The organism is Rhizobium sp. Leaf453 (assembly GCF_001425605.1).
Classification (GTDB): Bacteria; Pseudomonadota; Alphaproteobacteria; order Rhizobiales; family Rhizobiaceae; genus Pararhizobium.
This window is the reverse complement of sequence record NZ_LMRG01000001.1, coordinates 445,159-501,529: the sequence shown is the minus strand read 5'-3', so window position 1 is coordinate 501,529 and position 56,371 is coordinate 445,159. Positions and strand designations below refer to the sequence as shown.

The 56,371-nt window shown below is 60.6% G+C and carries 42 protein-coding genes, 1 tRNA gene and 1 pseudogene (1 of these 44 cut by a window edge); 26 read left to right on the top strand and 18 right to left on the bottom strand.

Annotated elements, in window-relative coordinates:
• Positions 1 to 934 precede the first annotated feature (934 nt).
• The 5 genes from edd to ASG68_RS02380 all read right to left on the bottom strand — a co-directional run bounded on the left by edd (position 935) and on the right by ASG68_RS02380 (position 7,873).
• A complete protein-coding gene (gene edd / locus ASG68_RS02400) occupies positions 935 to 2,755 on the bottom strand; it encodes a phosphogluconate dehydratase (RefSeq protein WP_062602604.1) in 1,821 nt (606 codons plus the stop codon).
• A gap of 84 nt (positions 2,756 to 2,839) precedes the next feature.
• Entirely contained in the window at positions 2,840 to 3,538 is a 699-nt protein-coding gene (gene pgl / locus ASG68_RS02395) for a 6-phosphogluconolactonase (protein WP_062583427.1), read from the bottom strand.
• Positions 3,539 to 3,550: 12 nt separating this feature from the next.
• On the bottom strand, positions 3,551 to 5,026 hold the full coding sequence (gene zwf / locus ASG68_RS02390) for a glucose-6-phosphate dehydrogenase (protein WP_062583428.1): 1,476 nt from the start codon (positions 5,024 to 5,026) through the stop codon (positions 3,551 to 3,553).
• A gap of 107 nt (positions 5,027 to 5,133) precedes the next feature.
• Positions 5,134 to 6,420, bottom strand: coding sequence for an NAD(P)/FAD-dependent oxidoreductase (locus ASG68_RS02385; RefSeq protein WP_156373773.1), 1,287 nt, complete (start codon positions 6,418 to 6,420; stop codon positions 5,134 to 5,136).
• A 16-nt stretch (positions 6,421 to 6,436) separates the two neighbouring features.
• Positions 6,437 to 7,873 carry a glutamine synthetase family protein gene (locus tag ASG68_RS02380; RefSeq protein WP_062583430.1) on the bottom strand — a complete coding sequence of 479 codons (1,437 nt, stop codon included), beginning with the start codon at positions 7,871 to 7,873 and terminating at the stop codon, positions 6,437 to 6,439.
• A 172-nt stretch (positions 7,874 to 8,045) separates the two neighbouring features.
• On the opposite strand from ASG68_RS02380, the gene ASG68_RS02375 reads away from it, so the two are divergent.
• From ASG68_RS02375 to ASG68_RS02365, 4 genes are all read left to right on the top strand, one after another.
• Entirely contained in the window at positions 8,046 to 9,230 is a 1,185-nt protein-coding gene (locus ASG68_RS02375) for an NAD(P)/FAD-dependent oxidoreductase (RefSeq protein WP_062583431.1), read from the top strand.
• Positions 9,231 to 9,454: 224 nt separating this feature from the next.
• Positions 9,455 to 9,610 (top strand): hypothetical protein, encoded by a 156-nt coding sequence (locus tag ASG68_RS31805; RefSeq protein WP_164491898.1) that lies wholly within the window; start codon positions 9,455 to 9,457, stop codon positions 9,608 to 9,610.
• 372 nt (positions 9,611 to 9,982) lie between these two features.
• Positions 9,983 to 12,514 carry a methyl-accepting chemotaxis protein gene (locus ASG68_RS02370; protein ID WP_062583432.1) on the top strand — a complete coding sequence of 844 codons (2,532 nt, stop codon included), beginning with the start codon at positions 9,983 to 9,985 and terminating at the stop codon, positions 12,512 to 12,514.
• Between the two features lie 168 nt (positions 12,515 to 12,682).
• The gene (locus tag ASG68_RS02365; protein WP_062583433.1) at positions 12,683 to 14,524 is read left to right on the top strand and encodes a methyl-accepting chemotaxis protein; all 1,842 of its coding nucleotides are present in this window, start codon (positions 12,683 to 12,685) and stop codon (positions 14,522 to 14,524) included.
• 61 nt (positions 14,525 to 14,585) lie between these two features.
• Here ASG68_RS02365 and ASG68_RS31070 read toward each other — a convergent pair whose 3' ends face one another.
• Entirely contained in the window at positions 14,586 to 14,738 is a 153-nt protein-coding gene (locus tag ASG68_RS31070) for a hypothetical protein (protein ID WP_156373774.1), read from the bottom strand.
• A 170-nt stretch (positions 14,739 to 14,908) separates the two neighbouring features.
• Between ASG68_RS31070 and ASG68_RS02360 the strand changes: the two genes are divergently transcribed.
• Complete coding sequence (locus ASG68_RS02360; protein WP_062583701.1) at positions 14,909 to 15,784, top strand: LysR family transcriptional regulator; 876 nt, start codon at positions 14,909 to 14,911, stop codon at positions 15,782 to 15,784.
• A gap of 70 nt (positions 15,785 to 15,854) precedes the next feature.
• Here the strand turns inward: ASG68_RS02360 and ASG68_RS02355 are convergent, their stop codons facing one another.
• From ASG68_RS02355 to aceA, 3 genes are all read right to left on the bottom strand, one after another.
• On the bottom strand, positions 15,855 to 16,526 hold the full coding sequence (locus ASG68_RS02355) for a cupin domain-containing protein (protein WP_082478237.1): 672 nt from the start codon (positions 16,524 to 16,526) through the stop codon (positions 15,855 to 15,857).
• 23 nt (positions 16,527 to 16,549) lie between these two features.
• A complete protein-coding gene (locus tag ASG68_RS02350; RefSeq protein ID WP_062583435.1) occupies positions 16,550 to 16,801 on the bottom strand; it encodes a hypothetical protein in 252 nt (83 codons plus the stop codon).
• 280 nt (positions 16,802 to 17,081) lie between these two features.
• On the bottom strand, positions 17,082 to 18,371 hold the full coding sequence (gene aceA, locus ASG68_RS02345) for an isocitrate lyase (RefSeq protein WP_062583436.1): 1,290 nt from the start codon (positions 18,369 to 18,371) through the stop codon (positions 17,082 to 17,084).
• Between the two features lie 231 nt (positions 18,372 to 18,602).
• Between aceA and ASG68_RS02340 the strand changes: the two genes are divergently transcribed.
• Positions 18,603 to 20,012, top strand: a complete 1,410-nt coding sequence (locus ASG68_RS02340) for a helix-turn-helix domain-containing protein (RefSeq protein WP_062583437.1) — start codon at positions 18,603 to 18,605, stop codon at positions 20,010 to 20,012.
• Here ASG68_RS02340 and ASG68_RS02335 read toward each other — a convergent pair.
• Positions 20,006 to 20,959: a fatty acid desaturase family protein gene (locus ASG68_RS02335; protein ID WP_062583438.1), complete on the bottom strand. Its 954-nt coding sequence runs from the start codon at positions 20,957 to 20,959 to the stop codon at positions 20,006 to 20,008. The two genes, ASG68_RS02340 and ASG68_RS02335, sit on opposite strands and share 7 nt — an antisense overlap.
• Before the next feature lie 326 nt (positions 20,960 to 21,285).
• Here ASG68_RS02335 and ASG68_RS02330 point away from each other — a divergent pair, with 326 nt between their 5' ends.
• From ASG68_RS02330 to ASG68_RS02315, 4 genes are all read left to right on the top strand, one after another.
• On the top strand, positions 21,286 to 22,380 hold the full coding sequence (locus ASG68_RS02330; RefSeq protein WP_062583439.1) for a polyamine ABC transporter substrate-binding protein: 1,095 nt from the start codon (positions 21,286 to 21,288) through the stop codon (positions 22,378 to 22,380).
• 99 nt (positions 22,381 to 22,479) lie between these two features.
• Entirely contained in the window at positions 22,480 to 23,622 is a 1,143-nt protein-coding gene (locus ASG68_RS02325; protein ID WP_062583440.1) for an ABC transporter ATP-binding protein, read from the top strand.
• A gap of 4 nt (positions 23,623 to 23,626) precedes the next feature.
• Positions 23,627 to 24,532, top strand: a complete 906-nt coding sequence (locus tag ASG68_RS02320) for an ABC transporter permease subunit (RefSeq protein WP_062583441.1) — start codon at positions 23,627 to 23,629, stop codon at positions 24,530 to 24,532.
• Positions 24,532 to 25,350: an ABC transporter permease gene (locus ASG68_RS02315; RefSeq protein WP_200943263.1), complete on the top strand. Its 819-nt coding sequence runs from the start codon at positions 24,532 to 24,534 to the stop codon at positions 25,348 to 25,350. Before ASG68_RS02320 ends, ASG68_RS02315 begins: the two co-directional genes overlap by 1 nt.
• 20 nt (positions 25,351 to 25,370) lie before the next feature.
• Here the strand turns inward: ASG68_RS02315 and ASG68_RS02310 are convergent, their stop codons facing one another.
• Complete coding sequence (locus ASG68_RS02310) at positions 25,371 to 25,631, bottom strand: DUF6460 domain-containing protein (RefSeq protein ID WP_062583443.1); 261 nt, start codon at positions 25,629 to 25,631, stop codon at positions 25,371 to 25,373.
• A gap of 70 nt (positions 25,632 to 25,701) precedes the next feature.
• Complete coding sequence (locus ASG68_RS02305; protein ID WP_062583444.1) at positions 25,702 to 27,498, bottom strand: AsmA family protein; 1,797 nt, start codon at positions 27,496 to 27,498, stop codon at positions 25,702 to 25,704.
• 219 nt (positions 27,499 to 27,717) lie between these two features.
• Here ASG68_RS02305 and ASG68_RS02300 point away from each other — a divergent pair, with 219 nt between their 5' ends.
• Entirely contained in the window at positions 27,718 to 29,670 is a 1,953-nt protein-coding gene (locus ASG68_RS02300; RefSeq protein ID WP_062583445.1) for an acetoacetate--CoA ligase, read from the top strand.
• 285 nt (positions 29,671 to 29,955) lie between these two features.
• Here the strand turns inward: ASG68_RS02300 and ASG68_RS32930 are convergent.
• Positions 29,956 to 31,068, bottom strand: a pseudogene (locus ASG68_RS32930) (ATP-binding protein); the annotation flags it as partial.
• 3,257 nt (positions 31,069 to 34,325) lie between these two features.
• Between ASG68_RS32930 and ASG68_RS02290 the strand changes: the two are divergent.
• The 7 genes from ASG68_RS02290 to bcsN all read left to right on the top strand — a co-directional run bounded on the left by ASG68_RS02290 (position 34,326) and on the right by bcsN (position 44,230).
• Positions 34,326 to 34,775, top strand: a complete 450-nt coding sequence (locus tag ASG68_RS02290) for a phasin (RefSeq protein ID WP_062583447.1) — start codon at positions 34,326 to 34,328, stop codon at positions 34,773 to 34,775.
• 164 nt (positions 34,776 to 34,939) lie between these two features.
• Positions 34,940 to 35,016 (top strand) — tRNA-His (locus ASG68_RS02285).
• A 310-nt stretch (positions 35,017 to 35,326) separates the two neighbouring features.
• The gene (locus tag ASG68_RS02280; RefSeq protein WP_082478243.1) at positions 35,327 to 36,190 is read left to right on the top strand and encodes a hypothetical protein; all 864 of its coding nucleotides are present in this window, start codon (positions 35,327 to 35,329) and stop codon (positions 36,188 to 36,190) included.
• A 385-nt stretch (positions 36,191 to 36,575) separates the two neighbouring features.
• Positions 36,576 to 38,840, top strand: coding sequence for a UDP-forming cellulose synthase catalytic subunit (gene bcsA / locus ASG68_RS02275; RefSeq protein WP_082478245.1), 2,265 nt, complete (start codon positions 36,576 to 36,578; stop codon positions 38,838 to 38,840).
• Entirely contained in the window at positions 38,833 to 41,202 is a 2,370-nt protein-coding gene (locus ASG68_RS02270) for a cellulose biosynthesis cyclic di-GMP-binding regulatory protein BcsB (RefSeq protein ID WP_062602608.1), read from the top strand. Before bcsA ends, ASG68_RS02270 begins: the two co-directional genes overlap by 8 nt.
• Before the next feature lie 2 nt (positions 41,203 to 41,204).
• Positions 41,205 to 43,292: a bacterial transcriptional activator domain-containing protein gene (locus ASG68_RS02265; RefSeq protein ID WP_156373776.1), complete on the top strand. Its 2,088-nt coding sequence runs from the start codon at positions 41,205 to 41,207 to the stop codon at positions 43,290 to 43,292.
• Positions 43,289 to 44,230 (top strand): cellulose biosynthesis protein BcsN, encoded by a 942-nt coding sequence (gene bcsN, locus ASG68_RS02260; protein WP_062583524.1) that lies wholly within the window; start codon positions 43,289 to 43,291, stop codon positions 44,228 to 44,230. The genes ASG68_RS02265 and bcsN overlap by 4 nt, the downstream gene beginning before the upstream one ends.
• Before the next feature lie 246 nt (positions 44,231 to 44,476).
• Here the strand turns inward: bcsN and ASG68_RS02255 are convergent, their stop codons facing one another.
• Together ASG68_RS02255 and ASG68_RS02250 are read right to left on the bottom strand one after the other, a co-directional pair.
• Positions 44,477 to 45,358: a LysR family transcriptional regulator gene (locus ASG68_RS02255; RefSeq protein WP_062583525.1), complete on the bottom strand. Its 882-nt coding sequence runs from the start codon at positions 45,356 to 45,358 to the stop codon at positions 44,477 to 44,479.
• Positions 45,355 to 45,681 (bottom strand): putative quinol monooxygenase, encoded by a 327-nt coding sequence (locus ASG68_RS02250; protein ID WP_062583710.1) that lies wholly within the window; start codon positions 45,679 to 45,681, stop codon positions 45,355 to 45,357. Before ASG68_RS02250 ends, ASG68_RS02255 begins: the two co-directional genes overlap by 4 nt.
• A 116-nt stretch (positions 45,682 to 45,797) precedes the next feature.
• Between ASG68_RS02250 and ASG68_RS02245 the strand changes: the two genes are divergently transcribed.
• From ASG68_RS02245 to rirA, 4 genes are all read left to right on the top strand, one after another.
• Positions 45,798 to 47,294: a CoA-acylating methylmalonate-semialdehyde dehydrogenase gene (locus ASG68_RS02245; protein ID WP_062583526.1), complete on the top strand. Its 1,497-nt coding sequence runs from the start codon at positions 45,798 to 45,800 to the stop codon at positions 47,292 to 47,294.
• A gap of 178 nt (positions 47,295 to 47,472) precedes the next feature.
• Entirely contained in the window at positions 47,473 to 48,564 is a 1,092-nt protein-coding gene (locus ASG68_RS02240; protein WP_062583527.1) for a YjgN family protein, read from the top strand.
• Positions 48,554 to 49,621, top strand: coding sequence for a M48 family metallopeptidase (locus ASG68_RS02235; protein ID WP_062583528.1), 1,068 nt, complete (start codon positions 48,554 to 48,556; stop codon positions 49,619 to 49,621). The genes ASG68_RS02240 and ASG68_RS02235 overlap by 11 nt, the downstream gene beginning before the upstream one ends.
• 251 nt (positions 49,622 to 49,872) lie before the next feature.
• Positions 49,873 to 50,337, top strand: a complete 465-nt coding sequence (gene rirA, locus ASG68_RS02230) for an iron-responsive transcriptional regulator RirA (RefSeq protein ID WP_062583529.1) — start codon at positions 49,873 to 49,875, stop codon at positions 50,335 to 50,337.
• 99 nt (positions 50,338 to 50,436) lie between these two features.
• Here the strand turns inward: rirA and ASG68_RS02225 are convergent, their stop codons facing one another.
• The 3 genes from ASG68_RS02225 to ASG68_RS31995 form a co-directional block, all read right to left on the bottom strand.
• A complete protein-coding gene (locus ASG68_RS02225; RefSeq protein ID WP_062583530.1) occupies positions 50,437 to 50,826 on the bottom strand; it encodes a response regulator in 390 nt (129 codons plus the stop codon).
• Between the two features lie 88 nt (positions 50,827 to 50,914).
• Positions 50,915 to 51,625 carry a helix-turn-helix domain-containing protein gene (locus tag ASG68_RS02220; protein WP_162243570.1) on the bottom strand — a complete coding sequence of 237 codons (711 nt, stop codon included), beginning with the start codon at positions 51,623 to 51,625 and terminating at the stop codon, positions 50,915 to 50,917.
• A gap of 272 nt (positions 51,626 to 51,897) precedes the next feature.
• Positions 51,898 to 52,122 carry a hypothetical protein gene (locus ASG68_RS31995; RefSeq protein WP_210173824.1) on the bottom strand — a complete coding sequence of 75 codons (225 nt, stop codon included), beginning with the start codon at positions 52,120 to 52,122 and terminating at the stop codon, positions 51,898 to 51,900.
• Between ASG68_RS31995 and ASG68_RS02215 the strand changes: the two genes are divergently transcribed.
• The 4 genes from ASG68_RS02215 to ASG68_RS02200 all read left to right on the top strand — a co-directional run.
• On the top strand, positions 52,121 to 53,716 hold the full coding sequence (locus ASG68_RS02215) for an ABC transporter substrate-binding protein (protein WP_062583532.1): 1,596 nt from the start codon (positions 52,121 to 52,123) through the stop codon (positions 53,714 to 53,716). The genes ASG68_RS31995 and ASG68_RS02215 overlap by 2 nt on opposite strands.
• Before the next feature lie 113 nt (positions 53,717 to 53,829).
• Complete coding sequence (locus tag ASG68_RS02210) at positions 53,830 to 54,834, top strand: ABC transporter permease subunit (protein ID WP_062583533.1); 1,005 nt, start codon at positions 53,830 to 53,832, stop codon at positions 54,832 to 54,834.
• Positions 54,835 to 54,843: 9 nt separating this feature from the next.
• Positions 54,844 to 55,746, top strand: coding sequence for an ABC transporter permease subunit (locus ASG68_RS02205; protein WP_062583534.1), 903 nt, complete (start codon positions 54,844 to 54,846; stop codon positions 55,744 to 55,746).
• On the top strand, positions 55,746 to 56,371 hold the 5' portion of the coding sequence (locus tag ASG68_RS02200) for an ABC transporter ATP-binding protein (protein WP_082478344.1). 229 nt of this gene lie beyond the right edge of the window; the window shows 626 of its 855 coding nt (coding positions 1-626); it begins with the start codon at positions 55,746 to 55,748; the stop codon falls past the right edge of the window. The genes ASG68_RS02205 and ASG68_RS02200 overlap by 1 nt, the downstream gene beginning before the upstream one ends.

The following is a 56,371-nucleotide window of genomic DNA, read 5'->3' as shown; positions in this document are numbered from 1 at the left end:
AATCTTTCGTTCCGAAACAGCGCGTCACGAACCAGATCGCGGGTATTCTCCGCATGCTGAAACCCATCCACCTCGATGATCAGCCGGGCGTCGAAGCATGGACGCATGAACCGCCCCCTCAATTGAAGCGAGCCGCTCGCGAAACCGGGGACGATATTGACTCGCAACGGTACAGCATATTTACCTCTCACCCAGTGGGAGAGGACACAAAATCAACATCTTAGCCAAAGGCTAAGTGTTAGATTTTGTTGGTGAGGGGATCTCAGCCACACGACAAAATCCCCGCCCCGCAAACCCGTGCCATGATCATCCCGTTCCGCCAATGGATACGCTGCCAGGCGTGGCAGTGAGGCGGGGCCGGATGGGGGACAGACGTAAGCCCTTGTCCGGTGGATTGGCAGAAAGTGGTTTCCCTCCCGTTTGAAACACGATCGGGGCGTGCCTGTGCAGACCCTGGTGGTCCCCCGAAAGGGGTGCCGTTCTGGCAGAGAAACCGGAGTTGCCCGTCGACCAACACTGAACGGGGCGCTGGAAGGCGTCATATAAATTACCTTAGCTACCGGCACTTTCCAGCGCCCCGGCCAAGGAGGACAGGACCAACAGAACCACGACGGGTTTCCGGGGCGTGGGTGATGGTGTTGGACGAGCAAGTGAAAGAACAAGCATGGATTTCGAGCCATGTGGCTTCGCCCCCCTCATCCGGCGCTGCGCGCCACCTTCTCCCCGCGGGGGAGAAGAGGCAGCCCATGGCCTCGCTTGGTGAAACAAGGAACAAACTCTGGAAGGGATAATGTTTAAAGACGGAGTATCGGCATTCTCCCTCTTCTCCCCGGCGGGGAGAAGGTGGTGCGAAGCGCCGGATGAGGGGGGCCGAAGGCCACCTGGAAGGTATTGCGTCTAGCTCCGCCGAAGCCCCTCAACGCCTCGGAGTCTCCTAATGAAAGAACACACTCGCTCCATGGTCGGCCGCACCCACCGCCGCGCGGAAGGGGGCGAACATTTCGCGGCCCATGCCGAACTCGTTGTGGGAGAGGTCGGCTTCGGCCGGTGTGCGGCCGGCCAGTTCGGCGGCGTCCACCAGAACCTGGATCGTGCCGTGAACGGCGTCGAGTCGGATGATGTCGCCTTCGCGGATCTTCGAGATCGGGCCGCCATCCTTGGCTTCCGGCGTCATGTGGATCGCCGATGGCACCTTCCCCGACGCACCGGACATGCGGCCGTCGGTAACCAGCGCCACGGTCTGGCCGCGATCCTGCAGGATGCCGAGCACGGTGGTCAGCTTGTGCAGTTCCGGCATGCCGTTGGCCTTCGGGCCCTGGAAACGCACAACGGCGATGAAATCGCCTTCGAGCTTGCCGTCCTTGAAGGCGGCCTGCAGTTCCAACTGGTCGTGAAAGATCTTCGCCGGTGCCTCGATGATGTGGCGCTCCGGCTTGACGGCGGAAATCTTGATGACGGCCTTGCCGAGATTGCCAGACAGCATCTTCAGGCCGCCGGAATGCTGGAAGGGGTGTTCGACGGTCGAGAGCACCTTCGGGTCGTGGCTGACTTCGGGTGCCGGTTCGCGGGCGACCGTGCCGTTTTCGCCGAGCTTGACGTCGATCGCGTAGGCTTGCAGCCCCTGGCCGAAGACGGTGCGCACGTCGTCGTGCAGCAGGCCGTGCTTCAGAAGCTGGCTGATCAGGTAACCCATGCCGCCGGCGGCGTGGAAATGGTTCACGTCGGCGAGACCGTTCGGATAAACGCGGGCGAGCAGCGGGATGATATCCGAAAGCTCGGAAATATCCTGCCAGGTCAGCGCGATGCCGGCCGAACGGGCCATGGCGACGAGATGCATGGTGTGGTTGGTCGAGCCGCCTGTGGCATGCAGGCCAATGACGCCGTTGACGATCGAGCGTTCGTCGATCATCTCACCGGCCGGTGTGTATTCGTTACCGAGCGCGGTGATGGCGAGCGCCCGCTTGGTCGCTTCCTTGGTCAGCGCGTCGCGCAGCGGCGTGCCGGGATTGATGAAGGAGGCGCCGGGCAGGTGGAAGCCCATGATCTCCATCAGCATCTGGTTGGAATTGGCAGTACCGTAGAAGGTGCAGGTGCCGGGGCCGTGATAGGACTTCGATTCCGCCTCAAGCAGTTCTTCGCGGCCGACCTTGCCTTCGGCGAAGAGCTGGCGAACGCGGGATTTCTCGTCATTCGGCAGGCCGGAGGTCATCGGGCCGGCGGGAATGAACACGGCCGGCAGATGGCCGAAGGTCATCGCGGCGATCATAAGGCCGGGCACGATCTTGTCGCAGACGCCGAGATAGACGGTCGAGTCGAACATGTTGTGCGACAGGCCGACGCCGGCCGCCATGGCGATCAGGTCGCGGGAGAAGAGCGACAGTTCCATGCCGGGCTGGCCCTGGGTCACGCCATCGCACATGGCGGGAACGCCACCGGCTACCTGGGCAACACCGCCAGCTTCCGCGGCCGCCTGACGGATCAGCGCCGGATAGGTCTCGAACGGCTGATGGGCCGAGAGCATGTCGTTGTAGGATGTAATGATGCCGAGATTGGGGACTTCATCACCGGAGAGGGCAACCTTCTCCGAGGGGGAACAGACAGCGAAGCCGTGGGCAAGGTTGCCGCAGCCGAGAACAGAACGGGTGACGCGCTTGGAGGCGGCGGAACGGATCCGGTCCAGATAGGGCTCGCGGTAGGGCTTCGAGCGTTCGACGATGCGGGCGGTGATCGCGGCGATGCGGCTGTCTGCGGACATGACAATCCTGTTCCGGAGTGTGCGCCACTCCTGTGTCTCACATGGTTTCGGTCAACCGGGTCTTGGGATCCCCGGATCTGTGTATCAGACGGCCCAGTAGATCTGGAGCGGCGAGACGGCCCGGCGCAAAACGGCTCGGATCGGCATCTCGGCTTCGTCTCCGGACGCTTCTGCCTGCGCGAGAACGTCCTTCTTGGCCGCGCCTTCGATATGAAGCACCAGAAGTCGGGCATCCTGAAGGCTGGAAAAGGTGAATGTCAGGCGCGGCTCACCGGCGCCATCGGCTTCCATGGTCATGACGCCACGCGGTGTTGCCGGATCCAGCGCCTCGGCAAGCCGCGAGCCGCCCGGGAAGAACGAGGCCGTGTGGCCGTCGCCGCCCATGCCGAGAATGACGACATCGAAGGGCGTGCCGAAACCGGCGGTCTCCCGGCTGGCCGCAGCGGCCGATTCCTCGGCCGACGCGGTGGGGTAATAGAGCGGCTGGAATTTCGCAGCGGCGGCCGCGTTGATAAGCAGGTTGTCCTTGACCAGCTTCTCGTTCGAGCGGTCGCCGTCCGGTGCCACGAAACGTTCGTCGACCAGCGTGACCGTGACGTTCGACCAGTCGATCGCCTTGGCCGACAGCGCCTTGAAGAAGGCCTTCGGCGTCGATCCACCGGAGACTGCGATGCTGGCTGCGCCACGCGCCGCCACTGCCTCGGCCAGTGCCGTGCTCACGGCGGTGGCGAGCCCTTCAGCGAGGACTGCTCCATTGTCGAATACATGCATCGCAGCCGCCATTCTCTTCTATCCTCAGATCACTTCATGCCAGGTGCGGCCGTCGCGTTCGATCAGCGCGATGGCCTGGCTCGGTCCCCAGGTGCCGGCGGTATAGGCCTGAACCTGCTGGTTGACCGCTTCCCAGGACTTCAGGATCGGATCGACCCACTTCCATGCGGCCTCGACTTCGTCGCGGCGCATGAACAGCGTCTGGTTGTTACGCACCACGTCGAGCAGCAGGCGTTCATAGGCGTCGGCGCTGCGGGCGTTGAAGGCCTCGGCGAAGGTCATGTCGAGCGAGACATTGCGCAGGCGCATGCCGCCTGGACCCGGATCCTTGATCATCAGCGACTGCTTGACGCCTTCGTCCGGCTGCAGGCGGATGATCAACTGGTTCGCCTCGATGCGGCCAGCCGCATCGTCGAAGATCGAATGCGGAATCTGCTTGAAAGTGATGACGATTTCCGACATGCGGCCGGCCATGCGCTTGCCGGTGCGGATGTAGAAGGGAACGCCAGCCCAGCGCCAGTTATTGACCTCGGCCTTGATGGCGACGAAAGTTTCGGTGTTAGAAACGCCGCCTTCGAGTTCCTCGAGATAGCCCTTCACGGCACCACCAGCGGAGGCACCGGCCTTGTACTGGCCACGGACCGTCATTTTCTCGACATTGCCTGGGTTGATCGGCTTGAGTGCCCGCAGCACCTTCAGCTTTTCGTCGCGAACGGCTTCCGCGTTCATCGACGGCGGAACTTCCATAGCGACGAGGCAGAGAAGCTGCAGGATATGGTTCTGCACCATGTCGCGCAGCGCGCCGGCCTTGTCATAATAGCCCGCGCGGCTTTCGAGGCCGACGGATTCGGCGACGGTGATCTGTACGTGGTCGATATAGGACGAGTTCCAGAGTGGCTCGTAGAGGGCATTGGCAAAGCGCAGCGCCATCAGGTTCTGCACGGTTTCCTTGCCGAGATAGTGGTCGATACGGAAGATCTGCTCTTCCTTGAACACCCGGCCGATCGTGTCGTTGAGTTCAAGCGCGGAAGCGAGGTCGCGGCCGATCGGCTTTTCCACGACGATGCGGGTCGTCTTGGTGATCAGCTTGTGGTCACGGATCTTCTCCGAAATATCGCCGAAGATGGCTGGGGCCACGGCGAGGTAGAAGGCGCGCACGCGCTCCTTGCCTTCGTCGAGGATAGCCTTCAGCTTGTCCCAGCCATTGTCCGACTTGGCATCGACGGAGATGTAGAACAGGCGGTCGGTGAAAATCTTGACCTGCGCCTCGTCGTATTCGCCCTTCTTGAGGTGCTCTTTCAGGGCGTCGGCGGCGAACTTGCGGTATTCTTCATGGGTGAGCGCGCTGCGCGATGCGCCGATGATGCGGGTCGGATCGCTCAGCTGGCCATCGAGCTGGCGATGGTAGAGGGCGGGAAGCAATTTGCGTTCGGCAAGGTCGCCGGTGCCTCCGAAAACCACATAGTCAAAGGGTTCCACAGGGATGATCTGGCTGCTCATGAGAAATCTCGATCTCGTTCTAGTCTGAGGAGTGTATAATCTAATCGATTTAAAAGCGCTAGGGTGCGACGCAACAAAATGCAAAATGCCGCATCCGAGGGTCGCTTTTAGAACTTGTCGCGCAGGGCATACCAGCTGAGCGCGAGGAACAAAAGCACGGAACGGAACCGCGTGCCTCCGGGAAATGCCGGAATGTCCAGCTCTTTGAAGAGATCGAGGTCAGATCGGTTTCCGGTGACGAGGTCGGCGTAGAGCTTGCCACAATAGTTTGACAGCATGACGCCATGGCCGGAATAGCCGCCGATCGAGGTTACGCCCGGCATCACTTCGCGAACGAAGGGCTGGCGGGGCATGGTAATGCCGACCGAACCACCCCATGCATGGGTGATCTCGATATCGGCGAGCGCCGGATAAATCTCGCTGATCTGCCGGCGGATATGGGCGGAAATCTCGCGTGGATTGTCGGCCGTATAGGCTTCGCGGCCACCGAACAGTAGCCGTCCATCCCGGGATTTGCGGAAATAGCGCACGACGAAACGCGAATCGGCAACAGCCTCGCCACCCGGCAGGACGTCGGGGAAATCGGCCAGCACCTGTGTCGCACCGATGAAGGAGCGAATCGGCATGACATGGCGCGCGGTGACCGGCTCCAGATTGCCGATATAGCCATTGCAGGCGATCAGCGCCCGATCGGCCCTGATCGTTCCCCTGTCGGTCTCAATAGTGACCTTGCCACCTGCCTGGGTGATTTTCAGCGCCTTGGTTTGTTCGTGCAGTGAAGCGCTGGCCAAAGCGGCCTGCTTCGCCAACCCGACCAGCAGCTTCATCGGCTGGATATGGCCGGTGCCGGTATCGCGAATGCCGAAAAGGTAGCGTGTAGAGCCCAGCCGGGAGACGGTCTCGTCACGGTTCATGAAGGTCTGATGGGTATATCCATAGCGCGACGCAGCGATCTCGACGCTTTTGCGATAGTCCTTCTCGTGGCCCGGCTTGTGGCAGACATTCATCTGCCCCGGCACGAACTCAATGTCGATGTCATGACTGGACGAGAAAGCGAGAAGATATTTCTTTGCATCTTCGGCAAGGTCGAACAGGGCCTTGGAACGCTCGAAACCGAGCGAATCTTCCAGTTCCTCCGGCGACCAGCGCTGGCCGGTGCCCAGTTGGCCGCCATTGCGGCCGGAAGCGCCATCACCAAACCGATAGGCGTCAATCAGCGTCACCCGCACGCCCTTCGACGCCAGGTTATAGGCGGCCTGCAGACCGGTGAAGCCGCCGCCGACGATTGCGACATCGGTTTCGACCGAGCCCGGAAGGGCCGGATATTCCGGCCGTTCCGGCACATTGGCTTCATACCACGAGATTCCGGGCGAGATCGGGCTTTGCCAAGGCATGGCTACGCCTTTCCTGTCAGACATTGAGAAGCAGGTATTCGCGTTCCCAGGGACTGATCACCTGCATGAAGGTTTCGAATTCGCCGCGCTTCACGCCGCCGTAGATGGCAATGAATTCCGGGCTGAAGATCTCGGCGAGCGAGGGCTCCGATTCGAGCAGCGAGATGGCTTCAAGCAGGCCGCGCGGCAGGTCGATCGTGCCGCCGTTTGCCGTATCTTCTGCCGGTGCCGAAGGCTCTAGGCCCTGCACGATGCCGAGATAACCGCAACCGAGCGAGGCCGCGAGCGCCAAGTACGGATTGGCGTCGGAGCTTGGCAGACGGTTCTCCACCCGCCGGGCGGCGGAATCGGAAACGGGCACCCGGAATGCCGTCGTCCGGTTGTCGTAACCCCAGGCATTGTTGACCGGGGCGGACATATCTGGCGTCAGGCGACGATAGGAATTCACGTAAGGCGCCATCATCGACAGCGTCTTCGGCACATATTTCTGCATGCCGCCGATGAAGGAGAAGAACTCCTTCGAGGCTGTGCCGTCGGCATTGGAAAACAGGTTGCGTCCCGTGTTGATCTCGACGATCGACTGATGGATGTGCATGGCGGAGCCCGCCTGGCCCTGCATCGGCTTGGCCATGAAGGTGGCATAGATGCCATGCTTCAACGCGGCCTCGCGGATGGTGCGCTTGAACATGAACACCTGGTCGGCAAGCTCGATCGGATCGCCGTGGCGCAGGTTGATTTCGAGCTGCGCCGGTCCTTCTTCATGGATCAGCGTGTCGATCTCCAGCCCCTGCTTTTCGGAGAAATGGTAGATGTCGTCGATCAGTTCGTCGAATTCGTTGACGCCGGCGATCGAGTAGCCCTGACCGCCTTGAATAGCGCGGCCGGAGCGGCCTTTCGGCGGATGCAGCGGATAATCCGGGTCCTCGTTCTTGGCGACCAGATAGAATTCGATTTCCGGCGCGACCACCGGCTTCCACCCACGCTGACGATAGAGGTCGAGAACGTTCTTCAGAACGTTGCGGGGTGTGTAGGGAACGTTTTCGCCCTGGGAGCCGGCGATGTCGCAGATGACCTGCGCCGTCGGATCGCTTTCCCAGGGAACGACCGAAAGGGTCGAGAGATCAGGCACCAGCTTGATGTCGCTGTCGCGGCTGTCATAACGGAAATCGCCGGTTTCTTCCGGATATTCGCCTGAAATCGTGTGGCGGTAGATTGCCGATGGCAGCGCCAGCGAGGTGTTGGAGGTGAATTTCGAAGAGGGCATCATCTTGCCGCGCGGTACGCCGGCAATATCGGGTGTGATGCATTCGATGTCTTCGATACCGCGGATCTTCAGCCAGTCGGCGGCTTCCTTCCAGGTCTTCACTCCGCGTGGAGATTGAAGTGCGGCGGGTATTTTCGTGGTCTTGACGGTCCTTGTAGTCGGTTGGGCAGCGTTTCTTCTGACAGGCATAAATCACCGGTTTTGGGTTCGGATGGAGCATCATAGACAGAGTTTGGCAATTGGCTAGGGTGAAAACCGGGACTTTTGCGTGTCTCACAGGCTGTATTGCGGCTCAGCAGAGGATCGGCGATTGACTTTCGCAGGTCCGCCTTCGAAAGGAAGCTGAACAGGAACGGATGTCTTGGCTGAACAATTCGACGTGGTGATACTCGGGGCAGGGGCTGCCGGCATGATGGCGGCCATCGAGGCCGGTAAGCGCGGCCGGCGCGTCGTCGTGCTCGATCATGCGAAGGCGCCGGGCGAGAAAATCCGCATCTCCGGCGGCGGTCGCTGCAACTTCACCAACATCCATGCCGGTCCGAAGAACTTCCTGTCCGCCAACCCGCATTTCTGCAAGTCGGCGCTGGCGCGCTACACGCCGCAGGATTTCATCGCTCTGGTCGAACGCCACGGGATCGCTTGGCACGAAAAGACGCTCGGCCAGTTGTTCTGCGACGACAGCGCCAAGGACATCATCCGCATGCTGTTGGCGGAAATGAAGGAGGCGCGTGTTGTCCTCCGTCTCGGTGCAGAGATCCGGTCGGTCGAAAAGAGCCAGTCTGGATTTCGCTTGGTCACGGGGGATGGCGCGATCGATGCAGTTTCGGTGATCGTTGCGACCGGCGGCAAATCGATCCCCAAGATGGGGGCGACGGGGTTCGCCTACAGGATCGCCGAGCAATTCGGTCTGCCGATGATCGAGACCCGCCCCGCATTGGTCCCGCTGACACTGGACCCCACGCAGCTTGAAAGCCTCAATGGGCTCTCCGGCGTGGCGGTTGATGCACGGGTTCATTCCGGCAAGACGGTTTTCGAGGAGGCCTTGCTCATCACCCATCGAGGCCTGAGCGGCCCAGCCATCCTGCAGATATCTTCCTATTGGCGCGAAGGCGGACAGATCCGCATAGAACTTCTGCCGGGTGTCGATGTCGCAGCGTCGCTCAAGGCGGCACGTCGGGATAATGGCCGGCAGGCGCTGCAGACCGCGCTTTCCGACGTTCTGCCCAAACGGCTGGCGCAGTTTTTCGCGGAAGCGGCCGGATTGCACAATCGCACGCTCGCCGACCTCTCCGACAAGGTGATCGACACCTTCTGCCTCGGCCTCAAGACCTGGATGATCACGCCCGCCGGCTCGGAAGGATATCGCACGGCCGAAGTCACGCTGGGAGGGGTCGATACCAGGGCGCTCGATTCCCGCACCATGCAGGTGCGGGACGTTCCCGGCCTCTATTTCATCGGCGAATGCGTCGATGTCACTGGCTGGCTCGGCGGGTACAATTTCCAGTGGGCTTGGGCATCAGGCTTCTCCGCGGGGCAGGCCGCATAGACGCTGGCTGCGATCGTCTGATGTTCAAGTAATCTTAAGACATCTGGCCGAACCTGCTTCTCACGCTGGCACAACCAGCAGACGGGGTGGCAAAGACGCGCTTTTCGGAGAATGTTTCAGAAAAGTGACATTTTTTCCCTTTTGTGTGCTGTTGCAACATGAAGTGGGCTAGCGGTCCGGATCATCCGGGACTATTGTTGCTTTGGTCGAAAGGACATGATGCCATGAACCAGTCACGCAGCCGTTCCACAGCCCGCGCCATTGCCATCGCCAAAGCCGATGAGAGCCGCACGCGAAAGGCGCTCCTGATACGCGCATCCGTGATCGCGCTCTTTGCAATTGCAGCGCTCGCTGCACTTCCGAGCTTCCTTTCCTTCTGAATCGCTTCTTTCCCGTTTCCCTGTATAGCGAGCCCGCATAGGGGCTTGCTTGTGTTATTTGCTCGACCTGAAGAGCAGTCGGTCCGCGTGCAAGGCAGCGGTACCCGTGCGGTTTCAAAACTTTCTCCGCGACGCGCCTGAAACGATTTAGGTCGCATTTATTTAAATATTAATCGTTCCCGTTGAAGAATGCGTCCCAACGGAGTCTGCCGTGATCTGTCCAGGGGAAGTGGCGGGTCATGCAATGAATGCCTGGCAGGCTGGCGGCGATGCGCCGCATGGTTTTCGGTTAAAATCATCAGCTTGTTTGCGCGCCGGGGAAGCCTGAAAAGGTTTGGAGAGGCGGAGCGGGCTGCGAGCCAAGGTGCGTCCATGTTCATCGACAAGATTCTTGCCCGATTCAAAATCCAGACGAAGGTGCTGTTGTTCATCATGCCCTTCGTCGTCAGCATTTGTGCCGTCGGTATCACCGGGCTCTATGCTTCCGGATTGCTGCAGGGCCGGATGGAGATTTCGAATAGCGTCCTGCAGTCGCTCAGCGGCTTCAAGGATGTCTATGCGGGCATGAACAGCTTCCTGCAAAACACGTCGGAAGAAACCCGGCAGGCCGTTCTCACCAAGCTGGAAGCCCAGCAGGGCGTGCTGGCCGATACGCTGGCGCAGGTCAACGACGCGGAAGGCCGCCAGCAGCTGCAGGTGGCCGTCGATGGATCCACCAAGATCGGCGATCGGGTTGGACAGTTGTGGACCCTCTATGAACAGGAAGTCGCGCTGCGCAAATCCATTTCCAACAGCCTCGGCAGCCTGCTCGGCGAGCAGATGAAGGTTCTGGAAGAAGCAACGAAGATGGAGCGCGTCGTCCGTAAGGACGAAGAGGCCGCAAAGTCCATTCTGCGTGAAGCCGATCGCCTGACCTCGTCGAGCGACACGCTCGTCGCCTTCATGTCCGCCTTCGCCAAGGCCGCGACGCCGGAGGACAAGATCAAGCTGGTCACCGATTCCTATGGCGACCTGACCAAGGTCCAGCGCAAGATCACCTCGGCCTTGCCGGCAAACCAGAAGGCCGTCGCCGAGACGTTCAAGAAGACAGTCGCCGAGATCAAGGGTCTGATCGATACCGGCGGCGTCTCGGAAGAAAATGCCACCGCGATCGGCCGTCTCGTTGCCCGCTTCCGCCAGAACAGCATCCAGTTCCAGACCGCTGCGACGGTGAAGATGAAGGATGCGACCGCAACCTTCGGCAAGCTTGATGCGCCTCTGGTCAAGGCTGGCACCGTTTTGACCGATACCCGCAAGCTGGTGAATTCCGTCTATTCGATCCGTATCGCCGCCGCGAGCTTCCTGGAAAAGTCCGACGAGGACGGCCGCAAGCGCCTGACGCGTGAATTCTCGATCATGGGACAGGACGTGCAGAGCCTGGCGCAGACCGCTGGCGACCTGAAGTTCTTCTCTGATCTTGTCGGCTCGCTGAAGCCGGTCATCGAAAAAATGGATGCCGACAGCGTCACGCTGGTCGATATCAGCAAGAAGCGCGAAGCCGAATTTGCCGCCGCGGCCGCCGAGATCGACAATATCTGGGGTCAGCTCACCGCCTTCGCGGAAGGTCAGAAGACCACGGCTTCGGTCGAGCGCGACAAGGCCAACCAGGTTTCCGTCTTCGCCACTGTCTCCGGCATCCTGATCGCGCTTCTCGCCGGCGGTGCGCTGGTGCTGACTTTGAAAGGCCCGATCGGCCAGATTACCGCCGCCATGCGCCGTCTTGCCGACGGTGCGCTGGACACATCGATCGACGGCGGTGCCCGGCGCGACGAAATCGGCGACATGGCCCGTGCACTCGGCATCTTCAAGGAAAATGCCCTTTCCAAGGTTCGCATCGAAGCGGAAAGCGAAGAGCAGCGTACGCAGGCGGAAGCCGAGCGGATGCGCAACGATGCCGAAAAGCGGGCGATGGACAGCCAGATCGATTTCGCAGTGAACGCTCTGGCCGCCGGTCTTGGCCGCCTGGCCAGCGGCGACCTGTCCGAGCAGATCGATACGCCGTTCACCGGCCGTCTCGAACAGCTGCGCATGGACTTCAACGGCTCTCTGATCCGCCTGCAGGATACGCTGCTGCAGATCCGCAACAATGCGCTGTCGATCCAGCGCAGCGGCAACGACATGCATTCGTCCGCGGATTCGCTTTCCAAGCGCACCGAGGCACAGGCGGCGTCGCTTGAGGAAACGGCGGCCGCCGTCGACCAGATCACCGTCACGGTCCGCTCATCGGCCGAGCGGGCGCATGAAGCCAATGTCGCGGTTTCCCACACCAAGAAGAGCGCCGACAGTTCGGCGGTCGTTGTATCGAACGCGATTGCAGCGATGGGCCGGATCGAGGACGCATCCCGCCAGATCGAGCAGATCATCGAGGTCATCGACGAAATCGCCTTCCAGACCAACCTGCTGGCGCTCAACGCCGGTATCGAGGCGGCGCGTGCCGGTGATGCGGGCAAGGGCTTTGCGGTTGTCGCCCAGGAAGTTCGCGAACTGGCGCAACGTTCGGCAGGAGCGGCGCGGGAAATCAAGGATCTGATCAACAAGTCCACCAACGAAGTGAGCTCCGGTTCGCAGCTGGTGCAGGAAACGGGCGCCGTACTGGCCTCGATCAGCAACCAGATCGTCTCGGTCAGCAGCCATGTCGAAATGATCGCCACGGCAAGCCGCGACCAGGCGGCGGCGCTGAATGAGGTCAACGGCTCGGTCAACCAGATGGACCAGATGACCCAGCAGAATGCCATCATGGTCGATCAGGCCACCAATGCCAGCCGCGAACTCGCAAACCAGGCCGACACACTGATGATGCTGGTCGAACAGTTCCGCCTGGAACCGGTCAATGCCGGCAGCAGGCAGGTCGGCCGCGCCGCCTGAACAACCTGTACGTGAACACGATGCCCGGCCTCTCCGCCGGGCATTTTTTATTGAGAGAAAACTCCACCAAAAGCCCGGAAAACAAGGAAACCGGGCCGATATTCTCACAGATTTTTAAGCCTTCCAATTCACAGTCATGATGAATCTTTTGTTTACGAAGGCCGTTTCATGTTCCGTTTTCTCAAATCCTCCGTCGTGTCCCAGCTGGTCGCGATCACGCTGGGTCTGATCTGTCTCAGTACCGCGACGATTGTCGGCGTCATGCATTACAATCTGCGCAGTTATGTGATGAAGGACGCGACCATGGACGCCCGCGATGCGAGCCGGGCGATGGCCGTTCTTTACGGCATGAAGGTGCCGGATGCCGCCGTCGACGTCAAAGACGGAACACTGGCTGCCGTGACCGAAGAAAAGATGGCTGTGCTCGCCGATCACGATCTGGTTGACCGGACCGCCCAGACGATTGGTGGCGTGGCGACCATCTTTGACAAGCAGGGCAGCGACTATGTCCGCATCTCGACCAATGTGAAAAAGGAAAACGGCGAGCGCGCCGTTGGGACGAAGCTCGCACCCGAACATCCCGCTCAGGCGTTTCTTGCGCGTGGCGAAGCCTATTACGGTCCCGCCGTCCTGTTCGGCCGCGACTATATAACCGGCTATTTCCCGGTGAAGAATAGCGCCGGCGCAAATGTCGGCATGCTGTTCATCGGCATCCCGACGGAAGTCTATTTCAGCAAGATCAACTACCTGCAATATCTGATCCTGGCCATCGGCGGCGGCGTGATGATCGTCACCGGGCTTCTGGCTTACCTTGCGATCCGCGCATCGGTACGCCCGCTCGGCGTTCTCACCGGCTCCGTCGAGACCATCTCGGCGGGAAATCTCGACGTCACTGTTCCCTATCTCGACAAGAAAAACGAGTTCGGTGGTATCGCCCGGGCGCTGGCCGTCTTCCGTGAAAATGCGCTGGCCAAGCAGCAGATGGAAATCGACACCGAAAGCCGCCGGATTGAGACTGACGAGGAACGCGTGCGCCGGGATGGCGAGAAGCGGGAGATGGATCGCCAGATCGATTTCGCTGTCAACGCGCTTGCGGCAGGCCTCGGACGCCTGTCCCAAGGCGACCTGACGCAGACGATCGACACGCCGTTTGTTGGGCGCCTCGAACAATTGCGCAGCGATTTCAACGGGTCGCTGACGCGCCTGCAGGAAACGCTCTCCTATATCCGCGATAACGCCCAGTCGATCCAGCGCAATGGTAGCCGGATGCTGTCGTCCGCCGATGCTCTCTCCAAGCGTACCGAAGCGCAGGCGGCATCGCTCGAAGAAACGGCGGCGGCGGTCGAGGAGATCACCGTCACGGTCAAGTCGTCCTCCGGCCGGGCACAGGAAACCAACCGCGCCGTTGCCGAAACAAAGAAGAGCGCCGACAGTTCGGCAGCCGTCGTCTCGAATGCGATTGCCGCCATGGGTCGGATCGAGGATGCCTCACGCCAGATCGAGCAGATCATCGAGGTCATCGACGATATCGCCTTCCAGACCAACCTGCTGGCGCTGAATGCCGGTATCGAAGCTGCACGCGCCGGCGAGGCAGGCAAGGGATTTGCCGTCGTGGCGCAAGAGGTTCGCGAACTGGCCCAGCGCTCGGCGGAGGCTGCACGCGAAATCAAGACACTGATCGAAAAATCGACGAACGAGGTCAATACTGGCTCGGCGCTCGTGCAGGAAACGGGCTCGGTCCTCGCTTCGATCAGCAAGCAGATCGTCGCGATCAGCCAGCATGTCGAGATGATCGCCACAGCCAGCGCCGACCAGTCGGCGGCCTTGCAGGAGGTCAACGGCTCGGTCAACCAGATGGACCAGATGACCCAACAGAACGCATCGATGGTCGCAGATACCACCAATGCCAGCCGTCAGCTCGCCAACGAAGCGGACATGCTGATGTCGCTGGTGGAGCAGTTCCGGCTGGAGCAGGGCGCCGGCGGCCACAAGATCAGCCGCGCCGCCTGATCGGGGGCATATCACTGAAATTGCAAAGGCCCGGTATTGCCGGGCCTTTGTCGTTTCGGGCTCACTGTGCCCAGCGCATGCGCAGCCGCTTTGCGGCGGCGGCGACCTTGCTGGTCAACGTGTTGCGGTGTCGCAATTCCTCGAATTCATGCTCCTTGCGCTTGGTCTTCGCCAGCATGTCTATCATCAGGGCGACGCCAATCATTTCCGGCATATCTGTCTCCTTTGGCAATGGGAAACCGTTGCGGGAATCGATGTCCCACGCGCTGGTGTCCACTCATGTCCGTGATGCGAAACCCGGCTTGGCGGGTTGCGTTTGCAGGATCAAAATATGCTGCAGAAATTGTTTTATAAATGAAAGAAAATGCCTTATGTCTTTCATCCGTGAAAAACATAAGCTGGGATGCCTATCAGATTTTTCTTGCCGTCGCGCGCCATGGCGGCCTGACTGGAGCCAGTCAGGCAAGCGGCCTCAGCCCAGCGACGGTCGGGCGGCGTGTGCTCGATCTCGAGCAGAATGTCGGCCGTCAACTGTTCCTGCGCAGCCAGGCAGGTTACAGGCTGACCGCTGACGGGCAGGCCCTGTTCGAGCAGCTTCAGGCCATGGATGCGGTGGTGCGCAAGGTCGATGGCTGGCGTCAGGAGGCGCACGGAACCGCGGTGGTGCGGCTGATGGCCGGCACGTGGGGGACATGGCTGATCTGCGAGAACATCCAGGCGATCCGCAGCGACCGCGATGGCTTCCGGCTCGACATGTCCGTGTCCGAACGCCGGGCGACGCTCGCCCATCGTGAACATGATATCGGCATTCGCGCCGTGGTGCCCGACGAGCTTAACCTCACCCGCCGCCATGCCGGCGATGTCGCATACGCCGCCTATCGCCAGCGCAATGCGCCGGACGGGCTCGCTGCATCATGGATTTCCGTATCGGAGGAGGATGCTATCTCGCCCTATCTGCGCTGGCCGCACGAGAATGCCGGCGCTTCGATCGCCGTCATCGTCAGCCGGCCACGCTCGATGCTGGACCTGGCCCGCGCCGGGGTAGGGCAGGCGGTACTGCCCTGTTTCGTCGGCGATCTCGATCCCGGGCTGGAACGGGCAAGCGAGGAACTGAAGTCGCTGCGGCATACACAGTGGATCGTCACCAACAGCGAGGACCGCCACCGCCGTGAAATCCGCACAGTCTCCGACCGCCTGTTCCGGCTGTTGAAGAGCCATGCGGATCTCATCGCCGGCAAGCGGCCGAGCCGGACGGTTTGAGGCGCGAACTCCAGCATGACGGCGCGTTTGCAACGGCAAAGAGGCTTGAGGTGATCGCCGGCTGCACGGATCAGACGTTGGCCTGCTCGACCCGCAGCGGCGGGCCGACATTGAAAATGTGATGCGCGTTATGCAGCTTCTCGAACTCTTCCGAGGCTGCAGAGCCGGGGCCGAGGCCTGCGCGAAAGAACTGCTCCATGTCGAGCGCGGGGGTAAAGGCGATCAGCATGCGAGCCGGTGCGACCAGATTCAGGAAGGCGTGCGGCACCATGCGTGGGCCAAAGATCGAATCTCCCGGGCCAAGGCGAAGAAGCGTGTCGCCGACCTGAAACAGGAAGTCGCCTTCCAGCACCATGAACCATTCGTCCTGGCGTTCATGATAGTGGAGCGGCGGCCCGCCGATACTATCGCGAAAGGTGTCAAAGATGAGTAAGGCTCCGTTGCTGTCTCCAGCGGAAACCTTGCAATCGAAGCGGCCGTTGAGGAAGCGGAGTGGGTCGTTATATCGATCCTCGCCGAACGCGACTTTGCCGGGAATGCTCTGCATGTCCATCTTGCGCCTCCGCAGCGACTGGATTGCATTCACAATCCGGAGGGTAGAATGACGGCGGCAACAGGTCAATCCGACAGCCACGGGGACCGGACGGGCAGCAAGTAGGCAGGTTTTGCTGTTGGTATGGGTCCCGCATTGCTCCATCAAACAAGCAACCCGGATCGTTGTTTCGCGATCCGGGTTTGCCATGCGGTGTGGCTGTGCGTCGAAGACTATCGTTGTCCCTGCGCGACGATGACCGGGATCAGCAGATCGCCCCAGTTGCCTTCTCCGCCGTGGTGACGCGCGGAGCGAATGAGTTCGACGGAAACGCCGGCGTCCACTGCCTTCATGACGGCCTGATTGAGCCGGTGCAGGTCGTTGGCGACCATGCGGATCATCGCTTGCTGTTCCTGGGTCATGGTCGAGGACTGTTCCTCGGCACGTTCCTTGACCTGGGGCTTGAAGGCTGTCTGGACTGTCATGGCATTTCTCCTCTTTTCAATGGGGGTTGTTGAAGTCTGATTGCAATTCTCGGAGGGGATCGTACCCCTCACCAACTTCGGCCAAGGGTTCGACTGCGTCTCACCCGGCCTTCGTATCCTCTCCCACAAGGGGAGAGGAAAACCTGCCGCACCGTCCTGCCTCACATGAGGAGCGGTGATCGTGGCACCCCTGCCTCTCCCCTTGTGGGAGAGGATAGTAAGACCGCGTGAGACGCAGTCGAACGCTGGGCGCACTTGGTGAGGGGGTACACTTGCCCACTCACTCCGCCGCCGGGCGGAACTGTTCGTGTTCGGTCGATTCGTGCATGGCGGTTGTCGACGACTTGCCGCCGGTGATTGCCATCGATACGGCGTCGAAATAGCCGGTGCCGACTTCGCGCTGGTGCTTGGTGGCGGTGTAGCCGTTGATCTCGGCGGCGAATTCCGCCTCCTGCAGCTCCGAATAGGCGGCCATCTGCCGGTCCTTGTAGCCGCGGGCCAGTTCGAACATGCCGAAGTTCAGCTGATGGAAGCCGGCAAGCGTGATGAACTGGAACTTGTAGCCCATGGCGCCCAGTTCTCGCTGGAACTTGGCGATCGTCGCATCGTCGAGGTTCTTCTTCCAGTTGAAGGACGGCGAGCAGTTGTAGGCCAGCTTCTTGCCCGGATGGATTTTGTGAACGGCTTCCGCAAACTTGCGGGCCTGCTCGAGATCCGGCTTGCCGGTTTCCATCCAGATCAGGTCGCAATGCTCGGCATAGGCAATGGCGCGGGCGATGCAGGGCTCGATGCCGTTCTTGACATGGTAGAACCCTTCCGTCGTGCGGCCGGCATCGTAGTCGACGAAGGGTTGGTCGCGCTCGTCGATATCCGAGGTCAGGAGCTTGGCGGCCTCGGCATCGGTGCGGGCGATGACCAGCGTCGGCGTCCCCATGACGTCGGCGGCAAGACGCGCGGCATCGAGATTGCGGATATGGGCGGCCGTCGGGATCAGGACCTTGCCGCCGAGATGGCCGCACTTCTTTTCCGATGCCAACTGATCCTCGTAGTGGACGCCGGCGGCACCCGCCTCGATGAACGCCTTCATGATCTCGAAGGCGTTGAGCGGTCCACCGAAACCGGCTTCCGCGTCTGCGACGATCGGTGCGAACCAGGTATCGACCGACAGGCCCTTGCCCTCGGAGCTCTCGATCTGGTCAGCGCGCTGCAGTGTGCGGTTGATGCGACGGGCAAGCTCGGGCGCGGCATTGGCCGGATAAAGCGACTGGTCCGGATACATGGAAGAAGCGGTGTTGCTGTCGGCGGCAACCTGCCAGCCCGACAGATAGATCGCCTTCAGCCCGGCGCGAACCTGCTGCATGGCCTGGTTGCCCGTCATGGCGCCGAGCGCGTTGACGAAATCTTCTTCGTGGATCAACTGCCACAGGCGGTTGGCGCCGCGTTCGGCGAGCGTATGGCTGATCTGGACCGAGCCGCGCAGCCGCTTGACATCATCAGCCGTGTACGGCCGTTCGATGCCGTCGAAGCGGCCCTGCGGTGCATTCGGAACGAGATTGTAAAAATCAGTCATAGTCGATCCTCCTGAAGTATTGGCCTGCTTGAGACTTTCGTCTTAGTCCTGACCGTTTGTCGAAATCTAATGTGACTTGTTTTACAGTGCAGTGCATATAACGGCCAGAAGAAAACGCAAAATGCTCATAACAAAGGGGTTAGGATGTCTTGTGTTTTACAAATCGCTTTTGTAATTTTGTAAATTATGTAAATTCCGGGTTTAGTAAGTCCTGTGTAAAGGATGTGACAAATGGCTGAAAACAAGATCTTCGCCGGAGCGCGTGTACGACGAATCCGCAATGGCCTGTCGCTGACGCAGACGGCCATGGCCGAGGCGCTTGGCATATCGCCGTCCTATCTGAACCTGATCGAGCGCAATCAGCGGCCATTGACGGTCCAATTGCTTCTGAAGCTTGCCTCCGTCTACAAGGTCGATCTGGACGAATTGCAGGGAGAAGCGACCGGCAGCGTTGCCCAGTTGCGTGAAATGTTCGCGGATCCGCTGTTGTCCGGAGAGTTGCCAGGCGATCAGGAACTGATCGAGGTCGCCGAAGCCGCGCCGAATGCCGCCACCGGTATCCTGAAGCTCTACCGCGCCTACAGGGAACAATCGTCGCGGCTGAAGGATTTGAGCACGATGCTTGCCGGTCAAGGGCATATGGCGGCCCTGGCGGAGGCGAGATTGCCGATGGACGAGGTGCGCGAAACCTTCGAAAGCCGGCCCTGTTATTTTGCCGCTATCGACGAGGCGGCGGAAGCCTTTCATGCCCAGCTTTCACCCGGCGACGATCTCGCCGGCGCGCTGAAAGGCTGGCTGCGGAAGGAGCATGGGCTGAGCGTCCGTGCTCTCCCGGTTCATGTCATGCCGGACCTGCGCCGCCGCTTCGATCGCCATTCGATGCGGCTGTTTCTGTCGGAGCGGCTGTCGGCGCAGGATCAGTTGCGCGAAATCGCCATGGAGGCGGCGCAGATTGCCTTCACCGAAGCGATCGCTGCGGATCTGGCGCAACTGGGACTGTCGACCGGCGAGGCGCGCCGCATCGGCCGTTTCGAACTCGCCCGTTATGCCGCGCACGCGATCATGATGCCTTATGGTGCGTTTCTCTCGGCGGCGCAGCGGGCGAAATACGATGTCGAGGTACTTGGCGCCCGGTTCCAGGTCTCGTTCGAGCAGGCGGCCAGCCGGCTGGTGACGCTCCAGCGTCCGGGCGCTTCCGGTGTCCCGTTCTTCCTGATGGAAATCGACCATGCGGGGCATCGCCTGCGCCGCTCCGGTGCGCAAGGCTTTCCGCAGGCACGGTTCGGTGGCGGCTGTCCGAAGCTCAATATCCACGCCGCCTTCTCGCAGGCCGGGCAGGTTCTGGTCGAGCGCGCGGATATTTTCGGGGGCGGCGAGTATCTGACTATTGCGCGCACCGTCGAGGGGCCGCGTGCCGGCTTTCAGGAACGGGTGCGGCGGACGGCGCTGCTCTTGGGATGCGAGGTCGCCCATGCGACGGAGACGGTTTACGGCGAGGCGCCTGTTGCCACCGTTGCTGCCGGAACGGCCTGTCGTCTGTGCGAGCGACAGGGCTGCCTGTCCCGGGCGGAGGCGCCGGTCACCCGCCCGCTTGGGCTCGACGAGATGGTGACGGGGCTCAGTGCCTTTGATTTTCAGTAGCTGACCGGATGATGCGCCGGCAGCAGCGGTGCGTTCGGAGCAAAGCATTCCGAGGCGAGGCCGGTCGTATAGCCGTGGGTCACGTGCGCCCGGGCGGCATAATTCTGGTTGCGCATCAGGATGGCGTGCAGTTCGGGCAGGTTATAATAGGGCACGCCGGGATAGAGGTGATGCTCCAGGTGGTAATTGATGTTGTGGGGCGCGAAGAACAGCTTTTCCCAAGCGTATGGATAAACCGTGCGCGAACTGCCGAGTTCGTCGGAATAGTCCATGCTGCCGAAATGTTCGGCGACGCTGCGGACATAAAGAAAAAGGCAGAAGAAGGTAAAGAACGGCACCAGCCAGTAGAGCGTGAAATCCGTCCACAGGCCGAAGATGGAGAAGATGACTGCGGCCGAAACGTAGAACCCGAGGCGCAGCAGCTTGTAGGTGCGGGTCGAGCGGTCGTGTTTGGCGATGCGCTTGGCCATGTGCAGGATGTCGCGCACCGAGTTCACCGCCACGAGATAGCCGAGCAGCTGGACGATACCACGCCAGAGTTTTTGCGGGAAGGTAAACTGCGCCATGCCGAGCTTGGCGGCCCAGTCGGGATCGTCTTCCGTATTGGTGTGCTGGTGATGGGCGAGGTGGTTCATCCGGTAACCATCGACCGTCGCCAGGATCGGCCAGGCGAGCAGCAGGTCGCTCATCCAGTCGCTTACCTTGCGATTCCTGATGATGCGGTAATGGGCAGCCTCGTGCATCAGGCAGCCGAAGGCATGCATCCGGCCGGCGATGACGAGGATCGCGGCGAGATAGGCCAGCGGATGCTGCATGTATTTGCTGAATGCGATTGCCCCGGCAATCATTGCCCAATCGAATGCGATGGCGAAAAGAGTCTTGTGGGGCCGCAGAACGGATAGCCGTTTCAATTCCCGTGGGTCGATCCTTGGCGACTTGGCACTCATGACGCACTCTCCGCAACGCAAAACGCAGGGCGAAAATCGCATTCCAAACAGGGTTAATCAATCGTAAACGCCGTTCTGCGCCGCCGATCTGGGGTTATGGTTAACCCGGCGGCGGCCGGCTGGCGCGGCGCTCGCGTGCCGCTGAAAAGATTCATGTTTTTGCGGAAAGCCTAAAATTTACGCGGATAGCGTGATGCCTTCAAAGAGTGCGTAAAAGCGCTTGTGGTTGTCGAAAAACATGCCTAACTTCCAAACCCATACGGGTCTGGCTGATGGGTGCGTGGCGATGGCGCGCCCGGGCTTACCCGATAAAAAAGGGGAATTTCATGTCGCGAAAGATTGTCACCGCCTTTGCCGCAATGGTCCTGAGCGGGTCCGCAACGATTGCCGTGGCGCAGGAGCGCGTCGTCAACGTCTACAACTGGTCCGATTATATCGATGCCAGCATCCTTGAGGATTTCACCAAGGAAACCGGCATCAAGGTCGTCTACGATGTCTTCGATTCCAACGAAATCCTTGAAACCAAGCTGCTTGCCGGCGGCACAGGCTACGATGTCGTGGTGCCGACCGCGACATTTCTGCAGCGCCAGATCGCGGCGGGCGTTTTCCAGAAGCTCGACAAGTCGAAGCTGCCGAACCTTTCCAACATGTGGGACGAAATCACCACGCGCGTGGCGACCTACGATCCGGGCAACGAATATGCCATCGACTATATGTGGGGCACGACCGGCATCGGCTATAACGTCGAGAAGGCGAAGCAGATCCTCGGGACGGACGAAAAGCCGACCTGGGATGTGCTGTTCAAGCCGGAAGTGGCCGCCAAGTTCAAGGATTGCGGCATCTATCTGCTGGATTCGCCGACGGACGTCGTGCCGAGTGTTCTTCTTTATCTGGGGCTGAACCCCGACAGCCATGCGCCGGACGACCTGGCGAAGGCCGAGGAACTGCTCCTGTCCATCCGGCCCTATATCCGCAAGTTCCATTCCTCGGAATATATCAATGCGCTGGCCAATGGCGACATCTGCCTGGCGCTGGGCTATTCCGGCGACATCTTCCAGGCGCGTGATCGCGCTGCCGAAGCCAAGGCCGGCGTGACGGTCGATTATTCCATCCCGCCGACGGGCGCGCAGATGTGGTTCGACGTCATGGCCATTCCGGCCGATGCGCCGCATCTGGCGGAAGCCCATGAATTCCTGAACTACCTGATGAAGCCGGAAGTTATCGCCAAGGCCAGCGACGTGGTGTTCTACGCCAACGGCAACAAGGCATCCCAGCAGTTCATCAGCAAGGACGTCATCGACGACACGGCCATCTATCCGCCGGAAGACGTGATGAAGAAGCTCTTCACGACAACGCCGTTCGAGGCAAAAGCGCAGCGTGTGCTGACGCGCATGTGGACCAAGGTCGTTACCGGCCAGTGAGTTTCAAGGAATTGCCCGGACCTCAAAAATCCGGGCAATTTTCTTTTAAGGGCAGGGCGGGACAGAAGACCGCCCGGGCATGTCATTCGGGGATAGATGATGAAGTCACTTGGTAGTATCCGGCGTTCCTTTGCCCCCTGGGCGGACCCGACCTCCGTACCGTTCATCGCGGTCAAGAACGTCACCAAGAAATTCGGTGATTTCGTCGCGGTCGACGATCTCTCGCTCAACATCTACCCGCGCGAGTTTTTCGCGCTGCTCGGGGCGTCCGGATGCGGCAAGTCCACGCTTTTGCGCATGCTCGCCGGCTTTGAACAGCCGACATCGGGCGAGATCATTCTCGACGGCCAGAACCTTGCCGGCATTCCGCCCTACAAGCGCCCGGTCAACATGATGTTCCAGTCCTATGCGCTTTTTCCGCACATGACGGTCGAGAACAACATTGCCTTCGGTCTGAAGCAGGACGGAATGCCGAAGGCGGATATTGCCGAGCGGGTCGACCAGATGCTGAAACTGGTCAAGCTCGACAAGTTTTCCAAGCGCAAGCCGCACCAGTTGTCCGGTGGCCAGCGCCAGCGCGTGGCGCTCGCCCGCTCGCTTGCCAAGCGGCCGAAGGTGCTGCTGCTCGACGAGCCGCTCGGCGCGCTCGACAAGAAACTGCGCGAGGAGACACAGTTCGAGCTGATGGACCTGCAGCAGGAACTCGGCCTTACCTTCGTCATCGTCACCCATGACCAGGAAGAGGCGATGACTATGGCCGACCGTATCGCCGTCATGGCGCATGGCAAGGTCGTCCAGGTCGCTACGCCGCCGGAAATCTACGAAGCTCCGAACTCGCGCTTCGTTGCTGATTTCATCGGCGACGTGAACATTTTCGACGGCACGGTCTCGGCGGTCGGCGAGGGTACGGTGGAGATAGCGACCCAGACCGGCTTTACGGTGCGTGTCGCCTCCTCCGAGCCGCCGGCGAAGGGCGCCAAGGCCTCGCTCGCCATCCGGCCGGAAAAGATCCGTGTCAGCCGTGACCAGCCTGCCTGCGCGCCACTCAATGCCGCGCAGGGCGAAATCTGGGATATCGGCTATCTCGGCGACATGACGGTTTTCCACGTCAAGCTGAAGGACGGCAAGGTCATCAAGGCTTCGTCGCTCAATGCGGTGCGCGCCGTCGAGGATCCGCTGGGCTACGACCAGGAGGTCTGGATTTCCTTCGATGAAAACGCCGGCGTCGTGCTGAAGGATTGATGCCATGTCAAAATTCGGATCGGCAATCTTCAACCGGCTGGTGATCATCATCCCCTACGCCTGGCTGCTGTTCTTCTTCCTCATTCCCTTCTTCATCGTCATCCGCATCTCGCTGTCGGAGACGGCGACCGCAATGCCGCCCTATCTGCCGGTCTTCGATCTGGCGTCCGGGGTCAGCGGGTTCATCGACAACGTCAAACAGTTTTCGTTCGACAACTATGTCTGGCTGACGGAAGACGCGCTCTATGCCAAGGCCTATGGCTCCAGCCTCTGGATCGCCGCGATCTCGACATTCCTGACGCTTCTGATCGCCTATCCGATGGCCTACGGCATGGCGCAGGCGCCGAACACGATCCGTCCGACCTTGATGATGCTGGTCATCCTGCCGTTCTGGACGAGCTTCCTGATCCGCGTCTATGCCTGGATCGCCATCCTCAAACCGGAAGGCCTGCTCAATCAGTTCCTGATCCAGATCGGAATCATCGACAGTCCACTGATCATCCTCGGCACCCACACGGCAATCTATATCGGGATCGTTTATTCCTACCTGCCGTTCATGGTCCTGCCGATCTACTCATCGCTGGAGAAGATGGATCACAGCCTGACGGAAGCAGCGCAGGATCTCGGCTGCACGCCGATCCGCGCCTTCTGGCGGGTAACATTCCCGCTATCGCTGCCGGGCGTCATTGCCGGCTGCATGCTGGTCTTCATTCCGGCGGTCGGCGAGTTCGTCATTCCGGATCTGCTTGGCGGATCGGAAACCCTGATGATCGGCAAGACGCTGTGGAACGAGTTCAACGCCAATCGTGACTGGCCGGTCTCGGCGGCGGTGGCGACAATCCTGCTGCTCATCCTGGTCGTGCCGATCATGTTCTTCCAGCATGCGCAAGCCAAAGCGGACGGGAGATAATCATGCAGCGCTGGTCCCGTTTCAACATCGCTTCAATCGTTTTCGGCTTTGCCTTTCTCTACCTGCCGATCGTGCTTCTGGTGGTCTTCTCGTTCAACGAATCCAAGCTCGTCACCGTCTGGGCGGGTTTCTCGACCAAATGGTACGTGCAGCTTTTCCACAATCAGGCACTGCTTGATGCTGCCTGGGTGACGATCCGCGTCGGTCTGGTCTCGGCCACTATCGCGACGGTGCTCGGCACGCTGGCGGCGCTCGCCATGACGCGCTACACCCGTTTTCGCGGACGCATGCTGTTTTCCGGCATGATATATGCGCCGCTCGTCATGCCTGAAGTCATTACCGGTCTGTCGATGCTGCTGCTGTTCGTTGCCATCGGCTTCGATCGCGGTTTCTGGACGCTGATGCTGGCGCACATCACTTTCACCATGTGCTTTGTCGCCGTGGTGGTGCAGTCGCGCCTCCTCTCCTTCGACCGGTCAATCGAAGAGGCAGCGATGGATCTCGGCGCAACACCGGTCGCGACCTTCCTGCAGGTAACTTTGCCGGTCATCGCGCCGGCCGTGTTCTCCGGCTGGGTTCTCGCCTTCACGCTGTCACTGGACGACCTGGTGATTTCGAGCTTCACCTCCGGCCCCGGCGCCACCACCCTGCCGATGCGCATCTATAGTCAGGTGCGGTTGGGGGTCACACCGGAGATCAACGCGGTCTGCACCATCCTGATCGGCATCGTCGCCATGGGCGTGCTGATTGCCTCGGTCGTGTCGCGGCGCCGTGAAATCCAGCGGGTGAAGGACGAGCAGGCGGCTTTCGCCCACTAAGAGATATGTGGGCGGGAGCGTCAGTCGCGTTCCCGTTCCCTCTCGCGCGGCGGCAAGAAGACATAGGTCAGAAGCCAGATCGGCAGGACGATCATCGAACCAAGCAGGATGTTCGGCAGCGCCCAATTTGAGAAGCGCACCAAATAGCCCCAGAGGATATCCGGCGTCAGCCCAGCTTGCTGCAGGATCTGCTCCGACGAAATGTTGAAAACCGAGAGGCCCGCGCCCGTCAGCAGCGATGCGAGGGCAATCTTGAGCAGGGCAGCAAGAAAACGCAACACGGACACATCTCCAGTGGGCTGATTCGCCACCATATTTTAGATGGGCCTGTGATAAAGTCGACGTGACGTCTCATGGCTCGGCGGGGATGGCCGAAAGCGGCGAAATCACCGGGTTCGGCCAGGAGCCGCCGATGAAGAAGCGCACCGGCTTCAACGTCGTATCCTCCGGCCGGATGGCGCCGGCAAGCGCCAATCCGCCGCTGCGATAGGGGATGACGCCGGCAAAGGACAGTGTCTTCCCATCGCCGCGAATGTCGGCCCTCACGAGCTCAGCCTCGCCGCGTTTCAGCGTTGCGACGATATCGGCTGTCGTGAAGGCGAAGGAGCCGTCGCCGGCGCGGCTGGCGGGGAAGAAATCACCGTCACTGGCCAGGCGTTCGAACTCTGGAGCATCGAAATTGGTCAAAACACCATCCCTGGCGGTGTAACGGACCTCTCCCGAAACTCCGCTCAAGGTCATGGACGACAGCGGTTGTGTTGTGGCGAGATCGACGCTGAAGACACCGCGTCCGAGTGGCAGCGGTCCTCCAAGCCCGAAGGTCGCGGCAACCGATCCGAGGTCCGCGTCCTGCAAGGAGGCCTGCAATTGGCCTCCGTCGGCGCCGTCTCCAGCCAGGGCGAGACGCCCGCTGAGGGAGCCTCCGGAATATCGGGCGTCGCCGATGTCAATGGAGATGCGGCCGTTTTCCGCCATGATACCCGCGGCGACGTCCGTCAGCATAACCGGATCGTAACTGACCTCCTGCGCCGAAAGCCGCAGATCGAGGCCGAGTTGTCTCAAAAATCCGATATCTGGTAATTCGGCGGCGCTGACGGTTCCGGTCTGCGGCGGCAGGAAGGAGGCAGCGAGGGATTTGATGTCCATCCTCTCGAAGGCCAGCGTCCCGTCGATACGCGGGCCGTGGCGATGGAACCAGGCAATATCGAGCACGCCCGTCGCGCTGTCCCCATCGAGAGACAGGGCTAGATTATCCATCTTCATCGTCCCGCCCGCCATCGTCATGCTGGTGTCGACGGCGATCGCTTCATCCACATCGCCCGGTAGCGCGTGGCCGTCACGCCAGGCGAGAAGCGTGGAAACCGAACGAGCCGAAAGCTGGAACTGGCCGGATATGAACGGATCGTCCGAGCCGTTGGCGGTGCCATCGAAGGCGAAGCTCAGTGGGGTCGAGGTGAACGATGTCTGGATCGTGCTGTTGCGGCCCGATAGCAGCATCAGCGGTTCGTCGCAATTGACGGACCATTCGACTTTTTGCCCATTCATCACGGCCGAGAGGCTGGCGCTCATGCGTGAGGTCGGCGTCTGCCACTGGACCGAACCTGATATGCTGTTGACGCGATAGGCACTGTCGGTGACCCGATCAATGATATCCAGCGTTCCATTGTCGATGGTGATGTCGCCGATCGGGATGTTGCGGACCGTCGAGGGTGATGCCGACGATGCATTGGCGACGGCATCGGCCATCCATCCGGCCCGGCGCCAGTTGAAACTGCCATCCGTCCGCCGCTCGACTGTAAAAGTCGGCTTGACGAGGTGAAAGTCGTAGAAGACCGGTGTGCCGCGCAGAGCTGCAAGGATGTCGAAGCCAGCGGCGATGGCATCGGCCGTAGCCAGTTTCTGTGGCGCGTCGGTTTCGCCGCCTTCGAACACGACATCGCGCAAGGTCAGCATCGGATGCGGCCAGACGCTGAGTTCCGGATCGCCGGCGATACGTGCCCGGGCTCCCGTCCATGAAGACAGCGCCCGCTCCATGTTGTCCTTGACGCTCGCGGTCGAGACGAACAGGGGAAGGGCGATCTTGAACAGGACGGTGGCGACAAAAAGACCGGCAACAAGAATGGCGAACGTGCGCGATGCGAGAAGCATGCGCAGTCGGGTTTTCCATCTGGCTGTGTCTGAGAATGGCGTCATGGCCGATCGGCATGCTTTCAATCGTTTTGAAGCAAACTGGATAGGCTTTCACCTTCCAGAAATCAAACGGTGGCGGCAGGGAAATGTCGCAACTGCCATAGCCATCCCCTGTGCAGCCTGTTTATCTTGCGTCGCAGCATGATATAGAGACTGGCGTGGGAAGCGGAGGAACGCATGCAATCAGATCGGCCCCTTTGGACACCGTCACCCGAATTTATCGCGCAAACGCCGATGAAGCAGTTCATCGACTGGTGCGAGCAGCGCTTCTCCACCACCTTTGCCGATTATGATGCCTTCCATGACTGGTCGGTCAACAACCGCGCCGATTTCTGGGGCGCGGTCTGGGAACATTGTGGCGTGGTCGGTGAGCGCGGCGAGCGCGCGCTGGTCAATGGTGACCAGATGCTGGATGCCCGGTTCTTTCCCGATGCGACGCTGAATTTCGCCGAAAACCTGCTGCGCCACAGCGGCAGCGATGATGCGCTTGTGTTCCGTGGCGAAGACAAGGCGCAGTCGCGCATGTCATGGGACGAATTGCGTGCGCTCGTCTCGCGCCTGCAGCAGGCCTTCAAGGCGGCCGGCATCGGCAAGGGCGACCGCGTCGCGGCGATGATGCCGAACATGCCGGAGACGATCGCGCTGATGCTTGCGGCAACGTCGATCGGTGCCATCTGGTCCTCCTGTTCCCCCGATTTCGGCGAGCAGGGCGTGCTCGATCGTTTCGGCCAGATCGAGCCCAAGCTGTTCATTGCCTGCGATGGCTACTGGTATGCCGGAAAGCTGCAGGACGTCTCGGCGAAGGTGCGGGCGGTGACTGCGAAGCTCGGCGTGCCGTCGCTGATCATTCCCTATGCTGGTGATGCCGAGGCGCTGGCTGCATCCGTCGAAAACGGCAAGACGCTGTCGGCCTTTATCGCGTCCTTTTCCGAAAAGCCGCTTGAATTCGTCCGGCTGCCCTTCGCGCATCCGCTCTATATTCTCTTTTCATCCGGCACGACGGGCGTTCCCAAATGCATCGTCCATTCCGCCGGCGGTACGCTGTTGCAGCACCTGAAGGAACACAGGTTCCATTGCGGCCTGCGGGACGGCGAAAAGCTCTTCTATTTCACTACCTGTGGGTGGATGATGTGGAACTGGCTGGTATCGGGCCTCGCAATCGGTGCGACGCTCTGCCTGTTCGACGGCTCGCCCTTTCATCCGGATGGCAATGTGCTGTTCGATTACGCGGCCGACGAGCAGTTCGCTGTTTTCGGCACTTCGGCCAAATATATCGATGCCGTGCGCAAGGGCGGTTTCACGCCGGTCACGACGCATGACCTGTCGGCGCTGCGGCTGATGACCTCCACCGGCTCGCCGCTGTCGCCCGAGGGGTTTTCCTTCGTTTACGAAGGCATCAAGCCGGACGTCCAACTCGCCTCCATTTCCGGCGGCACGGATATCGTCTCCTGCTTCGTGCTCGGCAATCCGCTGAAGCCCGTCTGGCGCGGCGAAATCCAGGGGCCGGGGCTCGGGCTCGCCATGGATGTCTGGGACGACGACGGCCATCCTGTGCGTCGTGAGAAGGGCGAACTCGTCTGCACCAAGGCTTTCCCGTCCATGCCGGTGATGTTCTGGAACGATCCCGAGGGCGCGAAGTACAAGGCGGCCTATTTCGAGCGCTTCGACAATGTCTGGTGCCATGGCGATTTTGCCGAATGGACAGAACACGACGGTATCATCATCCACGGCCGTTCGGACGCGACGCTCAATCCGGGCGGGGTGCGTATCGGCACCGCGGAGATCTACAATCAGGTCGAGCAGATGGAAGAGATCGCCGAGGCGATCTGCATCGGCCAGGATTGGGAGGACGATGTCCGCGTCATCCTGTTCGTGCGGCTGGCCGCCGGTCAGGCACTGACGGATGATCTGTCGAAGGCGATCAAGACCAAGATCCGCACCGGCGCCTCGCCGCGCCATGTGCCGGCGAAGATCGTCGCGGTCACCGACATTCCCCGAACGAAATCAGGCAAGATCGTCGAGCTTGCGGTGCGCGAGGTCGTTCACGGCCGCCCGGTCAAGAACAAGGAAGCACTCGCCAATCCGGAAGCGCTCGACCTCTATGCCGACCTTGCAGAACTGAAAAGCTGACAGCGGGCTGTTAAGGATTTCGGGCCTGACGAATTAACCAAAGGTTTCTTCATTGCTGCAGATGCGTAAAATTTGCGGGGTCCGTGGAAAGGTTTTGTTTACGAATGGCAGCGCATGGTGATCTCAACTTGAGGCCACCCGATGTGAGGGTTGGCTTTCGGCAGGGATGCCGAAATGGACATGATGTCATTACTTCTCGAGCACCTGTTTTAGCATTCAACTATCGAGGCAGCTTTTTAGCTGCCTCTTTTTTTGCCTGCTGTTTCCGGTGCTTGGCGGCTCCCGTCAGTTCGCCAAAACCCGCTGCGACGGGAAGGAGATTTCCACCAGCGTGCCTTCGTTCGGCGCCGAATTGATCGAGAAATGCGCCCGGTTGGCTTCCGCCATCGCTTTCGTCAGCGGCAGCCCGAGGCCGGTGCCGTCGCCGCGCTTGCGGGCGCCGGTGGTGACCTGGCGGAAGGGCTTCATCGCCTGCTCAAGCTCGGTGCGGGTCATGCCGACGCCGGTGTCGCGGATGCGCAAGATGACGCTGCCGTTTGCCTCATAGGCCGTCGAGACGACGATCTGCCCGCCCGAAGGGGTGAAGCGGATGGCGTTCGAGAGGATATTGAGCGCGATCTGCTTGATCGAACGATTGTCGGCGACAACGTTCGGGACCGAGCCGGACAGCGACGTGCGGATGATCACCCGCTGGCTGTTGGCCTGCGGCTGTACAAGGGAGACGGCTTCAGAGACAGCGTCGTTGATCTCGACCGAGGTGAATTCGAGGTCCATCTCGCCGGCTTCGATTTTCGAAATATCCAGGAGGTCATTGACGATATCGAGCACATGACGGCCGGAGCGGCCGATATCGCCGGCATATTCGACATAACGCGCATTGCCGATCGGGCCGAAATGCTCGCTCGCCATCATGTCTGAAAAGCCGATGATGGCGTTGAGCGGGGTGCGGATCTCGTGGCTGACGCGGGCGAGGAAGTCAGTCTTGTGGGCGTTCGCCGTCTCCGCGGCGCGCTTGGCGTTGCGCAATTCCTCTTCCGTCCGCTTCCACTGGGTGATGTCGCGGATGACGGCGCAGAAGCCATTGGAGGAGGAGAGGCGGCCCATGGTCATGAACAGCGGAATGAAGCCGCCGGACGCCTCGCGGCCGATCACCTCGCGCCCGTCATTGAGCACGCTGGCAACACCATGGCCGGACAGGCCGGCGAGATAATCCAGCACCGCCTTCTGGCTTTCATGGGCAAACAAAGTCGCGAACGGCTTGCCGCGGATTTCGCCATCATCGTAATTGAACAGGGCGCTTGCCGAGCGGTTCAGTGAGCGGACTTCACCTTCAGAGCCAACCACGACCACGCCATCGGTCGCTGTCTCCAGGATGGAACGCAGTTCCTCCGTTTCCATCCGCAGTGCTTCCACGGCGGCGTCGGTCTCGCTGACCGGCTCGATCTCCGCCGGTTCGCTCCGATCGGCGACAGCAGCAGCGACAGGCGGCGTGTGCACGGCCGACAGCGCCATCATCAGGGCGCTCTTGTCTTCCCAGCGGATCGATTGCAGCCGGGCGGTGACGGGAACGAGATGACCGTCGTTGCGGATCACCATCATCGTGCCATCGGGCAGATCGACCAGGCCGTCTTCGTCGCCGGCAAACAGCGCATCAATGCCGCCCTCCTCGCGCAGTTCGTCGAGATCGGCATAGCCGGTCAAGGCCAGGAATTCGGAATTGGCGTGGAACAGTTCGTCGCCGCTGTGAACCAGAAGCGCCAGCGGCAGATTGTCGAGCATTTCGCCCGTCAGGCTGCTGTTGCTGCTGGTGCGCGCGGGAACGACCGGTGCCGTTGGCTCGGCGGAGATGGTTTCCGTCGTCGCCTCCGCCGGGACTGTGTTTTCCGCTACCACGTCTTCCGTTGTTTCAATTGCATCGGGTTCGGTTTCGGCGGAAGAGGTTGCGGTATCGAGATCGGCGAAATCATCGCCGTCGAGTTTCTGAGGCGTCTTGGACGCGATGCCATCGAACGGGTCTTCGGCGACCGGCGGAACCTCCGCTGCCGGCACGTCATCGTTCGGCCGCTTGCCGAAGGTTTCGCCGAGTTGTCGGGCGATTTCGCGGAAGGCGGCCTGTTCCGAGCGGCTGAGGCTTTCGGCACCCTGCGGGCGGTGGTGATCGAGATTGACGATCTTGTCCGAAGCGCGGCGGCCTTGGGTCTCGACCAGTTTCAGCGCCGGACGCTCGCCCCGAAATGGGTCTTCCGGCGGGATTTCGGAGGCAGTGCGCGTCCGGCCGAATTCGGCGAAGGGATCCTCGTCTTCCGGAGATCCCTGTGCTGCGGCGGCGTCCTCAGCCGACTGCTGATCGTCAGCCGGCTCCGGCGTTGTTTCCGCCTCTGAGATCACTTCATCAGCAGTCAGCTCTTCGCTTGCGGACGTATTATCCGAAACGAGTGTCTCTTCGGTCGTATCGGCATGGTCCGCAGTCGCCTCGACGACAGGTTCATCGAACCCTGCAGCCATCGGCTCCTCGACGGCTACGGCCGGGCTCACCAATGTGTGTCCCAAGGCCAGAGCGTCCTCGACCGCATCGGCGACACGGACGATGCCGAAGCCGCGGAAGCCATCAAATTCACGGTTGCGCGAATAGGTCGGTAGGGCGGCGAGATCGACCGGGACCTGCAGGCTTGTGCCTTCGACCGGCCAGAGGATCGTCTTGCCCGACCAGGTGTCGCGTCGCTTCAGGAGGTCGCCGATCGTGTTGTCGGGATCGAGATGAAAGCGCTCCGCCAGATCGGTGAAGGGCTGGCCCGCGACATCGGCCGCGTTCGGGCCAACGGCCGTGGCGAATTCCTCGGAAATTTCGCTGAAGCGGCCGTCGGCATCGATCTTCCAGACGAAGCGGATGGCCCTGCTGTTCGGATTGAAGACGAAGCCGTCGGTCGCAGGTACGGGTTCAGCCGGGGTGGTGTCCGACGTGGCCAAGGGGGCGGTTTCTGCCATCTGCTCAGGAGCTGACGGGACTTCGGCTGCCGCGTCGGTGCTTTCCGCGACAATCTCCGTGGTTTTATCGCCAGACACGGCAACGCCGTCATCGGCGATGTCGCCGCCTTCAAGCGATACCGCTTCATCAGAGGCGATGACATCCTCCGTCGCAGCATCGGGCAGGACATCGGGCTCGGCTTCGATTTCTTCGGCCGACACTTCGTCCAGAACGTCCGCTTCTGTCTCGGTTGCCGCGAGTTCTGGCGTGGTGCTCTCAACGATCGCCGTTTCGCCCGCCGCCGATTCTTCCGCCGGGCTCACAGAGCCATCGGCTTCGCTGGCAGTAACGCCGCCGTCTTGGTCGCTGCTCGACAGAGTGTCTGCCAGAACATCCGGGACAGGCTCATCCGCCTCGGCAACGGTCTCAACGGTTTCCGTGGAATCGGCCGTGTCGTCACCCGACGGCTCCAAGACCTCATCGGGGGCCACGTCTGCCAGCGGGGCCAACTGGGTGTCTTCCACCGCAGCATCCTGCGCCGGAGCAGCATCGTTGGATGTGTCGGGCTCGGCCGCTTCCGCTGCCGGCTCTTCGGCAAAATCCTCGTTCTCGGCTTCGATTTCCTCGATCTCTCCGATGCCGCCGATGACATCGTCGGGAACCACTGCTGCCGCCGTTGCGGCAACGGCGGATGCCGGTTCGACCGGCGGAGCCTCTGCCACAATAGCTGCCGGTTCCTCGGCGTCCTCGAAATCAGAGCCTGCATCCATCGTGCCGAGAATGGTTTCGACGGCGAAGAGGAGGTGCAGGGCAGGGCTGTCCGACAGCTTGCCGATGGCGGCGGGCAGGTGGCCCTTGCCGGTGGGGATCGGGCGCTTCAGCAGCCAGTCGCTGTCGCGGGAGACGGCCGAAACCAGCGAGCGGCAGGTCTGCGGCGTCATGGCGAGCGCATCGAAACCCGGCGAGGCGGCAAGGATCGCGCCGTCGCCGTCGAGCACGGCCATATGCGTATCGGGATCGTCGAAGCCGGAGATCATCCGGGCGGCGCGCACCTCCGCGCTCAGCGGCTTGCCGCCGCGGGGTGCGGTGAACAGGATCGCGGTTTCGCCCGGGCGCACGGTGATCATCTCCACAGACGCGCTGACGGAGGCGCGCTGGAAGCCGGAGGCGATGCGCATGAGGAAAGAGCGCCGGTCGCCGCTGCGCTCCAGTTGCCGCGCGGCGGCCTCCATCTGGCGATAGGCGGCATCGCCGCGATTGGCGCCGGTATCGATGAAATCATAGATCGAGGGCAGGCCGAACAGGCCGGCGCCTTCGCCATTCGACCAGAGCACCTGATTCATGTCTGGCGAAAACAGCACGGCGGCATCGCCGCGCGCAAAATGCTCCCGCACCCGTTCGTGAACGGCGATGTCGATGAAGGGATACGATTTTGCGGGCATCGGCAGACCTGGTTTTCGAAACCGTCACACGGACGGGATTGTTAACAGTCTATTAATAACCGCCGGGGCGACAAGGGTCCAGCCGCCAGACCCCGAGCCACAGGCCTTTCGCGGCGCAAGGTTAATGCTGGTCATTTTAACGATTTGTGCGATGCACAAATATGTTGCAATGCACAACGAGATCGCCTATATAGACATCATCAGAAAACGGGTGCCTCATGAGAGGGCCAAACCAAGGAGCGCATATCATGGCTACCAAGAAAACCGATGACGTCTTTTCGCTTGCCTCTTTCGACCCGACAAAGGTCACCGAAACCTTCCGCGATTTCGCGGAAAAGGGTGCTGCCCAGTCCAAGGAAGCCTATGCCAAGATGAAGACGGCCGCAGAAGATGCGACGAAGACCGTTGAAGCGACGCTGGAAAGCGCGCAGTCCGGTTCCGTCGAACTCGGCCTCAAGGCCATCGATGCGCTGCGCACCAATGCCGAAAGCTCGCTGTCGCATCTCGAAGCGCTGCTCGGCGTCAAGTCGGTCTCCGAACTGTTCGAACTGCAGACCGCCTTCGTCCGCAAGCAGGCTGAACTGGCCATGGAACAGGCCAAGTCGATGCAGGAAGCCACCCGCAAGGTCGCTGAAACCGTCGCAAAGCCCGGCAAGGACGCCGCTGAAAAGGCTTTCGCCGGCTTCAAGAAGGCCTGATTTCGCCCCGCCGGCCTTGCCGGCACGGCCATCAAGACAGACCGGGTGAGTTATCACCCGGTTTTTTCACATAAGGGCACAAGTTATGTCTTGCAAAAAAGACCGACTGCCCGTATTTGGACCCGGCAAGCGGATATGACCTTGTCTGTCCCGCTTGCCCTTGTGCGGTTGTAGCTCAGTTGGTTAGAGCGCAGGTTTGTGGCACCTGAGGTCGGTGGTTCAACTCCACCCAACCGTACCATTCCTACTTCAAAAAAATCAGCTATTTGCGAGTTTTTGAGGAGGCAAATGCCCGCAAATTTCAAGTCTCAATAACTCGCCATGCCAGATGCTGAACATCGTTTGGTGCCTACGCTTATCCACAGATTTGGTGCTTGCCTGATTCCTGCGGGCAAAGAGTCGGTATCATGACGCCAATCGGTTCCCATAATGGTAATGTGCTGGCAACCACTAGCGCCGACGCCGGTAGGATTCGAGTTGTTGCAAAAATGGACGGCGTGTAGTGTCCAGCAATTCTGGGATGGGCAAAGGGCAGTATTGTGGTGAAGTATATGAAGGCGGAACGGGTGATGATGCGAAATCACCCAGAGATGAGTGAAAAGTGGATCCAGCATCTCATCGCAGAAGACCCCTCGATACTCGGCCTCGGTGATCTCGTCCTCCGTGCGCAGGAACGGATTCATGCGAAGGCCGGGCGATTGGACCTCCTCCTGCAGGATCCGGATACCAACCGCCGCTATGAGGTCGAGCTTCAGCTCGGGCCTACCGATGAATCCCATATTATCCGCACCATCGAATACTGGGATATCGAGCGGAAGCGGTATCCGCAATACGACCACTGCGCCGTGATCGTCGCCGAGGACATTACCAGCCGCTTCCTGAACGTGATCTCGCTCTTTAACGGCACCATCCCATTGATCGCGATTCAAGTTCAGGCGATCAAGGTTGGCGAAGAAGTGACGTTGGTTTTCACCAAGGTTCTCGACGAACTGACACGCGGAGTTGTCGACGAAGACGAAGATGCCGCGGCGGCTCCCACCGACCGGAACTACTGGGTTGCTGTGAAAGGCAGCGAGGCAACCGTTAAAATGGCCGACAAGATGCTGGAGCTGGTCCATGAAATCGCTCCCCATCTGCAGCTCAAGTACAATAAGTTCTATATCGGCCTCGCTCAGGACGGGCAACCGAACAATTTCGTCTCGTTCCGGCCCAAGCGGAGCCACTTGGGATTTGAGTTCAAAATGCCGAGGTCGGATGAAATCGATCAGATCATTGAAACTGCCGGGATCGAGACATTGGAATACAACGTCCGCTGGGGCTTGTATCGTGTTCGCCTTGCCAAGGGTGATGTCGAGAAAAAGGCTGACACGTTGCGCCAGCTCATCAAGCTCGCCTACGACTACAGGAACGCCTGACGCCCTACGATCGGGCCGTCGTATTGCGCCTGGATTCTCCACCTTCGAGCCGATATCAGAACCGGATATGTTGATTGCCGCTGAGAACTGACCCGGCGCCGGGTCAGTTCTCAGCGGCAATCGACAATGTCTTCGATCGATGCCGACATCCGCGTCCCAGGTCGGGACGATATCGGAACGACTCGGCGAGCTGCCAGAGCGTGTTTGTCCCCCCTCACATCTTCCCCCAACCCATAAACCTTGTGTTTACCTAATCCTGTGTCCTTTCCGGTCAGTCCACCCGAAATTAGGATTCTGTTGACCCCTTCGCCCCTAGTGTCGCCCCGTTCGATGTAGAACCGGCACGCATGATGCGCCGCTGAAATGACAATGGGGTTGGTGGCACATGACGTGCGGAAAATATCTGGCAATTCCGGCCGGGGTTCTCGGCTTGGCTCTTATTCTGCTGCCGATGAGTCTTCAGGCGCAGCTCATGCTTTCCTTCGCTGTCCTCGGCATCATGTTCATCGGCATGACACGTCCCGACAACAGCACCTTCCGGGTTATCACGCTCGTCTTCGCCGCCATAATCGCGCTTCGCTATGGGTTCTGGCGCACGACCGAGACGCTGCCGGATATCACCGAGCCGTTGAATTTCATTCCCGGTTTCCTGCTTTATCTCGCCGAAATGTATTGCCTGGCGATGCTGGCGATCAGCTTTTTCATGGTCATCGACCCGATCAAGCGCAAGACGCCGGACATGGGCAACACGACGGACCTGCCGACAGTCGACGTGTTCATCCCGAGCTATAACGAGGATGCCGAACTTCTGGCCGTGACGCTGGCCGCGGCCAAGTCGATGGCCTATCCGAAGGACAAGCTCAACATCTACCTGCTCGACGACGGCGGCACGGAAGCCAAGCGCAACCACAAGAACCCGCATGTCTCGGTCGCCGCCATCCGCCGCCATGAGCAGTTGAAGGCACTCTGCACCGCGATGGACGTGCATTATCATGCCCGCAAGCAGAACGACCACGCGAAGGCCGGCAATCTCAACGAGGGCCTGAAGATATCGAATGGCGAACTGGTCGTGGTGTTCGACGCCGACCATGCGCCGGTGCGTGATTTCCTGCGCGAGACGGTCGGCTTCTTCCGTGAGGATGAAAAGCTCTTCCTCGTCCAGACCCCGCATTATTTCCTCAATCCCGATCCGCTCGAAAAGAACCTCCAGACCTTCGCGCGCATGCCGTCTGAAAACGAGATGTTCTATTCGATCCTGCAGCGCGGGCTCGACAAGTGGAATGCTTCGTTCTTCTGCGGCTCGGCCGCCGTGCTACGCCGCAAGGCGCTGGAAACGACCGATGGTTTCTCCGGCCAGTCGATCACCGAGGATTGCGAAACGGCCTTGTCGCTGCATTGCCAGGGCTGGCATTCGGTCTATGTCGACAAGCCGCTGATTGCCGGCCTGCAGCCGGAGACCTTCGTCTCCTTCATCGGCCAGCGCGCCCGCTGGTGCCAGGGCATGCTGCAGATCCTCATCCTGAAGCGGCCGTTCCTGGCCAAGGGCCTGACGATCCCGCAGCGCATCTGCTATGCCGGCATCAACATGTTCTGGCTCTTCCCGCTGTCGCGGCTGGCCTTCATGTTCTCACCGCTGCTCTACATCTTCTTCTCGCTGGAGATCTACAAGGCCAACATCCTGGAGTTCGCTTCCTATGCGGTCACCTACCTGATTTCCTCGTTTGCGATGCAGAGCTATCTCTATGGCCGCGTCCGCTGGCCTTGGATTTCCGAGCTTTATGAATATGTGCAGTCGGTCTTCCTGTTCGGCTCGATCCTCAGCGTCGTGCGCAATCCCCGCAAGCCGACCTTCAACGTCACCGCCAAGGGCCAGACGCTGGACAAGAGCAAGCTGTCGCCGCTCGCCACGCCATACTTCGCCATCTTCTTCCTGCTGCTCGCTGCCGCCCTCTATTCGGGTTACCGCGTGCTGACGGAACCGGTCGCCAGCGAACTGCTGTTGATCGTCGCCATGTGGAACCTGATCAATCTCGGTCTCGCCGGTGCCGCCCTTGGCGCCATCGCCGAACGCCGCGAGTTGCGCCGCAACCAGCGCCTGCCGGTCAAGCGCCACGCGCTGATGCATATCGACGACATCATCCACCACGTCATCATTCAGGATGCCTCGAGCGGTGGCGTCTCGATCGAATTCGTCGACAAGGCGCCGAAGCTCGATCTCGCCAACCCAACCAAGGCGCGGATCGAAGTGCGTCGTGGCGGCCAGGTCATCAGCTTCAATGTGGTCTATCGCTCGCGCCGGATGCTGGAAAAGTCGGCGATCTGCGGCTTTGCCTATGCCGAACGCACGCCGGAAACATTCATGGCGATTGCCGAGCTGATGTATTCCGACCAGTCGGTGCTGCAGGATCGCCTCGTGCGCCGCCAGGTTCGCCGCAACTTCTTCTGGGGAACCAGCCGGTTTGCGCTCTGGAGCCTGACGGAATCGCTGCGGGCCATCCGTTACAGCGCCGGTCTCATCCGTGAAAGCGTCGTCCAGTCCTTCGAGGATGCGCCGATGGTGCTCAACGACAACAAGGTGGTTGCCGTGCCGCTGCCAGCCAAGACGGCCGACGCCGCTCCGGTTCTCAAGGGAGAGCAGCTCTATGCGTAGATTTTCCCGTGTGAATGTCGCCGGTATGTCCCTGGCATTGGTGATGGCGCAGGCGCTGCCGGCCTCCGCCCAGAGCCTCTTGGATGCAGCCCCCGCTGTCAGCCGCACGCTGCCCGGCGAAAGCGAAAGCATCCTGTCGACCCGCTCGGCGCCGGTCGAAGCCGTGGCGAAGAAGATCAGCGGCCTCGTGCCGTTTGAGCAGGCGACGCCCGCCTATCATCTGTCGGGCGAGGATGACATTGCCCGGCTGACCTTCAACCTGTCGCCGGACCAGGCGGCCACTGGTGGCGCGCTGGTGCTTGCCTATCGCAATGCTGTCTCGGTCCTGCCAGACAGCTCGGTCATGGATGTCGAGGTCAACGGCAAGCCGGCCGGCAGCTACCGGATTGCTTCGCCGAACGGTTTCAAGACGGAAAACCTGAAGGTTGCGGCCGATCTGCTGAAGCCCGGCCGCAACGAGGTGCTGCTGCGCGCCCGGCAGTTCCACCGGGTCGATTGCTCGCTGGAAGCGACCTATGAACTCTGGAGCGAGATTGACCCGGCGACAAGCGGCTTCGTCGCGGCGAAGACCCATGGCTTCCGCTCCTTCGACGACCTCTTGACGATCGCCCGTACAGAGGCCGGCGTCACCGATATCCGGCTGGTCCTGCCGCAGACGGCGACCTCGGAAATGCTCAACGACGCGGCCCCGGTGCTGCAGACGCTGGCGCTGTTTCTCAACCGCGACGACATTTCCGTCAGCATCAGTGAAAAGCCGGGCACGGGTCCCGGCATCGACCTCTATGTCTCGACGGACAAGACGCGGGCGCAGTCAAGAAATTCCGCGATCGGTACGATGCCCTACGGCTTTTCCGTTCGCGATGCGGGCGAGGGCGTCCGGGCCATGGTCAGCCTGCGCGGCGCGACACGCGCAGAAATGAGCGGACAGTTGCTTGAGGCCATCCGCGGACCGCTGAAGGACAGCCTCGACAGCGGCATCTTTTCGAGCCATTCCGGCACGATCGTCGCCGATGCGTCGATGAGCTATACGCTGGCCGATACCGGCTATGAGACCCGGGTCTTTTCCGGTCGGCTGTCGCGCACCCGCTTCAACATGGTGATGCCGGCCGATTTCTATCCGGCCGATTACGCGACGATCAGGTTGAAACTGCACGCCGCGACATCGCCGGGGCTCAAGCGCACGGCGCAATTCCTGGTGCGCGTCAATGATCGTGTCGTCACCAGCTATCCCTTCCGCAATGCCGAAGGTGAACAGTTCGACGGCAAGCTGATCGAACTGCCGCTGCGCGCCTTCCGGCCGGGCAACAACAAGGTCGAACTTCTGGCGGAACTGCCTGTCGAAGCCGACGCGGTCTGCGCGCCGGATCTGCGCGACGATGCCAAGCCGCGCTTCATTCTCTTGAACGATACGAAAATAGAGATTCCCGCCTTGGCACGGATCGGCCGCCTGCCGGATATCGGCGCACTGGCCGGCACGGCCTATCCCTATGCCGATGGCAAGCCGTTCGATATCGTCATCGAGCGCCCGGATGCGCAATCGGCCGGCGCGGCCTTCACCATGCTGTCTCGGCTGGCGCTGGCGGCCCGCAACCCGCTCAATGCCGATATTCGGCTGGGCACCTCCGGCGCGGCGGACGATCGTAATGCACTGGTCATTACCACGCAAAACGCCTTTGCCGAGCTCGGCAGGGCAGGTAAGGGCGGTTTTCCGCTGGACACGCTACAGTCCTCCGCGAACGGGGCGTCGCTGACCGAGACCGATCCGGTCCGCACTGCCGCGATCAGCGACAGCGCCTCGACGATCTCGGAAAGCAATGCCGACGACTCCACCGCGCTGCTCGATGCCTTCCGCAAGTCGACCACGCAGCCCCAGGACAGCCTGTCGATGACTTCGAGGGTTCAGGGCTGGTTTGCCTCGGCCGGCCTGCGTTTCGGCAAATGGCTGAACTATCAGGACGGCTCCGCATCGGTGGCGACACTGAAGGAAGGCCAGTCGCTCCTGACCCTGTCGCAGGCGCCGTCTCCATCCGGCAATGCGGTCTGGACGGTCGTTCATGCGGGGTCGCCAAGCGATATCGCGGCCGGTATGCGTCGTCTGGTCGAGCCCGCCGTCTGGTCGGGCCTGAACGGTGGATCGGCCGAGATCGAGACCGCGAGCCTGACGGTTAACACCATGCCGCCGGCGACACATTTCATCGCCGGCCTGACGGATCAGAGCCCCGGCAATGTCCGCCGCCTCGCGGCCGCATGGTTCTCCGATAATTTCCAGTTCTACGTTCTGCTGATTGTGGTTTCCATGGGTGTTTTTGCGGCCTGGCTCGGCTTTGCCATCCCGCGCAAGAGTGTGAGGTCGGATCAATGATCGTGATGAAGAAACATTGGGTCGCGCTGCTGGCCGCCTCCAGCCTGCTCTTGCCGGCAACCGGCTTTGCCCAGGATTCCGCCAAGCTGCTGACGCAGGCCGCAGGCTCCTTCCGCCTCGTCGATGATGCGATGACGGCGGCAGCGGAGGGGCAGGCGGAAGACCTCCCGCCGGCGTCCGGCGAACAGCCTGCCGAGGCGGTGATGACCAAGGATGGTCCCGACGCGGTGGAACTGGCGGCACTTTATTATTACGCCGAGCGGAAGCAGGACGACCGCGTCGCGGCCGAGGCCGCCCGGTTGCGGCTGAAGTTTCCGCAGTTCGAGATGCCGCAGGATGTGTTCCTGCCGCAATCGGCGCGTGGGGCGGATGAGAGCGCTTTGTGGAAACTCTACGAGAGAAACGACTTCACCGGCATCGATGCCGAGATCATTCGCCGAAAGACCGAGACGCCGGACTGGACCCCGACGGCCGATTTCACCGACAAGCTGACGCGCAAGAAGCAGCGCGTGCTGATGACGGAAGCGGCCGGTGACAAGAACTGGACGAGCGTCATCCAAGCGGCGGGCAGCCTCGATCCGGCAACGGAAACGGAAATGGACCTGCTGTGGACGCTGATCGATGCCTATTCCGAGGCGGATATGAAGCAGCCGCTGGCCGATGTCTATCGGGGCATCCTGCTGCGCGAAGGCGACAAGCGCCTGCCGGATGATGTGCTGGTGACGACCTTGCAAAAGGCGATCCGCGATTTTCCGGCCGCCGAAGTTCAGGCAGTAATGGACAAACTGGCGGTAACCCCGGCCATGCAGGCCGGGTTGCAGCCTGTGGCCTTCGATCTTCTGCGCAAATCGGTGGCCGATTTCAATGCCGATGACAAGGCGACTGCGCCGCTGTCGGAAGAGCAACTCGTGCCGCTGAAGACTGCCGCGCAGCCGAAGGCGGAAGATCTGGCGTTACTCGGCTGGTATTATCTGAAGATCAAGCAGCCGGCCGTCAGCGCGCAGTGGTTCAGCAAGGCTCTGGCGCTGCAGGCGGATGCTCAGAATGCCAAGGGTCTCTATCTCAGCCTCGCAGCTCAAAACCTTGACGAAGAAGCCTATCAGGTCGCGGCCATGCATCTGCAGGACCTGTCCGGCGATCCGGAATTCCTGATGAACGCGCTGTCGCTGCGCTTCGCCAAGCCGGACGCTGCCGCCATCGATGAGAAGATCGTTGCGTCCTATTCGACAACGATCCTTCAGACGCTGAACGCCGATCACGCCGAGATTCTCGCGTGGTATGCCTATAATTCCAAGCAGTACGAGGCGGCTTCTGCCTGGTTCCAGAAGGCGATCGATTGGAAGGTCGCGCCGGCCCGCGTCAAGGGGCTGGCGCTCTCCTATCTCCGGCTGTCGCAGAAACAGGAATTTGCCGGACTGGAGGAGAAATACGGCGCGGCCTATCCGGATATCTGGAGCGAGATCAAGGCGGCCGCGCCGCCGAAGGGCAAGAAGGCGGCCTCCGTCATCAAGCCGCGTGGCGCGATCCAGGCGAATTATTTTCGCAACTTCCAGGCCAAGCGCTACAGCGCCTGCATCAACGATCTCAATGACCTGCAGGCGAGGGGGCAGATGTCTACGGCGGCCGCGCAGATTGGCGGCTGGTGCTATCTCGGCCTGAGCCGGCTTTCGGAAGCCCGCGCCGCCTTTGCCCAGGGGCTGAATGGCAGCGGTCAGGTCCGGGCCGACTCGGCCTATGGCACGGCGCTGACGCTGTTGCGTGGCCGTTTGACCGATGACGCCGAGGCTGTTCTTGCCGCCTATCCGCTCAGCCCTGAGCGCGATCGGGAAATCCGCGCGGAAGTCTATGTCCAGCGCGCGCGGGCCGCCTTCGACCAGAAGCAGTACCAGAATACGCTGGATGCGCTGAATGCCCGCGCCAGCCTGATCGCCGAGCCGGCCGATCTCAGCCAGCTTCGCGGCTGGGCCTATTACCACCTCGGCAACAAGTCGATGGCCAAGCAGGTGTTCCAGCGCCTGAACGACCACCTGGCCGATGCCGGCGTTCGCCGCGGCCTGATTGCCGCCAGCCAGACGGATACCCGCCGATGAAATATCTTCTTCCTGTCATCGCAGCCATGCTGGCGCTGTCGTCCTGCACCACCGTCGACGATCCTTTCCTGCAAACGGGTGCGCTGAAGGCCGATGGCCCGTCGCTCGCGACCTCCGCTTCGGCCGATTATGCACTCGCGGCCCTGCCGGGCCTACCGGCGGCATCGGTTCGCCAGTCCGTCCGTACCGATCATATCGAACAGACGATCCTTTATGCCAATGCTACCGATCTGGCCGGCGAGAATGCGCTGACGGTGACCATCGGCAAGGGTGGGGAGGGCTTCAAGGGCGCACCATCGCAGGCAGAGGTCGAAGCAGAGATGCGCACAGTCCTGTCCGGTGTCCGCATGCGGGTGAGCCCGGTGATATCAGACAATGCCTATGGTGTCTTCGGCTTCGCCACCGGCCCGCTCGGCAAGGGCGGCAGTTGCCTCTATGCCTGGCAACTCGCCAGAAGCATCACGCCGAATGGCGGCGCCGGTCTCGGTTCCGGTTATGCCGCGCAGATCAGGCTTCGTTATTGCAATCCGGCAATGCCGCAGGATCGTGTCGCAGCGCTGATGGAAGGTTTACGGATCAAGCCGGTGTCGGCGCAGACCTTCGAGACGCTGCGCCATGCCGGCGGATCCGGCGCGATGGCGGCCGCTCCGGTGCTTGTTTCGCAGCCTGTGGCTGAGCAGGTCGTAGAGCCATCGGTGGCCGAGGTTGCGCCGGTCCGTCGCAAGCTCCGGCGCGCGGTGAGCCCGGCCATGACCGCCGAACCGGTGGAAGCTGCGCAAAAGACTGTCGAAAACGCAGTGAAGGTGCCGATGCCGGGAGAGGCGGCAGCCTTGGCGGCTAAAGATGCTGTGCCTGTTGTTGCCGAACAGTCGGCAAGCAAGGCGATAATCAAGCCATCGACTGTTCCATTGCCCGGAGCCGTCGCGTTTGCGCAGTAGGTCAGGTTGAGCCGTCTCGATTGGCCGGTTTCGACAGAGAAGGCTACCCTTGCTCTCCGTCATGGTCGGGCTTGACCCGACCATCCACGGCCCCGGCACATAAATCCTCGGCTCAAGGCCGAGGATGACGGATGGAGATGTATGTGCCTCGAAGCAGGGTTCCATCGCCCCTATCCGGAATATGAAGTGCCGCCGACAGACGAGGCCGTCGCGATTCCGGACTGGCCGTAACACATCAGCCACCCCCTACAGAAAGATATGGTGTTCCTCCGTCACCAGTTCCTGCAGGAAATCGACGACGGTGCGGACGCGGACGAGGTCGCGGGCGCTTTCGTGATAGGTCGTCCAGTAGCCGCGCCGGATCGTTGTTTCCGGCAGGACGCGGACGAGTTCGGGGTATTGCCGGGCGATATAGTTATGCAGGATGCCGATGCCGGCGCTGGAGCGCACCGCTTCCGTCTGGCCGGTGGCGCTGGAAATCTCGAAGGACGCATCCCAGCTGCGCATCACCTCACCGGTGAAATTCAGGGAAGCCGTGAAGATCAGGTCTTCGACATAGCCGATGCGGCGGTGTGCCTTCAGGTCATCGACCGTCTCGGGCGCGCCGTAGGACGCCAGATAGTCCCGTGAGGCATAGAGCCCAAGGGTATAATCCGTCAATTTCGAAGAGATCAGCCGCCCTTGTTCCGGCCGTTCCAGCGTGATGGCAATATCGGCCTCGCGCTGCGACAGCGAAAACGAGCGGGGCACCGGCACCAGCTGGATGCGCAGTTCGGGAAATCGAGCCGTCAACCTGCCGAGGCGCGGCGCCAGGAACGACACGCCAAAACCATCCGGCGCCCCGACGCGCACCGTTCCGGCGATCGCCGTATCGATCCGGCCGATCTGTGCCTGCGCCGCCAGCATCTCGGTTTCCATGCGCTCCGCAGCATGCAGGAAGATTTCGCCTTCCGCCGTCAGGTCACAGCCATTTGTGCGCCGGATCAGGAGCCGGGTTTTCAGCGCTTCCTCCAGCGCCGTCACCCGCCGGCTCAGCGTCGCATGGTTCAGTCCCAGCCGCTTGGAGGCCGACAGGATCTGCCCGCTGCGGGCGACAGCGAGGAAGACGCGGACATCATCCCAGTTCATGTGTTGGTCTTCGCGAACAGAGCAATAGGATCGACGTCGATCAGCCTCAGCGCCTTGACCATCGCGGCCGTGCCTTCCTTGTATGTCAGGAAATGCGGTGTGCGGATATGCGCCTCGTAAGCTTCTCGATCGGCATAGACTTCAAGGATGCGGATCTGTTCCGGCCGATCGCGTTCGGAGACGGCATGGAGCATCAGGACGCCCGGTTCCTGCGCGACGGACGCCTCGATCTCCTCCGCCAGAAACCTGCGGTATTCGACGAGTTGGGCGGGATCGATCTCCAGCTCTGCGATCCTGACGATCCTCCCGTCTTGCTGTTCCATGGCCATCTCCAGATCTTGGCATCAATTTTTGCACAACGGTTGCTGAATATCGCGCGTTGATTTGTCGATATTGTAGTGCGACACTCCGCGCATAATCAAGATCAGGAGGATCACCCATGTACGAGATTGGTCATTTCATCGGCGGCAAGAAGGTTGCCGGCAACAGCGGCCGCACCAGCAACGTCTTTAATCCGGCAACGGGCGAAGTTCAGGCGACCGTGGCGCTCGCCAGCGACGCGGAACTGGATGCAGCCGTCCAGAACGCCAAGGCCGCGCAGCCGAAGTGGGCCGCCACCAACCCGCAGCGTCGCGCCCGCGTCTTCATGAAATTCGTCGAGCTCCTGAACACCCACATGGACGAACTGGCTGTGCTGATCTCGAAGGAGCACGGCAAGACGGTCGAGGACTCCAAGGGCGACGTCATCCGCGGCCTCGAAGTCTGCGAATTCGTCATCGGCATTCCGCATCTTGCCAAGAGCGAGTTCACCGAAGGCGCCGGCCCGAACATCGACATGTATTCGATCCGCCAGGCTGTCGGCATTGGTGCCGGCATCACCCCGTTCAACTTTCCGGCCATGATCCCGATGTGGATGTTTGCGCCTGCCATCGCCTGCGGCAATGCCTTCATCCTGAAGCCGTCCGAGCGCGATCCGTCCCTGCCGATCCGCCTTGCCGAACTGATGATCGAAGCCGGCCTGCCGGCGGGCATCCTCAATGTCGTCAACGGCGACAAGGGTGCTGTCGATGCGATCCTGACGCATCCGGACATTTCCGCCGTATCCTTCGTTGGCTCGACGCCGATCGCCCGTTACGTCTATGGCACCGCTGCCCAGAACGGCAAGCGCGCCCAGTGCTTCGGCGGCGCCAAGAACCACATGATCATCATGCCCGACGCCGATCTCGACCAGGCCGCCAACGCCCTGATGGGTGCGGGCTACGGTTCGGCAGGCGAACGCTGCATGGCGATCTCGGTTGCCGTCCCGGTCGGACAGGAAACAGCTGACCGCCTGATCGCCAAGCTGACCCCAATGGTCGAGAGCCTACGCATCGGTCCGTATACCGACGAGAAGGCCGACATGGGCCCGGTCGTCACCAAGGAAGCCAAGGACCGCATCCTCGGCCTGATCAACAAGGGTGTCGAAGAGGGCGCCAACCTCGTCGTCGATGGCCGCGATTTCAAGCTGCAGGGTTATGAAAACGGCAACTTTGTCGGCGGCTGCCTGTTCGACAACGTCACCCCGGACATGGACATCTACAAGACCGAAATCTTCGGACCGGTTCTCTCGGTCGTGCGCGCCAAGAACTATGAGGAAGCGCTCGACCTGCCGATGAAGCACGAATACGGCAATGGCGTCGCGATCTACACCCGTGATGGTGATGCTGCCCGCGACTTTGCATCACGCATCAATATCGGCATGGTCGGCGTCAACGTTCCGATCCCGGTTCCGCTGGCCTACCACTCCTTCGGCGGCTGGAAATCCTCGTCCTTCGGCGATCTCAACCAGCACGGCACGGACTCTATCAAGTTCTGGACCCGCACCAAGACGGTGACGAGCCGCTGGCCGTCCGGCATCAAGGACGGTGCCGAATTCGTCATGCCGACGATGAAGTAAGCCTCTGTAAAATCACATCCTCCCCGATTGGGCCTCCTTGCGGAGGCCCTTTTTTGTGGCCATCGCCTACTTGTGGTTGACCCGGCTTCATCGCCGTTTAAGAGTTCGGGCGGCCGAATATCGGGGGATGATCGGCCGTTCCTTCCATTGTGTCCGACATGACGAAAGAGGGGCGACCATGAGCACGATCGAAACAGCCACACTGCCACCGGCATCGCGAGACTTCCACCGGCTGTCCTTTACAGGAAGCGCCTCCGAATATTTCGGCATCTGGATCGTCAACATTCTGCTGACGATCGTTACGGTCGGAATCTACTCCGCCTGGGCCAAGGTGCGCCGTAATCGTTATTTCTACGGCAATACGGTGCTGCTCGGCCGCGCCTTCGAATATCATGCCAAGGGCAAGCAGATCCTGATCGGCCGCCTCATCGTTTTCGCCTATCTGGTCGTCTACAACGTCCTTCTCAATGTCTATCCGCTGGCCGGCATCGTGCTCGTCGTGGTGATCTTGTTCTTTGTTCCCTGGCTGGTCATGCGTGGCCTGCGATTCAGCGCCCGCGTCACCAGCTATCGCAATGTCCGCTTCGATTTCGTCGGCAAGGTCGGCGGCGCCTTCCTGGCCTTTCTGGTTGGGCCGGTCGTCGCGGCGCTGACATTGGGCATTCTGACGCCGCTCGCGAGCCGCTGGATGTACCGATATATCGGCAATAACCTTCGCTACGGCGGCAAGGCCTTCACGACGGATCCACAGCTCGGTCCGATCTACAAGACATGGCTGTTGTCTGCCCTGATCATCGTTCTCGGTTTCGTGGTCATCGGCACGGTCGTACTGGCGAATATTTCCGTCTTCGCCGCGATGGTCGACAATTCCGGTGCGGTGCCGCCGGAAATGCAGGCTGGCATGTTCATGCTGATGACGCTCAGCATTCTGTCCTTCTACCTGTCCTTCGGCGTCGCGGCGCTGTTCTATCGCGCCGGCGTGCGCAACGTCGCCTGGTCCGCCACGCTGTTCGACGGCAAGCACCAGATGCTCAGCGACATGTCGCGGTTTCGTTATGTCTGGATCGTCATCTCGAATATCATCGTCACGGTCCTGACACTGGGTCTGATGCGTCCCTGGGCGGCGGTGCGATCCGCCCGTTATCAGAACGAGCATACGGCGATCCGCTTCGATGGCGATGTCGGTGAAATCCTGGCGGCGGCGGAGCAGGAGGGCATGGCAGTGGGAGCTGAGTTCATGGACTTCGAGGGCTTCGATTTTGGCTTCTGAGGCCGAAAAAACGATCCGTGGCCACTGGCATCCGCGCGATTCCAGCCGCTCGGTCGCTGCCAGCCTTGTCACAAGAGACGGGCAGGTTGCTGCAATCGGCGATGATGGCGCAGAGCTTTCGGCGGGCGCCTTTTCCGCGCTCGACATTTCGCCGCGGGTCGGCGCCATTCCTCGCCGGATTGAGTTTCCGGATGGCTCATTGTTCGAGACCGCAGACAATGACGCGGTGGACAATCTATTGCGTGCAAACGGGCGCCGGGGTGTCGGTTTCATCCATGGGCTCGAACGGTTTCACCCGCGGCTGATCCTGTTCGCCGCTGCGGTCTTCATCTTGTCCGGCCTGGTTTACCGCTATGCATTGCCTGTGCTGGTCGAGGTTGCGGTGGTGGTGACGCCGCCGGTCGTGCCCGAATTGATGTCGGCCGGCACGCTGGAAACGATGGACCGCACCGTGCTCGACAAATCGGGACTGGACGAGGCGAAGAAGCGCGCGATTTCCGAGGGGTTCGATCGCATCGCGGCACAGTCCGTTCGCGGCAAATCTGCCTATACGTTGAATTTCCGGAAGGGCGGGGCGATCGGGCCGAATGCCTTCGCGTTGCCGGACGGTACGCTGGTCATCACCGACGAACTTGTCGAACTGGCTGGCGATGATACGGAAATGCTTGTTGGTGTGCTGGCCCACGAGATCGGGCATGTCGAGTTGGAGCACAGTCTGCGGCAGATCTATCGTGCTGCGGGAATGGCTGGTCTCATCATGTTGATTGCCGGCGATATCGGAGACAGCGTCGAGGACCTGCTCGTTCAGGGCGGCGGTCTCCTGGCGCTGTCCTATTCGCGTGACGCCGAAGCCGCCGCCGACCGGTATTCGGTCGTGCTGATGGGCAAGGCCGGATATGACCCGACGGCGATCGCCCGCTTTTTTGAAATCATCGAGAAGAAGTTTGGCGATGCGGCTGAAACGAGTGTCTTTTCGACCCATCCGGGCACGCCGGAGCGACAAAAGTCCATTGTCGATTACGCGAAAGAATTGCGGCGACCCGCTACGGGGAACTGATCCGATACGCGGGACCGTTTAACTTGCTTTGATAATTCAACTTTTGGGTGGACAAGCCCGCATGAAGCTGATCATCATCACTTCCAGATGTTTTTTGCTTTTTGGAATTGTTCCAAACTAGCATCCGTCCTATATGAGAGACACGAGCGTGGCGCGGTTGGCAGATTCGCCATTGGATCCATGCACCGTACGGGTTCACAGGGGCTGTCGTCCGAATGGGACGAGCCGGAATTTGAAGTCTGGAGTACGTAATGCGCCTGACGAAGCAAACGAATTATGCAGTCCGCATGCTGATGTATTGTGCCGCCAATGACGGCCATCTCAGCCGCATTCCTGAAATTGCCAAGGCCTACGGTGTTTCCGAGCTCTTCCTGTTCAAGATCCTGCAGCCGCTGAACAAGGCTGGTCTCGTCGAGACCGTTCGCGGTCGCAACGGCGGCGTGCGCCTGCCGAAGCCGGCTTCCGAAATCACCCTCTTCGATATCGTCAAGGTTACCGAAGACAGCTTCGCCATGGCTGAATGCTTCGAAGCCGGCGAAATCGATTGTCCGCTGGTTGATAGCTGCGGCCTGAACGCAGCGCTGCGCAAGGCGCTAAATGCTTTCTTCGAAGTGCTGCAGCAGTATTCGATCGATGATCTGGTCAAAGCGCGTCCGCAGATCAACTTCCTGCTGGGCCTTGACCACCTGACCCACCCGAAGACCGCTGCGGCCTGATGCTTGAGCGTGGGGTTCAACGCACATGCTGATACTTAAAAAGCCCGGTTAAACCGGGCTTTTTGCTGCGTGATTGAATTGTTTGCCCGATGACCCATCCTACGACTTCGTCACATATTCCCGCAGGATGAATTCGATCGCGGTCGGGTCAAGCTCCGCCTTGTCGATGCGGAAATCGACGCCATAGTCCTCGATCTTCTGGAAATAGGGATCGGCAACCGATGAAGAGATCACCCCGATCGGTCCGATAAAGCCCTGTTGTCGCATCGCGGGGACCGTTTCGCGAAAATCGGCCTGTGGCTGCAGCCGGTTGTCCATCAGCACCATGGAAACCGGTTTTCCGGACTTGATGAAGTCCAGAGCCGCATCAATGGTTTCACAATAGTGCAGCTGAATTTCGGTGCTCGTCACCTTCTTCATGATTCCGCGCATGATCAGGTTTTCGGCCGGATCATCGTCGACGAGAAGGATGTGGATCAGGTTTGTCATGACGGTGTGGCTGTTCCGTTTGGGGGAATGGCTGATGATGAAAATGGTTTCGGTTGCCGTCCGGCAGATATCGGTTTCGTGATTCTACTCATTGAATGATCTGCTCCCGGATCGCCTTCGCGACCATCTGGGTTCGGTTGACCACGTCGAGCTTCTTGAGGATCGTGGCCGTGTGCGAATTCACCGTGTGTTCCGAGACGGAGACGATCAGCGCGATTTCGCTGGCAGTCTTGCCATGCGAAATCCAGCGCAGGATTTCCGTCTCCCGGGGGGTTAGGCCAAGTCCTGCCTTGTTGGACAGAACGAGCCTATAGAAGAAGTCGAAGGCGCAGACAGCGTCGTAACAGAGCTCGAAATGCTGCTGCTGCTCGATGTCTTCGCCATCGCCCAGAAAAAGGATGGCATAACGGGCACCGTTGATACCGCTGACCGGTACGCACATCAGCATTTCGAAGCCGAGTTGGTCGAGCAGGTTGCCGCCTCCGCCCAGGTGAGGGTCACCGGCTTTCCAGACGGATGGGATGGTCGAGGCATGCAAACTCTTGAAGACGACGGAATCACCGAAGCGATGCCGCTTGTCGTATTCCTCGGCAAGGCCTGATGGCAGATCATGCAATGCCAGCCGGTTGGACAGCATGCAGGCATCGCCCTCATTCCCCAGTTGCAGGATTCCGAAATGATCGAAACCGAACCGCAGGGACATTGTATGGAAAATACGGAAGAAATCGACGCGATTGAGCGCTTTCTCCAGGTCGCCGTCAAAATGATATCGCCGGTGGTTTTTCAGAAGCGTTGCCACGACGCGGCCGTCCTCCACAGTGTCCCGCGAGCACCAGTTTAGCGTGCGATTCATCACAAGCAACTGGCATTTCAAACGAAAATAGGGGCCGGCAAAGGTTTTGGAAGGGGGCGAGATCGAGGGAGGGGCAGCGAGTGGGAGGACTGCATATGGTCGCTTTCGTCTAATCCCCGCCTGGCAGACAAAAGCTTGGCAGTCCTCCCCGCCCCGCAAGTGTGTTATGCCACTTGAAGCGCTTTGGAACCATCCGTGCAATTTGCGATTGACATTGTTCAATGTGCCGATTTGATTCGATTTCGGCTGGCCATCCGTTCAAAAAAGTCGTGTATAGCGTCGTCGTTGTCGTATCCGGATGATTTTTCCAATTGGACAAATTTTTCTGGATGCTTATTGCAATGCCGGGGCAAATGTCGTTCCATCCGGCCTTGACCGGAAACAACGGCTTCTGCGTCAGAAAAATTATGAGAACAAGAACAAAACTGGGAAGCAAAGCTCATGAAAAAGCTCACTACTCTCCTCGCGGCAACCGCAATCGCCACGCTGATGGCCGGTTCCGCATGGTCGAAGACGTTCGTCTACTGCTCCGAAGCGTCGCCCGAAGGTTTCGATCCGGGTCTCTACACCGGCGGTCAGACGTTCGATGCTGCAGCGCATACGGTTTATAACCGTCTGGTCGAATTCAAGCCGGGCACGACGGAAATCGAGCCGGGTCTTGCCGAGAGCTGGGAAATCTCCGCCGATGGCAAGGAATATACGTTCAAGCTGCGGAAGGGCGTCAAGTTTCAGACGACCGACTTCTTCACGCCGAGCCGCGAGCTGAACGCCGATGACGTCATTTTCTCGTTCGAGCGCCAGTACAAGGCCGACAATGCGTGGAACAAGTACGTGCCGGGCGCGTCCTGGGAATATTTCTCCGGCATGGGTCTTCCTGATGTCATCGAAAAGATCGAAAAGGTCGACGACCTGACGGTCAAGATCACGCTGAAGCGTCCGGAAGCACCGCTGCTCGCCAACCTCGGCATGCCGTTCATCTCGATCGTCTCCAAGGAATATGCCGACAAGCTCCAGGCCGACGGCAAGATGGAACTGATGAACCAGCAGCCGCTGGGCACCGGTCCGTACACCTTCGTCGCCTATCAGCCGGATGCAGCGATCCGCTACAAGGCCAACCCGGACTATTGGGGCGGAAAGCAGAAGATCGACGATCTGGTATTTGCGATCACCACCGACGCCGCAATCCGCGCACAGAAGCTGAAGGCCGGCGAATGCCACCTGATGTCTTACCCGAATGCGGCTGACGTCGAGGAGCTGAAGAAGGATCCGAACCTGCAGGTTTCCGAGCAGGCCGGCCTGAACGTCTCTTACCTCGCGTACAACACGCTGGTCGCGCCGTTCGACAAGGTCGAGGTCCGCAAGGCTCTCAACATGGCGATCAATCGTCAGGCCATCGTTGACGCGGTCTTCCAGGGTGCCGCAACCGTTGCCAAGAACCCGATCCCGCCGACAATGTGGTCGTATAACAATGCCGTCGAAGACGACAAGTACGATCCGGATGCGGCCAAGAAGATGCTCGAAGACGCCGGCGTCAAGGATCTCAAGATGAAGATCTGGGCCATGCCGGTCGCGCGTCCGTACATGCTGAACGCACGTCGTGCAGCAGAACTGATGCAGGCCGACCTTGCCAAGATCGGCGTTACCGTCGAGATCGTTTCCTATGAGTGGGCCGAGTACTTGAAGCTCTCGTCCGCCAAGGATCGTGACGGTGCCGCCATCCTCGGCTGGACCGGCGACAACGGCGACCCGGACAACTTCCTCGACACCCTGCTCGGCTGCGATGCTGTCGGCGGCAACAACCGTGCGCAGTGGTGCAACAAGGAGTTCGACGACCTCGTGACCAAGGCGAAGGAAACCTCCGACGTTGCCGAACGTACCAAGCTCTATGAGCAGGCGCAGATCGTCTTCAAGAAGGAAGCGCCCTGGAACACCATCGACCATTCCGTCGCTGTTGTTCCGATGAGCAAGAAGGTGTCCGGCTTCGTCCAGTCGCCGCTTGGTGACTTCGCGTTCGAAGGCGTCGATATCGCCGAGTAAGATCGGCTTCCGAAAACGTACGCCTTAAAGAGCGTGCTTTGGCCGGCGGTCCGAATTTTCGGGCCGCCGGCTTTTCAAAAAGAACAAGAATAAAAAGAAGGGATTTGGCTCCCATGTTTCGTTTCATCGTCGGGCGGCTCGCCGTCCTGATACCCACGTTTATCGGGGTGTCTCTCATCGCATTCTCTTTCATCCGCCTTCTGCCAGGCGATCCGGTCATGCTGATGTCGGGCGAACGCGTCATGTCGCCGGAGCGCCACGCGCAGCTCATGGCCGAACTCGGCCTCGACCGGCCGATGTACCTGCAATATTTCGATTATCTGCTCGGCCTGCTGCAGGGCGATTTCGGTTCGTCGATCGTCACCAAGCGCGAGGTCCTGACCGACTTCCTGCAACTCTTCCCGGCGACGCTGGAGCTTTCGCTCTGCGCCATCGTTCTGGCCGTGGCTCTCGGCGTGCCCGCCGGCGTTCTCGCAGCGGTCAAGCGCGGCACCTGGCTTGATCAAACGTTGATGGGAACCGCACTGGTCGGTTATTCCATGCCGATTTTCTGGTGGGGCCTGCTGCTCGTCATCTTCTTCTCCGGCTATCTCGGCTGGACGCCTGTCTCGGGCCGCATTTCGCTGATGTATTTCTTCCCGCAGGTCACCGGCTTCATGCTGATCGACAGCCTGATTTCGGGACAGGCCGGTGCCTTCAAGTCGGCGGTAACCTACCTTATCCTGCCGACCATCGTGCTTGCCACGATTCCGCTCGCGGTCATTGCGCGCCAGACGCGTTCGGCGATGCTCGAAGTGCTGGGCGAGGATTATGTCCGCACGGCACGCTCCAAGGGTCTGAAGCCCTTCCGCGTCATCGGGGTGCACGCCCTGCGCAACGCCCTGATCCCGGTGGTCACCACTATCGGCCTGCAGGTCGGTGTGCTCTTGGCGGGTGCCATCCTGACGGAAACGATCTTTTCCTGGCCGGGTATCGGCAAATGGATGGTCGATAGCGTCTTCAAGCGCGACTACCAGGTCGTGCAGGGCGGTCTGATGTTGATCGCCGGCGTGATCATGATCGTCAACCTCATCGTTGATGTGCTCTACGGGCTCATCAATCCGCGTATCCGGCACTAGGAGGCTCAAATGGCTGCTGTCCAGGAAGTCGATGTGCAAACATCCACACCACCAACCGGGCTCAAGGAGTTCTGGTTCTATTTCACCCGCAACAAGGGCGCCGTGATCGGACTTGTTGTCTTTGCAACGATCCTGTTCCTCGCGGTTTTCGCCGGGATCGTCTCGCCTCACAGCCCGAGCGCGCAGAACCGTGAGGTCCTGCTCCTGCCGCCGGCCTTTGCCGAAGGCGGCCAGTGGACCTATCTGCTCGGCACTGACGCTGTCGGTCGCGATATCCTCTCGCGCCTGATCTATGGCGCGCGTTTCTCGCTCTTCATCGGCGTCATCGTCGTCAGCCTTTCGGTCATTTCCGGCGTTCTCGTCGGTCTGGTCGCCGGTTACTTCCGGGGTCGCACCGATACGATTATCATGCGCGTCATGGATATCATCCTGGCGTTCCCGTCGCTGCTGCTCGCCCTGGTTCTGGTGGCGGTTCTCGGTCCGGGCCTGCTGAACGCAATGATCGCGATCTCGCTGGTCAACCTGCCGCATTTCGTGCGCCTGACCCGTGCCGCAGTCATGTCCGAGCGCGCCAAGGATTACGTGATTGCCTCGCGTGTTGCTGGCGCGGGTACGATGCGTCTGATGTTCCTGACGATCCTCCCCAACTGCCTCGCGCCGCTGATCGTTCAGGCGACACTCGCCTTCTCGGCTGCGATCCTCGATGCAGCCGCGCTCGGCTTCCTCGGCATGGGCGCCCAACCGCCGACGCCGGAATGGGGCACGATGCTGGCCGAAGCCCGCGAATTCATCCAGCGCGCCTGGTGGGTCGTGACCTTCCCGGGGCTTGCCATTCTCATCACCGTTCTTGCCATCAACCTGATGGGCGACGGCCTGCGCGATGCGCTTGATCCCAAGCTGAAGAGGTCATGATGTCCCTTTTCGAAGTTGAAAATCTCGTTGTCGAATTCCAGACGGCCGCCGGCCCTTTCCGCGCCGTCAATGGTGTCTCGATGAAGGTGAATGCCGGTGAAGTTCTCGCCATTGTCGGCGAGTCCGGTTCCGGCAAGTCGGTCTCCATGCTGGCGGCCATGGGGCTTCTGCCCTGGACGGCCAAGGTGAGCGCCGACAAGCTGCAGTTCAACGGTATTGATCTGCTCGGATTGTCGGCGTCCGAACGCCGCAAGATCGTTGGCAAGGATATTGCCATGATCTTCCAGGAGCCGATCGCCAGCCTCAATCCGTGCTTCACCGTTGGCTTCCAGATCGAGGAGGTCCTGAGCATCCATCTGGGCCTGGGCAAGGCGGCGCGACGTGCGCGCGCTATCGAACTGTTCGAACTGGTTGGCATCCCCAACCCCGCCGAGCGGTTGGGCCACTTCCCGCACCAGATGTCAGGCGGACAGTGCCAGCGTGTGATGATCGCCATCGCACTTGCCTGCAACCCGAAACTCCTGATCGCCGACGAACCCACGACGGCGCTCGACGTGACGATCCAGAAGCAGATTCTCGATCTGTTGATGCGGCTTCAGGCCGAAAACGGCATGGGTCTCATTAT

What these genes read in the sequence shown, in the direction of transcription:
- edd (WP_062602604.1), bottom strand. Translation starts at nt 2,755, where the DNA reads ATGTCCGCAGACAGCCGCATCGCCGCGATCACCGCCCGCATCGTCGAA.
- ASG68_RS02210 (WP_062583533.1), top strand. Translation starts at nt 53,830, where the DNA reads ATGTTTCGTTTCATCGTCGGGCGGCTCGCCGTCCTGATACCCACGTTT.
- ASG68_RS02330 (WP_062583439.1), top strand. Translation starts at nt 21,286, where the DNA reads ATGTCGCGAAAGATTGTCACCGCCTTTGCCGCAATGGTCCTGAGCGGG.
- ASG68_RS02325 (WP_062583440.1), top strand. Translation starts at nt 22,480, where the DNA reads ATGAAGTCACTTGGTAGTATCCGGCGTTCCTTTGCCCCCTGGGCGGAC.
- ASG68_RS02255 (WP_062583525.1), bottom strand. Translation starts at nt 45,358, where the DNA reads ATGAACTGGGATGATGTCCGCGTCTTCCTCGCTGTCGCCCGCAGCGGG.
- ASG68_RS02225 (WP_062583530.1), bottom strand. Translation starts at nt 50,826, where the DNA reads ATGACAAACCTGATCCACATCCTTCTCGTCGACGATGATCCGGCCGAA.
- ASG68_RS02300 (WP_062583445.1), top strand. Translation starts at nt 27,718, where the DNA reads ATGCAATCAGATCGGCCCCTTTGGACACCGTCACCCGAATTTATCGCG.
- ASG68_RS31070 (WP_156373774.1), bottom strand. Translation starts at nt 14,738, where the DNA reads ATGCCGGAAATGATTGGCGTCGCCCTGATGATAGACATGCTGGCGAAG.
- zwf (WP_062583428.1), bottom strand. Translation starts at nt 5,026, where the DNA reads ATGAGCAGCCAGATCATCCCTGTGGAACCCTTTGACTATGTGGTTTTC.
- rirA (WP_062583529.1), top strand. Translation starts at nt 49,873, where the DNA reads ATGCGCCTGACGAAGCAAACGAATTATGCAGTCCGCATGCTGATGTAT.
- ASG68_RS02305 (WP_062583444.1), bottom strand. Translation starts at nt 27,498, where the DNA reads ATGCTTCTCGCATCGCGCACGTTCGCCATTCTTGTTGCCGGTCTTTTT.
- ASG68_RS02290 (WP_062583447.1), top strand. Translation starts at nt 34,326, where the DNA reads ATGGCTACCAAGAAAACCGATGACGTCTTTTCGCTTGCCTCTTTCGAC.
- bcsA (WP_082478245.1), top strand. Translation starts at nt 36,576, where the DNA reads ATGACGTGCGGAAAATATCTGGCAATTCCGGCCGGGGTTCTCGGCTTG.
- ASG68_RS02365 (WP_062583433.1), top strand. Translation starts at nt 12,683, where the DNA reads ATGTTCCGTTTTCTCAAATCCTCCGTCGTGTCCCAGCTGGTCGCGATC.
- aceA (WP_062583436.1), bottom strand. Translation starts at nt 18,371, where the DNA reads ATGACTGATTTTTACAATCTCGTTCCGAATGCACCGCAGGGCCGCTTC.
- pgl (WP_062583427.1), bottom strand. Translation starts at nt 3,538, where the DNA reads ATGGCGGCTGCGATGCATGTATTCGACAATGGAGCAGTCCTCGCTGAA.
- ASG68_RS02380 (WP_062583430.1), bottom strand. Translation starts at nt 7,873, where the DNA reads ATGCCTGTCAGAAGAAACGCTGCCCAACCGACTACAAGGACCGTCAAG.
- ASG68_RS02350 (WP_062583435.1), bottom strand. Translation starts at nt 16,801, where the DNA reads ATGACAGTCCAGACAGCCTTCAAGCCCCAGGTCAAGGAACGTGCCGAG.
- ASG68_RS02355 (WP_082478237.1), bottom strand. Translation starts at nt 16,526, where the DNA reads ATGGCAAACCCGGATCGCGAAACAACGATCCGGGTTGCTTGTTTGATG.
- ASG68_RS02385 (WP_156373773.1), bottom strand. Translation starts at nt 6,420, where the DNA reads ATGCCTTGGCAAAGCCCGATCTCGCCCGGAATCTCGTGGTATGAAGCC.
- ASG68_RS02320 (WP_062583441.1), top strand. Translation starts at nt 23,627, where the DNA reads ATGTCAAAATTCGGATCGGCAATCTTCAACCGGCTGGTGATCATCATC.
- ASG68_RS02270 (WP_062602608.1), top strand. Translation starts at nt 38,833, where the DNA reads ATGCGTAGATTTTCCCGTGTGAATGTCGCCGGTATGTCCCTGGCATTG.
- ASG68_RS02250 (WP_062583710.1), bottom strand. Translation starts at nt 45,681, where the DNA reads ATGGAACAGCAAGACGGGAGGATCGTCAGGATCGCAGAGCTGGAGATC.
- bcsN (WP_062583524.1), top strand. Translation starts at nt 43,289, where the DNA reads ATGAAATATCTTCTTCCTGTCATCGCAGCCATGCTGGCGCTGTCGTCC.
- ASG68_RS31995 (WP_210173824.1), bottom strand. Translation starts at nt 52,122, where the DNA reads ATGAGCTTTGCTTCCCAGTTTTGTTCTTGTTCTCATAATTTTTCTGAC.
- ASG68_RS02340 (WP_062583437.1), top strand. Translation starts at nt 18,603, where the DNA reads ATGGCTGAAAACAAGATCTTCGCCGGAGCGCGTGTACGACGAATCCGC.
- ASG68_RS02240 (WP_062583527.1), top strand. Translation starts at nt 47,473, where the DNA reads ATGAGCACGATCGAAACAGCCACACTGCCACCGGCATCGCGAGACTTC.
- ASG68_RS02205 (WP_062583534.1), top strand. Translation starts at nt 54,844, where the DNA reads ATGGCTGCTGTCCAGGAAGTCGATGTGCAAACATCCACACCACCAACC.
- ASG68_RS02280 (WP_082478243.1), top strand. Translation starts at nt 35,327, where the DNA reads ATGAAGGCGGAACGGGTGATGATGCGAAATCACCCAGAGATGAGTGAA.
- ASG68_RS02335 (WP_062583438.1), bottom strand. Translation starts at nt 20,959, where the DNA reads ATGAGTGCCAAGTCGCCAAGGATCGACCCACGGGAATTGAAACGGCTA.
- ASG68_RS02245 (WP_062583526.1), top strand. Translation starts at nt 45,798, where the DNA reads ATGTACGAGATTGGTCATTTCATCGGCGGCAAGAAGGTTGCCGGCAAC.
- ASG68_RS02215 (WP_062583532.1), top strand. Translation starts at nt 52,121, where the DNA reads ATGAAAAAGCTCACTACTCTCCTCGCGGCAACCGCAATCGCCACGCTG.
- ASG68_RS02370 (WP_062583432.1), top strand. Translation starts at nt 9,983, where the DNA reads ATGTTCATCGACAAGATTCTTGCCCGATTCAAAATCCAGACGAAGGTG.
- ASG68_RS31805 (WP_164491898.1), top strand. Translation starts at nt 9,455, where the DNA reads ATGAACCAGTCACGCAGCCGTTCCACAGCCCGCGCCATTGCCATCGCC.